The organism is Gemmobacter nanjingensis, assembly GCF_014652195.1.
GTDB lineage: Bacteria > Pseudomonadota > Alphaproteobacteria > Rhodobacterales > Rhodobacteraceae > Gemmobacter > Gemmobacter caeni.
This window is the reverse complement of record NZ_BMYI01000011.1, coordinates 22,613-79,155: the sequence shown is the minus strand read 5'-3', so window position 1 is coordinate 79,155 and position 56,543 is coordinate 22,613. Positions and strand designations below refer to the sequence as shown.

Annotated in this window: 54 protein-coding genes (1 of these 54 cut by a window edge); 31 read left to right on the top strand and 23 right to left on the bottom strand. The window is 61.9% G+C overall.

Features of this window, described 5'->3' with window-relative positions; genetic code table 11:
* The 4 genes in view from flgG to IE126_RS16645 are tightly spaced (at most 8 nt apart) and all read left to right on the top strand, a layout consistent with a single transcriptional unit that may run on beyond the window.
* Positions 1–225, top strand: the final stretch of a protein-coding gene (flgG, locus tag IE126_RS16660) for a flagellar basal-body rod protein FlgG (RefSeq protein ID WP_108130369.1). The gene continues 561 nt to the left of window position 1, outside the view; only the last 225 of its 786 coding nucleotides appear in the window; the start codon falls outside the window, past its left edge; the stop codon is at positions 223–225.
* Positions 225–635, top strand: a complete 411-nt coding sequence (gene flgA, locus IE126_RS16655; RefSeq protein ID WP_189381653.1) for a flagellar basal body P-ring formation chaperone FlgA — start codon at positions 225–227, stop codon at positions 633–635. Before flgG ends, flgA begins: the two co-directional genes overlap by 1 nt.
* A gap of 8 nt (positions 636–643) precedes the next feature.
* A complete protein-coding gene (gene flgH / locus IE126_RS16650) occupies positions 644–1,363 on the top strand; it encodes a flagellar basal body L-ring protein FlgH (RefSeq protein WP_108130367.1) in 720 nt (239 codons plus the stop codon).
* Between the two features lie 5 nt (positions 1,364–1,368).
* Positions 1,369–1,875, top strand: a complete 507-nt coding sequence (locus IE126_RS16645) for a flagellar basal body-associated FliL family protein (RefSeq protein WP_108130366.1) — start codon at positions 1,369–1,371, stop codon at positions 1,873–1,875.
* 39 nt (positions 1,876–1,914) lie between these two features.
* Here IE126_RS16645 and pnp read toward each other — a convergent pair whose 3' ends face one another.
* The 3 genes from pnp to IE126_RS16630 all read right to left on the bottom strand — a co-directional run bounded on the left by pnp (position 1,915) and on the right by IE126_RS16630 (position 5,532).
* Positions 1,915–4,065, bottom strand: a complete 2,151-nt coding sequence (gene pnp / locus IE126_RS16640) for a polyribonucleotide nucleotidyltransferase (RefSeq protein ID WP_054304166.1) — start codon at positions 4,063–4,065, stop codon at positions 1,915–1,917.
* Positions 4,066–4,288: 223 nt separating this feature from the next.
* Positions 4,289–4,843, bottom strand: a complete 555-nt coding sequence (locus IE126_RS16635; protein WP_054304167.1) for an ActR/PrrA/RegA family redox response regulator transcription factor — start codon at positions 4,841–4,843, stop codon at positions 4,289–4,291.
* Between the two features lie 56 nt (positions 4,844–4,899).
* Positions 4,900–5,532: an SCO family protein gene (locus IE126_RS16630; protein ID WP_054304168.1), complete on the bottom strand. Its 633-nt coding sequence runs from the start codon at positions 5,530–5,532 to the stop codon at positions 4,900–4,902.
* Between the two features lie 96 nt (positions 5,533–5,628).
* Here IE126_RS16630 and regB point away from each other — a divergent pair, with 96 nt between their 5' ends.
* The 7 genes from regB (at position 5,629) to addA (ending at position 17,113) form a co-directional block, all read left to right on the top strand.
* Positions 5,629–6,978: a sensor histidine kinase RegB gene (regB, locus tag IE126_RS16625; RefSeq protein ID WP_407646055.1), complete on the top strand. Its 1,350-nt coding sequence runs from the start codon at positions 5,629–5,631 to the stop codon at positions 6,976–6,978.
* Positions 6,979–7,087: 109 nt separating this feature from the next.
* Positions 7,088–8,662, top strand: a complete 1,575-nt coding sequence (locus IE126_RS16620) for a PAS-domain containing protein (protein ID WP_189381652.1) — start codon at positions 7,088–7,090, stop codon at positions 8,660–8,662.
* Between the two features lie 41 nt (positions 8,663–8,703).
* Positions 8,704–9,177: a tRNA (adenosine(37)-N6)-threonylcarbamoyltransferase complex ATPase subunit type 1 TsaE gene (tsaE, locus tag IE126_RS16615; RefSeq protein ID WP_189381651.1), complete on the top strand. Its 474-nt coding sequence runs from the start codon at positions 8,704–8,706 to the stop codon at positions 9,175–9,177.
* Positions 9,174–10,193: an aminoglycoside phosphotransferase family protein gene (locus IE126_RS16610; RefSeq protein WP_189381650.1), complete on the top strand. Its 1,020-nt coding sequence runs from the start codon at positions 9,174–9,176 to the stop codon at positions 10,191–10,193. Before tsaE ends, IE126_RS16610 begins: the two co-directional genes overlap by 4 nt.
* Positions 10,193–10,876: a nucleotidyltransferase family protein gene (locus IE126_RS16605; RefSeq protein ID WP_407646052.1), complete on the top strand. Its 684-nt coding sequence runs from the start codon at positions 10,193–10,195 to the stop codon at positions 10,874–10,876. Before IE126_RS16610 ends, IE126_RS16605 begins: the two co-directional genes overlap by 1 nt.
* Entirely contained in the window at positions 10,869–13,796 is a 2,928-nt protein-coding gene (gene addB / locus IE126_RS16600; RefSeq protein ID WP_189381648.1) for a double-strand break repair protein AddB, read from the top strand. The genes IE126_RS16605 and addB overlap by 8 nt, the downstream gene beginning before the upstream one ends.
* Complete coding sequence (gene addA, locus IE126_RS16595) at positions 13,793–17,113, top strand: double-strand break repair helicase AddA (RefSeq protein ID WP_189381647.1); 3,321 nt, start codon at positions 13,793–13,795, stop codon at positions 17,111–17,113. Before addB ends, addA begins: the two co-directional genes overlap by 4 nt.
* On the opposite strand, the gene IE126_RS16590 is transcribed toward addA, so the two are convergent.
* Together IE126_RS16590 and IE126_RS16585 are read right to left on the bottom strand one after the other, a co-directional pair.
* Positions 17,110–17,979, bottom strand: a complete 870-nt coding sequence (locus tag IE126_RS16590) for a ribokinase (RefSeq protein ID WP_108130358.1) — start codon at positions 17,977–17,979, stop codon at positions 17,110–17,112. The genes addA and IE126_RS16590 overlap by 4 nt on opposite strands.
* 14 nt (positions 17,980–17,993) lie before the next feature.
* Complete coding sequence (locus tag IE126_RS16585; protein ID WP_054304177.1) at positions 17,994–20,249, bottom strand: NADP-dependent malic enzyme; 2,256 nt, start codon at positions 20,247–20,249, stop codon at positions 17,994–17,996.
* A 129-nt stretch (positions 20,250–20,378) separates the two neighbouring features.
* On the opposite strand from IE126_RS16585, the gene mutS reads away from it, so the two are divergent.
* Positions 20,379–23,018 carry a DNA mismatch repair protein MutS gene (gene mutS, locus IE126_RS16580; RefSeq protein ID WP_108130357.1) on the top strand — a complete coding sequence of 880 codons (2,640 nt, stop codon included), beginning with the start codon at positions 20,379–20,381 and terminating at the stop codon, positions 23,016–23,018.
* A gap of 37 nt (positions 23,019–23,055) precedes the next feature.
* On the opposite strand, the gene IE126_RS16575 is transcribed toward mutS, so the two are convergent.
* The gene (locus tag IE126_RS16575; RefSeq protein ID WP_189381646.1) at positions 23,056–23,589 is read right to left on the bottom strand and encodes a nucleotide exchange factor GrpE; all 534 of its coding nucleotides are present in this window, start codon (positions 23,587–23,589) and stop codon (positions 23,056–23,058) included.
* A 20-nt stretch (positions 23,590–23,609) separates the two neighbouring features.
* Entirely contained in the window at positions 23,610–24,683 is a 1,074-nt protein-coding gene (gene hrcA, locus IE126_RS16570) for a heat-inducible transcriptional repressor HrcA (protein ID WP_054304179.1), read from the bottom strand.
* A 118-nt stretch (positions 24,684–24,801) separates the two neighbouring features.
* Between hrcA and rph the strand changes: the two genes are divergently transcribed.
* Genes rph through IE126_RS16550 form a run of 4 tightly spaced genes read left to right on the top strand, consistent with a single transcriptional unit; the run spans position 24,802 to position 27,673 of the window.
* A complete protein-coding gene (gene rph / locus IE126_RS16565; protein WP_108130356.1) occupies positions 24,802–25,515 on the top strand; it encodes a ribonuclease PH in 714 nt (237 codons plus the stop codon).
* Positions 25,515–26,120, top strand: coding sequence for an RdgB/HAM1 family non-canonical purine NTP pyrophosphatase (gene rdgB, locus IE126_RS16560; RefSeq protein ID WP_108130355.1), 606 nt, complete (start codon positions 25,515–25,517; stop codon positions 26,118–26,120). Before rph ends, rdgB begins: the two co-directional genes overlap by 1 nt.
* Positions 26,117–27,319 (top strand): radical SAM family heme chaperone HemW, encoded by a 1,203-nt coding sequence (gene hemW, locus IE126_RS16555; RefSeq protein ID WP_229825602.1) that lies wholly within the window; start codon positions 26,117–26,119, stop codon positions 27,317–27,319. Before rdgB ends, hemW begins: the two co-directional genes overlap by 4 nt.
* Positions 27,320–27,673 (top strand): YbaN family protein, encoded by a 354-nt coding sequence (locus IE126_RS16550; protein ID WP_189381645.1) that lies wholly within the window; start codon positions 27,320–27,322, stop codon positions 27,671–27,673.
* Here IE126_RS16550 and IE126_RS16545 read toward each other — a convergent pair.
* The 7 genes from IE126_RS16545 to IE126_RS16515 form a co-directional block, all read right to left on the bottom strand.
* Positions 27,648–28,547, bottom strand: coding sequence for a ParB/RepB/Spo0J family partition protein (locus tag IE126_RS16545; protein ID WP_189381644.1), 900 nt, complete (start codon positions 28,545–28,547; stop codon positions 27,648–27,650). The two genes, IE126_RS16550 and IE126_RS16545, sit on opposite strands and share 26 nt — an antisense overlap.
* 2 nt (positions 28,548–28,549) lie before the next feature.
* A complete protein-coding gene (locus IE126_RS16540) occupies positions 28,550–29,365 on the bottom strand; it encodes a ParA family protein (protein ID WP_054304184.1) in 816 nt (271 codons plus the stop codon).
* The gene (gene rsmG / locus IE126_RS16535) at positions 29,358–29,978 is read right to left on the bottom strand and encodes a 16S rRNA (guanine(527)-N(7))-methyltransferase RsmG (RefSeq protein WP_229825600.1); all 621 of its coding nucleotides are present in this window, start codon (positions 29,976–29,978) and stop codon (positions 29,358–29,360) included. Before rsmG ends, IE126_RS16540 begins: the two co-directional genes overlap by 8 nt.
* Positions 29,975–31,840, bottom strand: coding sequence for a tRNA uridine-5-carboxymethylaminomethyl(34) synthesis enzyme MnmG (gene mnmG / locus IE126_RS16530; RefSeq protein WP_189381643.1), 1,866 nt, complete (start codon positions 31,838–31,840; stop codon positions 29,975–29,977). The genes rsmG and mnmG overlap by 4 nt, the downstream gene beginning before the upstream one ends.
* An 11-nt stretch (positions 31,841–31,851) precedes the next feature.
* The gene (gene mnmE, locus IE126_RS16525) at positions 31,852–33,144 is read right to left on the bottom strand and encodes a tRNA uridine-5-carboxymethylaminomethyl(34) synthesis GTPase MnmE (RefSeq protein ID WP_189381642.1); all 1,293 of its coding nucleotides are present in this window, start codon (positions 33,142–33,144) and stop codon (positions 31,852–31,854) included.
* Positions 33,145–33,167: 23 nt separating this feature from the next.
* Positions 33,168–34,439 carry a transcription termination factor Rho gene (gene rho / locus IE126_RS16520; RefSeq protein ID WP_054304187.1) on the bottom strand — a complete coding sequence of 424 codons (1,272 nt, stop codon included), beginning with the start codon at positions 34,437–34,439 and terminating at the stop codon, positions 33,168–33,170.
* Positions 34,440–34,565: 126 nt separating this feature from the next.
* Positions 34,566–35,015 (bottom strand): CopD family protein, encoded by a 450-nt coding sequence (locus tag IE126_RS16515; RefSeq protein WP_189381641.1) that lies wholly within the window; start codon positions 35,013–35,015, stop codon positions 34,566–34,568.
* Between the two features lie 403 nt (positions 35,016–35,418).
* On the opposite strand from IE126_RS16515, the gene IE126_RS16510 reads away from it, so the two are divergent.
* Genes IE126_RS16510 through dnaQ form a run of 4 tightly spaced genes read left to right on the top strand, consistent with a single transcriptional unit; the run spans position 35,419 to position 38,135 of the window.
* Positions 35,419–36,018: a Maf family protein gene (locus IE126_RS16510; RefSeq protein WP_108130352.1), complete on the top strand. Its 600-nt coding sequence runs from the start codon at positions 35,419–35,421 to the stop codon at positions 36,016–36,018.
* Positions 36,015–36,854: a shikimate dehydrogenase gene (locus IE126_RS16505; RefSeq protein WP_108130351.1), complete on the top strand. Its 840-nt coding sequence runs from the start codon at positions 36,015–36,017 to the stop codon at positions 36,852–36,854. The genes IE126_RS16510 and IE126_RS16505 overlap by 4 nt, the downstream gene beginning before the upstream one ends.
* Positions 36,851–37,444 carry a dephospho-CoA kinase gene (gene coaE / locus IE126_RS16500; protein ID WP_108130350.1) on the top strand — a complete coding sequence of 198 codons (594 nt, stop codon included), beginning with the start codon at positions 36,851–36,853 and terminating at the stop codon, positions 37,442–37,444. The genes IE126_RS16505 and coaE overlap by 4 nt, the downstream gene beginning before the upstream one ends.
* Positions 37,437–38,135 (top strand): DNA polymerase III subunit epsilon, encoded by a 699-nt coding sequence (dnaQ, locus tag IE126_RS16495; RefSeq protein ID WP_054304192.1) that lies wholly within the window; start codon positions 37,437–37,439, stop codon positions 38,133–38,135. Before coaE ends, dnaQ begins: the two co-directional genes overlap by 8 nt.
* Here dnaQ and secB read toward each other — a convergent pair whose 3' ends face one another.
* Together secB and IE126_RS16485 are read right to left on the bottom strand one after the other, a co-directional pair.
* Complete coding sequence (gene secB / locus IE126_RS16490; RefSeq protein WP_054304193.1) at positions 38,136–38,654, bottom strand: protein-export chaperone SecB; 519 nt, start codon at positions 38,652–38,654, stop codon at positions 38,136–38,138.
* A gap of 73 nt (positions 38,655–38,727) precedes the next feature.
* Positions 38,728–39,198, bottom strand: coding sequence for an FxsA family protein (locus IE126_RS16485; protein ID WP_189381640.1), 471 nt, complete (start codon positions 39,196–39,198; stop codon positions 38,728–38,730).
* Positions 39,199–39,319: 121 nt separating this feature from the next.
* Between IE126_RS16485 and IE126_RS16480 the strand changes: the two genes are divergently transcribed.
* The 3 genes from IE126_RS16480 to IE126_RS16470 are packed head-to-tail and all read left to right on the top strand — an operon-like array spanning position 39,320 to position 41,622.
* The gene (locus tag IE126_RS16480; protein WP_054304195.1) at positions 39,320–39,988 is read left to right on the top strand and encodes a Tim44/TimA family putative adaptor protein; all 669 of its coding nucleotides are present in this window, start codon (positions 39,320–39,322) and stop codon (positions 39,986–39,988) included.
* Complete coding sequence (gene mltA, locus IE126_RS16475) at positions 39,988–41,016, top strand: murein transglycosylase A (RefSeq protein ID WP_189381639.1); 1,029 nt, start codon at positions 39,988–39,990, stop codon at positions 41,014–41,016. The genes IE126_RS16480 and mltA overlap by 1 nt, the downstream gene beginning before the upstream one ends.
* Before the next feature lie 3 nt (positions 41,017–41,019).
* Complete coding sequence (locus IE126_RS16470) at positions 41,020–41,622, top strand: Smr/MutS family protein (protein ID WP_108130346.1); 603 nt, start codon at positions 41,020–41,022, stop codon at positions 41,620–41,622.
* Here the strand turns inward: IE126_RS16470 and IE126_RS16465 are convergent.
* Genes IE126_RS16465 through hslV form a run of 3 tightly spaced genes read right to left on the bottom strand, consistent with a single transcriptional unit; the run spans position 41,619 to position 44,654 of the window.
* Positions 41,619–42,743: an alpha/beta hydrolase gene (locus IE126_RS16465; RefSeq protein ID WP_189381638.1), complete on the bottom strand. Its 1,125-nt coding sequence runs from the start codon at positions 42,741–42,743 to the stop codon at positions 41,619–41,621. The genes IE126_RS16470 and IE126_RS16465 overlap by 4 nt on opposite strands.
* Before the next feature lie 58 nt (positions 42,744–42,801).
* A complete protein-coding gene (gene hslU, locus IE126_RS16460) occupies positions 42,802–44,100 on the bottom strand; it encodes an ATP-dependent protease ATPase subunit HslU (protein ID WP_189381637.1) in 1,299 nt (432 codons plus the stop codon).
* The gene (gene hslV / locus IE126_RS16455) at positions 44,097–44,654 is read right to left on the bottom strand and encodes an ATP-dependent protease subunit HslV (protein WP_054304200.1); all 558 of its coding nucleotides are present in this window, start codon (positions 44,652–44,654) and stop codon (positions 44,097–44,099) included. Before hslV ends, hslU begins: the two co-directional genes overlap by 4 nt.
* A gap of 137 nt (positions 44,655–44,791) precedes the next feature.
* On the opposite strand from hslV, the gene IE126_RS16450 reads away from it, so the two are divergent.
* Positions 44,792–45,763, top strand: coding sequence for a glycosyltransferase (locus IE126_RS16450; RefSeq protein ID WP_229825593.1), 972 nt, complete (start codon positions 44,792–44,794; stop codon positions 45,761–45,763).
* Here the strand turns inward: IE126_RS16450 and nagA are convergent.
* From nagA to IE126_RS16430, 4 genes are read right to left on the bottom strand one after another with little or no spacing between them, the layout of a single operon-like run.
* Positions 45,760–46,887: an N-acetylglucosamine-6-phosphate deacetylase gene (gene nagA / locus IE126_RS16445; protein ID WP_108130342.1), complete on the bottom strand. Its 1,128-nt coding sequence runs from the start codon at positions 46,885–46,887 to the stop codon at positions 45,760–45,762. The two genes, IE126_RS16450 and nagA, sit on opposite strands and share 4 nt — an antisense overlap.
* Positions 46,887–47,912 carry an SIS domain-containing protein gene (locus IE126_RS16440; RefSeq protein WP_189381635.1) on the bottom strand — a complete coding sequence of 342 codons (1,026 nt, stop codon included), beginning with the start codon at positions 47,910–47,912 and terminating at the stop codon, positions 46,887–46,889. The genes nagA and IE126_RS16440 overlap by 1 nt, the downstream gene beginning before the upstream one ends.
* Complete coding sequence (locus IE126_RS16435; RefSeq protein WP_108130340.1) at positions 47,909–48,679, bottom strand: GntR family transcriptional regulator; 771 nt, start codon at positions 48,677–48,679, stop codon at positions 47,909–47,911. The genes IE126_RS16440 and IE126_RS16435 overlap by 4 nt, the downstream gene beginning before the upstream one ends.
* The gene (locus IE126_RS16430) at positions 48,679–49,509 is read right to left on the bottom strand and encodes a BadF/BadG/BcrA/BcrD ATPase family protein (RefSeq protein ID WP_189381634.1); all 831 of its coding nucleotides are present in this window, start codon (positions 49,507–49,509) and stop codon (positions 48,679–48,681) included. Before IE126_RS16430 ends, IE126_RS16435 begins: the two co-directional genes overlap by 1 nt.
* A 154-nt stretch (positions 49,510–49,663) precedes the next feature.
* On the opposite strand from IE126_RS16430, the gene IE126_RS16425 reads away from it, so the two are divergent.
* From IE126_RS16425 to IE126_RS16395, 7 genes are all read left to right on the top strand, one after another.
* On the top strand, positions 49,664–50,548 hold the full coding sequence (locus IE126_RS16425) for an N-acetylmuramic acid 6-phosphate etherase (RefSeq protein ID WP_189381633.1): 885 nt from the start codon (positions 49,664–49,666) through the stop codon (positions 50,546–50,548).
* Positions 50,549–50,590: 42 nt separating this feature from the next.
* The gene (locus tag IE126_RS16420) at positions 50,591–51,847 is read left to right on the top strand and encodes an ABC transporter substrate-binding protein (protein WP_229825591.1); all 1,257 of its coding nucleotides are present in this window, start codon (positions 50,591–50,593) and stop codon (positions 51,845–51,847) included.
* Positions 51,848–51,929: 82 nt separating this feature from the next.
* Positions 51,930–52,850: a carbohydrate ABC transporter permease gene (locus IE126_RS16415; RefSeq protein ID WP_054304208.1), complete on the top strand. Its 921-nt coding sequence runs from the start codon at positions 51,930–51,932 to the stop codon at positions 52,848–52,850.
* A gap of 10 nt (positions 52,851–52,860) precedes the next feature.
* Entirely contained in the window at positions 52,861–53,700 is an 840-nt protein-coding gene (locus IE126_RS16410; RefSeq protein ID WP_054304209.1) for a carbohydrate ABC transporter permease, read from the top strand.
* Positions 53,697–54,719, top strand: a complete 1,023-nt coding sequence (locus IE126_RS16405; protein ID WP_189381631.1) for a Gfo/Idh/MocA family protein — start codon at positions 53,697–53,699, stop codon at positions 54,717–54,719. Before IE126_RS16410 ends, IE126_RS16405 begins: the two co-directional genes overlap by 4 nt.
* An 11-nt stretch (positions 54,720–54,730) precedes the next feature.
* On the top strand, positions 54,731–55,729 hold the full coding sequence (locus IE126_RS16400; protein WP_189381630.1) for an ABC transporter ATP-binding protein: 999 nt from the start codon (positions 54,731–54,733) through the stop codon (positions 55,727–55,729).
* Positions 55,730–55,961: 232 nt separating this feature from the next.
* Positions 55,962–56,543 (top strand): BapA/Bap/LapF family prefix-like domain-containing protein (locus IE126_RS16395; RefSeq protein ID WP_407646048.1); only part of this gene is annotated, 582 nt, incomplete at its 3' end.

Genomic DNA, 56,543 nt, shown 5'->3' with positions numbered 1-56,543 from the left:
GGCGGCAATCTTTACCTTGAAACGGCTGCATCCGGGCCGGCGCAAAGCGGCACACCAGGCAGTGACGGGCTGGGCAGCCTGCGGCAGGGTTACCTTGAGGAAAGCTCGGTCGATGCGGTGCGCGAGGTTACCGAACTCATCAAGGCCCAGCGCGGATACGAGCTGAATGCCAAGGTGATCACCGCTGCCGACCAGATGCTGGCTGCCACGACACAGGTGCGCTGATGCGATGGCTGATGCTTGCCCTGCTGCCGCTGCCCGCGCTGGCCGATACGCTGGTCGCAACCCGGACCATTCGCGCGCTGGACATCCTGACCGACGCCGATGTGATGCAGGTTTCCGGCGGCAAGGGCTTCGATGATCCGCTTCAGGTGGTAGGGATGGAGGCGCGCGTGGCGATCTATGCCAACCGTCCGATCCGGCCCGAAGATATCGGCCCCCCCGCCCTGATCGAACGCAACCAGATCGTGACGCTGCGCTATACCACCGGCCCCCTGCACATCCTGACCGAAGGCCGCGCACTGGCGCGGGCCGGGTTGGGCGAAACGGTGCGGGTCATGAACCTGTCGTCCCGCAGCACCGTTACCGGCCGCGTCAGCTCGGATGGCACCGTCATCACCAGCCCCCAACCCTGAGGAGCGCCATGTATCGCCTGATCCTTCTGACCCTGTGCCTGAGCGCCTGCTCGCGATTGGCAGAGGTTGGAAAAAGCCCGGATTTCTCACCACTGGAAGGCAGTTACCAGCATCATGCAATGTATTCGACACCGCTGCCACATGACATCCCGCCCGCAACGCCTGCGGATGCCTCGTCGCTGTGGTCAGCGAACCGCGAGGCGCTGTTCGGCGAGCGCCGGGCTGCGCGGCGTGGCGACATCCTGACCGTTGTTATCGAAATCGACGACAAGGCCGAGATGTCGAATACATCTGGCCGCAGCCGCGCGGGAAATGACTCGATGGGCATACCATCCCTGTTCGGCATTCCCGAGCGCCTGAACGAGAAATTGCCTGAGGGCGCCAGCATGGCCGACGCGGTCGAAACCCGCTCCAGCTCTGCCTATCAGGGCCAGGGATCGGTGTCGCGCAAGGAAAAGCTCACCCTGAGGGTTGCCGCCACGGTGGTCGAAGAACTTGCGAATGGCGTATTGCGGATCGAAGGCCAGCAGGAGGTCCGGGTAAATTACGAGCTGCGCGAGCTGATCGTGACCGGCTACGTCCGGCCAGCAGATATCTCGCGCCAGAACGAGATCACCTATGACAAGATCGCGGGCGCCCGGATTTCCTATGGCGGGCGCGGCCAGATCACTGATGTGCAGCAGCCGCGCTATGGCCAGCAGATCGCCGATGTTCTCTTGCCATTCTGATCGCCATGAAACGCCTGATCCTCCCCCTGATCCTCGCGCTTGTCGGCCTGTTCGGCGGCCTTGCCGGCGGCTATTTCCTGCGACCGACCGAAGCTCCGCCGCAAGAGGCCGGGCAGGATGTGGCGGCAGATGCGTCACATGATGCGCCCGCCCCGGCAGAGGGGCACGGGTCGGAAGAGGGCAATACCGGGCCTGAATATGTGAAGCTGAGCAACCAGTTCATCGTGCCGATTGTCGAAGATGGCCGCATCAGCTCGGTCGTGGTGCTGTTTCTCAGCCTGGAGACCACGGCGGGTGCACAGGAAACCGTCTTTGCACGCGAGCCGAAGCTGCGCGACAGTTTCCTGCAAATCCTGTTCGATCATGCCAACAGCGGCGGCTTTCGGGGCACTTTCACCGAAGGCACCAGCCTTGCGCCGCTGCGCCGGGCCCTGCTGGAGTCGGCGCGCACCATCCTGCCCGGCATTGTCAGCGATGTGCTGATCACTGATATCACCCGACAGGATGCCTGAAGCAAAAGGCCCCGGACATCGCCGGGGCCTTTCAGAAAGTCAGCCTTCGGAGGCTTCTTCCTTTTCCTTCTTCTCGGGCACGATTTCTGCCCCCGTCTCCTGGTCGACCATCTTCATGCCAAGGCGCACCTTGCCACGGTCGTCGAAGCCCAGAAGCTTGACCTTCACTTCCTGACCTTCCTTCAGAACCTCGTTCGGGTGGTTCAGGCGCTTGTTGGCGATCTGCGACACATGGACCAGGCCGTCACGCTTGCCGAAGAAGTTCACGAAGGCGCCGAAATCGACCAGCTTCACGACCTTGCCGGTGTAGATCTGGCCTTCTTCCGGCTCTGCCACGATCGACCAGATCATGTCATAGGCCTTCTTGATGGCATCGGCCGACGAGGACGCAATCTTGATGACGCCGTCGTCATTGATGTCGACCTTGGCGCCCGAGGTTTCCACGATCTCGCGGATCACCTTGCCACCCGAACCAATCACTTCGCGGATCTTGTCGGTAGGGATTGAGAGGGTCTCGATCTTCGGGGCGTATTCGCTGAAGCCCTGCGGGGCCGACAGCGCCTTGTTCATCTCGCCCAGAATGTGCATCCGGCCGTCCTTGGCCTGCGCCAGGGCCTGCTCCATGATCTCGGGCGTGATGCCCGCGACCTTAATGTCCATTTGCAGCGAGGTGATGCCAGATTCGGTGCCTGCAACCTTGAAGTCCATGTCGCCGAGGTGATCCTCGTCGCCGAGGATGTCGGTCAGCACGGCCCATTTGCCGTCATCTTCCAGAATGAGGCCCATGGCCACACCGGCGACCGGCGCTTTCAGCGGCACGCCCGCATCCATCATCGACAGCGAGCCACCACAAACCGAAGCCATCGAGGAGGAGCCGTTCGATTCGGTGATCTCCGACACCACGCGGATGGTGTAGGGGAAATCGGTCGGCGCCGGCAGCACGGCTTGCAGTGCACGCCATGCCAGCTTGCCGTGACCGATCTCGCGGCGACCAGGCGAGCCGACGCGGCCCACTTCACCAACCGAATAGGGCGGGAAGTTATAGTGCAGCAGGAAGTTGGAACGGTAGTTGCCGTTCAGTGCGTCGATGATCTGTTCATCCTCGCCGGTACCCAGCGTGGTGACGACCAGACCTTGCGTTTCACCGCGGGTGAACAGGGCCGACCCATGGGCGCGCGGCAGGATGCCGGTTTCCGACACGATCGGACGCACGGTCCTGGTGTCGCGGCCGTCGATCCGGGCGCCACCGTTGATGATGTCGCCGCGCAGGATCGCGCTTTCCAGCTTCTTGATCGCCGAGCCGAGGTTGATGTCGGCCTGGTCTTCCTCCGACAGCGACGCGGTGATCGCGGCGACAGCGGCGGAAATGGCGTTGGTACGTTCCTGCTTGTCCTTCAGCGCGAAGGCGGCGCGCATCTGCGCCTCGCCAGCGGCTTTCACTTTGCCGTAGAGTTCTGCAATGTCCGGCGGCGAGAAATCGAAGGGCTCTTTCGCGGCGGTTTCAGCCAGCGAGATGATCAGGTCGATTACCGGCTGCATCGCCTCGTGACCGAACTTCACGGCGCCCAGCATTTCTTCTTCGGACAACTCGTAAGCTTCCGATTCCACCATCATCACGGCGGTCTTGGTGCCCGCGACCACGAGGTCCAGACGCTGCTCCGGCTTGGTGCGGAGCTGAGTCATGTCGTCCATCGCCGGGTTCAGCACATATTTGCCATCGACGAAGCCAACGCGCGCGGCGCCGATCGGACCCATGAAGGGCACGCCAGACAGGGTCAGCGCGGCGGAGGCCGCGATCATCGCCACGATATCGGGGTCATTCACGAGGTCACAGGACAAAACGGTTGCCATGACCAGCACTTCGTTCTTGAAGCCTTCGACGAACAGCGGGCGGCACGGGCGGTCGATCAGACGGGAAACCAGCGTCTCTTTTTCGGACGGCCGGGCCTCACGTTTGAAGAAGCCGCCGGGGATCTTGCCGGCGGCGTAATATTTTTCCTGGTAGTGAACGGTCAGGGGGAAGAAGTCTTGACCGGGCTTCGCCTTCTTGGCGAAGGTCACGTTCGCCATGACGCTGGTTTCGCCCAGCGTCGCGATGACCGAACCATCGGCCTGGCGCGCAACCTTCCCGGTTTCCAGCGTGAGCGTTTCATCGCCCCACTGGATCGACTTTTTCGTTATATTGAACATCTGTCATCCTATCCTGGGAGCTCTCCCGGGCGCATCCCGGGTCTCCCGATGTCTGGCGGCCCCATTGCCGCCGCCCCCAATCCTCATGCATGCGGCCCGGGGCATGGCCTCACGTCTCAGATGGGCGCCCGCATAGCGCAAAACCAGCGGTTTGGGAAGCGTTCGTTCTTGCCACGCGGCAAGAGCCGCACTGCAGCACGGCAAATATACGCTGTCAGGCGATTTACTTCGGGCTGCGCTTGGCCAGAATCCGCTGAAGCGTGCGGCGGTGCATGTTCAGCCGCCGCGCAGTTTCCGAGACATTGCGGTCGCACATCTCATAGACGCGCTGGATATGTTCCCACCGCACGCGGTCGGCGGACATCGGGTTTTCCGGCGGCGAGGGCAACAGATCACCCCGCGCCAGAAGGGCATTGGTGACCTCATTCGCGTCGGCGGGCTTGGCCAGGTAATCAGTGGCACCGATCTTCACCGCAGCGACTGCGGTTGCAATGGCTCCATAACCCGTCAGCACGACGATCCGGCAATCGGGGCGGCGTTCACGCAGCGCTTCGACCACATCAAGCCCGTTGCCATCTTCCAGGCGCAGGTCGACCACAGCAAAAGCGGGCGGACGGCTTTGCGCGATGGCCTTGCCTTCCGCCACCGTTTCGGCGGTTTCGGGGATGAAGCCGCGCTTTTCCATCGCCTTGGCAAGGCGTTTCACGAAGGATTCGTCGTCATCCACCAGAAGAAGCGAACGGTCCGGCCCGATTTCGGCGCTCAGATCCTCTGCCATGGCGATGCTCTCCGTCGTGAAAATCCTGCCGACCCTAGGGCGAATTCACCGGAAGGTCAATTTTGCCCGGCAGCTTTTGCCGCATCGACAAAACAGGCGACACTGTCGGCCATCTGCTCGGGCGTTGCCTCGCGTTTGTAGAACTCGGCAAAGCCGCTGCCCGGCAGCATCAGATAGGTGAAGGTCGAGTGATCGACGAGATAGAATTCGTCCTCGGCCTCCTGTTTTTTGAAATAGGTCTTGTAGGCCAGCGAAGCCGCCTTCACCTGTTCGGCCGAGCCGGTCAGACCGATCATGCGGGGATGCAGGTTGGCCGCGAAATCCTTCACCACTTCGGGCGTATCTCGCTCCGGGTCAATCGAGATGAACACCGGCTGCACGTCATAGCCACGGTCCACCAGCAGGTCGATTGCCTCCGCGTTACGGGCATTGTCGAAGGGGCAGACGTCCGGGCAGAACGTGTAGCCGAAATAGACCAGCGAGGGTTTGGTGAGAACATCCTTGTCGGTTACCGTGCGGCCATCGCCATCGACCAGCGTGAAGGGGCCGCCGATCTCGCCGCCGCCAACTGCTCCGGCACGGCATTGCGCGAACGCATCGGACGCCTTGTTCGACATGATCCACAGCGCACTGCCGCCAACCAGACCGACGACCACCGCCACCGCGAGACCTGCATAGAGCTTTGACATGGCTTTCCCCTTTCTTGCGTGGCGCATTGATCCCGCATCATGAGACTTTTAACAATGCCAAAACACCCTTCTGCGACAGCAAGGACCATGGCCGCATTGCCCCTTTCCCCGGACGAACCGCCCCTGCCCGGCACTCAGGCCCCCGGAGACCTGCTGCGCCTGGGCACGCTGAACCTGTTGCGCTGGATCGCCATTGGCGGCCAGATCATCGCGCTTCTCGCCGCGCAGTTCTGGCTGGAAATCCGGCTGCCGCTGGGGCTTTGCCTGCTGGTGGTGGGCGCGTCCGTTATCGTCAACCTGATCTCGGTCTTCATCTTCCCCGAAAGCACCCGCCTCACAGAACGGCAGGTATTCTTCACGCTGCTGTTCGACCTGACGCAGCTCGCAACCCTGCTGATGCTGACAGGCGGGCTGACCAACCCTTTCGCCCTGTTGTTTCTGGCGCCGGTCACGATTTCCGCAACAGCGCTGGAGGGACGGGCGACGCTGGTTCTGGGCACGGTGGCACTGGTTCTGGTCTCTGTCGTTGCCCTGTTCGCCGTGCCGATGAGCATGGGGGACGGTACAATCTTTGCCCTGCCCCGGCTGTTTTCATTCGGCTTCTGGCTGGCCATCGTCATCGGCATCGTCTTCCTCGGGATCTATGCCCACCGCGTCGCAGCAGAGATTCACGCGATGCAGGATGCGTTGCTCGCAACCCAGATGGCGCTGGCACGGGCGCAGAAGCTGACTGATCTGGGCGGTGTGGTGGCGGCAGCGGCGCATGAACTGGGCACACCGCTGGCCACGATCAAGCTGGTCAGCGCCGAGTTGATGGAGGAGCTGGAAGATCACCCAGACCTGCGCGACGACGCGCAACTGATCCGCGATCAGGCAGACCGTTGCCGCGACATCCTGCGTTCCATGGGGCAGGCGGGCAAGGATGACCGGCTGATGCGGCAGGGGCCGCTGAGCCTCGTATTGCGCGAGGCCGCCGAACCGCATCTGAAGCGGGGTAAGGCGGTGCATTTCACCCTGCCTGACAGCGACCCGGTGGTTCAGCGGCAGCCCGAGATCCTGCACGGCCTGCGCAACCTGATCCAGAATGCCGTGGATTTCGCAGATGCCAATGTCTGGGTCGATGCAGAATGGCGGGGCGATCGGCTTGTCTTGCGGATTGTCGATGACGGGCCGGGCTATCCCCCGCATCTTCTGGGCCGGATGGGCGAACCCTTTCTGCGCAATCGCAAGGCCGATCCCGCGCAACGACCGGGGTATGAGGGCATGGGTCTCGGCATGTTCATCGCGAAAACCCTGCTGGAAAGGACGGGCGCCCGGCTGTCCTTCGCCAATGCACAGCCTGAGGCGATGGCAGACCGGCGCGGCGCCATTGTCGAGGTGATCTGGCCCGCCAACCGCATTCTGGCTGAAACCGGCGCCCTGGGAGAGAACTCGCTGAACAGCTGACAGGTTTTCGCGGCTTTCGCCTCAGGGGCGATGACTGCAATCAATGCCTTAACCAAGCCTTAACTATCACCCGCCAAGGTTGCGGCTGAAACCTTGTGCGAGAATTTCGATGGTGATCGACTGGGCCCTGGCCTTCATGATGCTCCTTGTGTCCATTCTGGCCGCTGTCGCCGGCCTGTTCACCATTGCGGCCCTTGATCCGCAGACCCGGCGCGGACCGCGCTCCATCTTCGCCGATACCGCAGGTGGAACCAGCTTTCTTTTCGACGGCGAAACGCTTCTGGATGCGACACCCGCCGCCCGAGCCCTGATCAGCCAAAGCCCGATCCGGGGCCCTGCCTGGCTGCGGCTCCGCTCCTATCTCGGCGCGCGGTTTGCCGATTTCGAAAGCCGTTTTGCCAATCTCGCCGAGGAAGGGCTGCTGATCCTCACCTCCTGCGACACGAACGGAACGCCCATTCTGTTGCGGGCCGAACTGGCCGGCGGGCTGACCCGGATCAGCCTCGAAGACCCGGAGGCTCAGGCCACCGCTCCAAATCACGACGCACTGACCCGCAAGGCAACGGAGGACGAGCTGAGCCGGCTGCGCAATACGCTGGCGCTGGCCCCGATGCCGGTCTGGCGTGAAAGACCGGATGGCCAGCTTCTGTGGGCCAACGCCGCCTATCTGCACCGCGTTGCAGATGGTTTACCCCCCGGACAGGATCTGACATGGCCACTGCCGCGCCTTTTTGAGCGCACAACCGACCAACCCGGCACCGCCCTGCGTCACCGGCTGGTGCAGCAGGGGCAACCCGACAAATGGTTCGAACTTCACGCCTATCAGGACGACGCCGAACAGTTGGTATTCGCGCTGCCAGCCGATACGCTGGTAATGGCCGAGGCATCGCTACGGGATTTCACGCAAACCCTGGTCAAAACCTTCGCCCATCTGCCGATCGGGCTGGCGATTTTCGACCGCCAGCGCCAACTTGTGCTGTTCAATCCTGCCTTGCTGGATCTCTCAGGCCTTCAGCCCGATTTCCTTTCGATGCGCCCAACGCTGTTTGCCTTTCTGGACGCCATGCGCGACCGCGACATGATCCCGGAACCGAAAGATTATCGCACCTGGCGTCGGCAGATGGTGGCGCTGGAACAGGCGGCCTCCTCCGGCCTGTTCGAGGAAACATGGAGCCTGCCGTCCGGCCTCACCTACAAGGTGGTCGGACGCCCCCATCCCAACGGCGCGCTGGCGCTGCTGATCGAGGATATTTCAACCGAAATCGGCCGCATACGGCGATACCGGGCCGATCTGGAGCTTAGCCAGGCGGTTGTCGATTCCGTGGATCAGGCGCTTGCGGTCTTCTCCCCAGCCTCTGCGCTGGTGATGGCAAATGCGGCCTATTGCCGGTTGTGGGGCCACGATCCGGCGAGCACCGTTTCAGAAGGCAGTTTCGCGACGCTTTGTGCGCACTGGCAGGGCCGCAGCGCGCCAAATCCGTTCTGGGCCGAAGCGGAAAGCTTTGCTGCGGCCCATGATACCGACAGCGCGCCCCTGCACGGAGAAGCCCGCCTGCTGGACGGGCGTCTGGTCGAATGCCGCATTTCGGCCCTGCCCGGCGGCGCCACCCTTGCCCGTTTTGAAATCGCCACCCGGATCGAGGATGCGACGGGCGCGATGGCAACGGAACGTCTGCGCGCCTGAGCCGGGTTGCAGCCGCAAACACGGCGGATAAAACTGCGGGCATGAACAGCCACCCGCCCCTGACCCTTTTCCTGCCCGACGATACTGCGACAGACCGGCTGGCGCGTCGCTTTGCGACCCTTGCGCAGCCGGGCATGACCCTGCTGCTGGAGGGCGGCATCGGTGCCGGAAAAACCCATTTCTCCCGCGCCTTCATCCGCCAGCGGCTTGGCGCAGAGGTCGATGTCCCCTCGCCCACCTATACGCTGGTCCAGACCTATGAAGATCCGCGGGGCGATATCTGTCACGCCGATCTTTATCGGCTTGGCCATCCCGATGAGGTTGCGGAACTGGGTCTGATCTCGGCTTTCGAGACGGCGATCTGTCTGGTCGAATGGCCAGACCGGCTTGGCAACCAAACCCCGCCCGATGCCCTCCGCATCGCGTTCCGCCCCGAAGGTGAGGGCCGCCTTGCGGTGCTGGATTTCGGTAAACGCGACGATTTGCGCGGCGCTTTCATGGCTTTGGACGCATGACGGATCTGCGGAAAACCCAGGCAGAGGCCTTTCTGCAACGGGCAGGTTGGGGTGCGGCGACGCCGCGGCACCTTGCTGGTGACGCATCGGATCGCAGCTATCAGCGCCTGACGCTGAACGGCAGAAGCGCAGTTTTGATGGATGCTCCACCGGGTAGGGGCGATGATCCGCGCGATTTCGCCCGTATCGCCGGGCATCTGCGCGCGCTCGGACTTTCGGCGCCCGAAGTGATGGCCAGCGACTTCGATCACGGTTTCCTGCTGCTGGAAGATCTGGGGGACGGCATCTTTGCGCGACTGGTCTCGCAAGCTCCGGCGCGGGAACCAGCGCTGTATCATGCTGCGGCAGAGGTGTTGCTGCACCTTCAGGCCGCTCCCGCACCCGAGAATCTGCCCGATCCTGGCGCGGCGGACTGGGCCCGGGCTGCCGCTTTCGCGCTGGACTGGTATCGCCATGCAATTCTGGGCGACAGCGGCGACAGGGAGCTGTTCGTGGATTGCCTGACGCGCAGCCTGCGGCGTCTTGCAGATGGCCCGCGCGTTCTTATTCTACGTGACTATCATGCGGAAAACCTGCTGTGGCTGGACGACCGCAGCGGCCTTGCACGGGTCGGGCTGCTGGATTTCCAGCTCGCCCAGATGGGGCAGCCTGCCTATGATCTGGTTTCGTTGTTGCAGGATGCCCGCCGTGACGTGGCGCCCGAAACAGAGACCGCTGTTTGTGCGACCTTTCGCAAGGCGCTGGACATTCCCGCAGACCATTTTTCCGCTACCTATGCTGCGCTGGGGGCGCAACGTGCCCTGCGCATTCTTGGCATTTTCGCACGCCTCTGCCTTGTTGCGGGCAAGCCTGCCTATCTGCGCCTGGTGCCCCGCGTCTGGGGCCAGTTGCAACGCAACCTTGCGCATCCCGAACTGACGGAACTGGCCGAGGTTTGCGCCCGGCTCCTGCCGGAACCGACCCCTGAAGCCCTTGTAAGGATCGAAGGCCAATGCCGTGCATTCCCGATGCCGTGATGCTTTTCGCTGCCGGTTTCGGCACGCGGATGGGCGCACTGACAGCCGACAGACCCAAGCCGATGATCGAAGTGGCGGGACGCCCCCTGATAGATCATGCGCTGGATCAGGCAGCGGCCATCAGGCCCCGTCAGATCGTCATTAACCTGCACTACCGCCCCGAGATGATCCGCACCCATCTTGCGGGCCGAGAGAAAATCGCATTCGCTGATGAAAGCGACGCGATCCTGGAAACCGGCGGCGGATTGCGCGCCGCCCTGCCCCAGCTCGGCCCCGGCCCGGTCTACACCCTGAACAGCGATGCAGTCTGGACCGGCACACCCGCGCTGAGCCAGCTTGCGTCGCGGTGGGATGCCAGCCGGATGGATGCGCTGCTGCTGCTGCTGCCTGCCGAAAAGGCCACAGGCTATCGCGGCACCGGGGATTTCGTCATGGACGAAGATGGCAGGATTGTCCGCGCCAAAGGCACGCCCGGCTATGCCTATCTTGGTGCGCAAATTCTGTCTCCGAAGCGTATTTCGGCCATATCAGAGACTGTTTTCTCGCTGAACCGGCTGTGGGATATCGCGATTGCCGAGGGGCGTGCCTTCGGCGTCGTGCATGATGGCGGATGGTGTGATGTCGGACGGCCAGAGGGAATTGCCGAGGCCGAGGCGCTCCTTGGGAAGGCCAGAAATGTTTGAACCCGGCCAGTCCCGCCTGTTCGCGCTGCCACCGGGTGTGGACTTTCCGGCCGAACTCGTGCGCGGCCTGCGTGACCGTCTGAAGGGCGAGCCGCCCGAGGCCATGGCCCGTGTGCAGCTTTTCGTGAATACCCAGCGCATGCGCCGACGCATCGTCGAGCTGTTTGCAGCTTCAGGCCCCGGCTTTCTGCCGCAAATACGGTTGATTACCGATCTGGGGATCGAAGCGTCGCTGGAGGGGATACCGCCCGCCGTATCGCCCCTGCGGCGTCGGCTGGAGCTGACACGGCTGATCGCCGGTCTGCTGGATTCTGCGCCCGATCTTGCCCCCCGTGCCGCCCTTTACGATCTTGCGGACAGCCTCGCCGCCCTGATGGACGAAATGCAGGGCGAAGGCGTCGCGCCCGAGACGATTGCCGCGCTGGATGTGTCGAACCATTCCGCCCATTGGACGCGGACGCAGCAATTCCTTGGCATCGTGGAACCTTTCTTCGGAACTGCGGAAGCCCCCGACCCCGAAGCCCGACAGCGCCGCACCGTCGAGGCGCTTGCAAAGCGGTGGGCTACCGATCCGCCTTCGGGGCCGGTCATCCTTGCGGGTTCAACCGGCTCGCGCGGGACCACCCTGCGATTCATGCAGGCTGTTGCGGCACTGCCGCAGGGTGCGCTCGTCCTGCCGGGGTATGATTTCGACCTGCCACTCGCCGTTTGGTCAGGAATGTCTGATGCGCTGACGGCCGAGGATCACCCGCAATACCGCTTCCGTCGCCTGATGGACGCGCTGGATGCCAGGCCCGGCGACGCGCGGCGCTGGACGGCAACAGAAGCGCCGAATCCGGCACGGAATGCGCTTGTTTCACTGTCACTGCGTCCAGCGCCGGTCACAGACCAGTGGCTGACCGAGGGGCAGATGCTGGACGATCTTGTCGCCACGACCGCCGATCTGACGTTGATCGAGGCGGAGTCTCCGCGCGACGAGGCGCTTTCCGTGGCGCTGATCTTGCGCAAGGCGGTTGAGGACGGGCGTTCGGCGGCCCTGATCACCCCGGATCGGAACCTGACACGCCGCGTTACGGCGGCACTGGATCGCTGGGGCCTTGTTCCCGATGATTCCGCTGGCAGGCCGCTCGCTCTGTCCGCCCCGGGCCGGTTGCTGCGGCATGTCGCGCGATTGCTGGGCGAAAGGATTTCCGGCGAGACGCTGCTGACCCTGCTGAAACACCCGCTGACTGCGACCGGCGGGGATCGAGGCAGCCATCTGCGGCTGACCCGGGATCTTGAGTTGCACCTGCGCCGATTTGGTCCGCCCTTCCCCGACAAAGCTATGCTGGCGCATTGGGCCGAAGCGCGGAATGATCCGCTCGCGCCCGGCTGGGTCGCCTGGATTTCCGACATCCTTGATGCTGCCGCGTCGCTTGCCGATACCTCTCTGGCCGCACGGCTGGAACATCATCTGGCAATAACAGAGACTGTTTCCCGCGGCCCCTGGGGAGTGGATACGGGCGAATTGTGGCACGCAGCCGCCGGAGAGGCGGCACTTGCGCAGGTCGATGCCCTACGCTCCGAGGCGGATGCCGGGGGCGATTTCGCGCTGCACGATTATCGAGACCTGTTCGATGCCGTCCTGAACCGTGGAGAAGTCCGCGATGAGGTTCTGGGCCATCCCGGCCTGATGATCTGGGGCACACTGGAGGCCCGTGTTCAGGGTGCCGATCTGGTAATCCTTGGCGGGTTGAATGACGGGATCTGGCCCCAGTTGCCACCTCCCGACCCCTGGCTGAACCGGAAAATGCGCAAGGATGCGGCTCTGTTATTGCCAGAACGGCGTATCGGCCTAGCCGCCCATGACTATCAGCAAGCCATAGCGGCTGGTGAAGTGGTTCTGACCCGCGCCCGGCGGGACGCGGATGCGGAAACCGTCCCTTCCCGCTGGCTGAACCGCCTGACAAACCTTCTGGACGGTCTGCCGGAGCGTGGCGGCCGCGAGGGGCTCGAAGCCATGCGGGCACGCGGACAGGATTGGCTGATGCTGGCAAAACGGCTGGAGCAGCCTGCCGCCCAACTGCCTTCCGCGCATCGCCCCGCCCCCCGCCCCCCCGTTGCTGCCCGCCCGAAAGAGCTCGCGCTGACGCGGGTGGCAACGCTTATCCGCGATCCCTACGCGATCTATGCTCGCTACATCTTGCGTCTGAACAAGCTTGAGCCACTGCATCGAGAATCCGATGCGCGGCTGCGTGGTTCTATCCTGCATAAGATTCTGGAGCGGTTTGTTCGGGAGCGGCAGGCCGAAAGCATGGAGGCCGCAAGAGACCGGCTAATCAGCCTTGCCGCCGAAGTGCTGGAAACAGAGGTGCCCTGGCCAGCCGCTCGGGTTCTGTGGCTGGCCCGGATTTCGCGTGCTGCCGATTTCTTCATCAGCCACGACGGCGCGGATGGCGGGGTGCCCGTCAGTCTGGAGCAGCGTGGCCGCATCGGGCTTGATCCGCTGGATTTCGAACTGTTCGGCACACCGGACCGCATCGACCTGCTGCCGGACGGACGCCTGCACATTCTGGATTACAAGACCGGCACGCCCCCGACCCGCAAGCAGCAGGAGCAATTCGACAAACAGCTTCTTCTGGCGGCGGCCATGGCCGAACGTGGCGCTTTCAAGGAGGTCGGCCCGACCGAGGTCGCCCGGATTACCTATGTCGGACTGGGCACCAACCCGAAGCTGGAAACCACTGCCCTGATGCCTGAGGACCTGGACAAGGTCTGGGAAGACCTCCATCGCCTTGTCCGGCGCTATCAGAGCCGCCAAACGGGCTATACCGCCAGACGGGCGGTTTTTGCCAGCCGGTTTCCCGGCGACTATGACCATCTCGCCCGTTTCGGGGAATGGGACATGACTGACAGCGCGACGCCGGAGGATGTGGAATGACTCGCAACGCCGCCAGTGAACGGCAGGTGCAGGCCGCAGATCCCGGATATTCGACCTGGCTTTCCGCCAATGCGGGATCGGGCAAGACCCGCGTCCTGACTGACCGAGTGGCGCGGCTGCTGCTTTCCGGGGTCGAGCCCGGCCGCATCCTGTGCCTGACCTATACCAAGGCCGCCGCGTCAGAGATGCAGAACCGGCTGTTTCAGCGGCTGGGCGAATGGGCGATGAAGCCCGACCTTGACCTGCGGGAGGCGCTGCTGAACCTTGGCGCCATCGCGCCCGTTTCACGTGAAACACTGGCCGAAGCGCGGCGCCTGTTCGCCCGTGCCATTGAGACCCCCGGTGGCTTGCGCATCCAGACCATCCACAGCTTCTGCGCCAGCCTGTTGCGTCGCTTTCCGCTGGAGGCGGGGGTTTCGCCGCAATTCACCGAGATGGACGAGCGTGCCGCCAAACTGCTGCGCGAAGATATTGTCGCGGACCTTGCTTCTGGATCAAAGTCCGATGTGATTGCAGCATTGGCAGCGATCTATACGGGCGAGGACTTTTCGGCGCTTACCGCCGAAATCGCCCGCCACTCCGATGCACTGTCGCCCCCGCTGGACGCGGCAGGGTGCCTGACACTTTTTGGTCTGCCACCCGGTTTTACCGCCATAGACCTGCTGGACGAGGTCTTTCTTGGTGGGGAAGCCGGCCTTCTGTCGGACACCGCCGACATTCTTATGACAGGTTCCACCAAGGATCAGCAGGCAGGGGCCAAACTTGCCGCCCTGCGTGGCGCGCGGCAGGATCTGACCATGCTTGCCGCTCTGGAAGAGGTGTTGCTGTTCAGTGGCAACGTGAAGGAGGAAAGCAAACGCTTCACCGCCAAGGGCGACCAGCTTGCCACCAAGGCCACGCAACCCAAACTTGCAGCCCTGTCACCGGCCCTGCATGCCCTGATGCTCAGAGTAGAGGCTGCGCGACCAAGGCGATTGGCCCTCGCTGCAGCGGATCGGACTGCGCGACTGCACTCTTTCGCCGCGGCGTTTTTGCCCGCCTATGCGCATCGCAAGGCCTTGCGCGGTGCGCTTGATTTCGACGATCTGATTTCACGCGCAAAGGGCCTGCTGACGGACCCAACAGTAGCGCAATGGGTGTTGTTCAGGCTGGATGGGGGCATTGACCACATTCTCGTCGATGAAGCGCAGGACACCTCGCCAGATCAATGGAAGGTGATCGAACTTCTGGCACAGGAGTTTACGGCCGGAACCGGGGCGCGGGAGATCGAGCGCACAATCTTCGTCGTCGGAGACCAGAAGCAATCCATCTATTCCTTCCAGGGGGCCGATGTGACTGCCTTCGCGGAAATGCGTGAGGCTTTCGCAGGGCGCTTGAAAGCGATTGATGCCCCTTTCAACGCGCTGGAGCTGGAATATTCCTTCCGTTCGTCGCAGGCGATCCTGCGACTCGTGGACCAGACCTTTCCGCCAGACCTGCACCCCGACCTCGGTGGCCCCTCGCATCACATCGCCTTCCGCGACGCCATGCCTGGCCGGGTCGAGATCTGGCCCCCCGTTGAGCCGGCTGACACACCTGAGGACGGCGATTGGGCGAACCCCGTCGATCTGGTCACCGGCGAGCACCATAACGCAATCCTCGCGCGGCAGATCGCCGACCGCATTGGGGAAATCCTCGGCAATGGCACGATGATACCCGATGCGACGGGGGCGCGACCTGTGCATGCGGGGGATTTCCTGATCCTCGTGCGCCGCCGTTCGCCGCTGTTTGCAGAGATCATCCGCGCCTGTAAAGCCGCGAAACTGCCCATCGCGGGGGCCGACCGGCTGCATCTTGGTGGTGAAATCGCGGTAAAAGACCTGACCGCGCTTCTGGCCTTTCTGGCGACGCCCGAGGATGATCTGGCGCTGGCTGAACTGCTGCGCTCTCCTCTGTGCGGCTGGAGCGAGCAGCAACTCTACGCTCTGGCACAACCTCGAAAAGGCTACCTGTGGGAAGCCCTTCGGGCACAGACAGAGACATTTCCCGACTTGCTTGCCATGCTGCATGATCTGCGTGATCAGGCCGACTTCCTGCGCCCGTTCGATCTGATTGAACGCGCGCTGACCCGGCACGACGGGCGGCGGCGCTTGCTGGCCCGGCTGGGTGAGGAAGCTGAGGACGGGATTGATGAGCTGCTTTCCCAGGCACTCGCCTATGAACGCAACGATGTACCCAGCCTCACCGGCTTTCTGACCTGGCTTCAGACCGATGATATCGAGGTGAAACGCCAGATGGATTCGGGGGGCCGGAAAATCCGGGTGATGACGGTTCATGGCTCCAAGGGCCTGGAGGCCCCGATCGTGATCTTGCCCGATACCGCAGACATGACCGCGAATGACCGGGATGAGTTGTTTCGGATGCATGACACGGCGGTCTGGCGCACCCCGGCGGATGCCAGCCCCGCCGACATTTCCCGCATCCGCGCCGAGCGTGCCCGGCGCAGCCGGGCTGAGGAGATGCGCCTGCTCTACGTCGCCATGACCCGTGCACAGTCCTGGCTGATCGTGGCGGCCGCTGGCAAACTGGCCTCGCAAAGCGGCAAGGCCGACAGCGACAAGCCACCCGCATGGTACGATCTGATCCGCACCGGGGCGGAGAAAAGCGGTGCGGTTCCGTCGGTGAAGGGTCGACTGGTGCATGAGTTTGGAGTTTGGCCTAAGCCGCAGGACAACCTGACGACGGAGGCCCCCCCGGAAACACCGCAGCCTCTGCCTGCCTGGGCTTTGCAACCTGCGGCGCCTGCCCTGCGCCCGGCACAGATGCTGAACCCCAGCAATCTTGGCGGAGCCAAGGTTCTTGCGGGCGATTACGAGGGCGAAAACCCGGATGCGAAGGCGCGCGGCACTCTGCTGCACGGATTGTTCGAACACCTGCCAGGTCTGACCGCAGAACGTCAGACCCGGCTTGCCGAAATATTGATCCCCGATCCCGTCCTTCGGGCAGAACTGCTTTTCGAAGCACGATCGGTCATTGACAGGCCCGAATTTCAGCAGATTTTCGCGCCATCAACGCTACGCGAAGTCTCTGTCGTTGCAGAATTTCAGGGCCAGCCGCTTGCCGGTGCGATTGATCGGCTGATCGTTCTGCCGAGCCGGGTTATCGCCGTGGATTTCAAATCCAATGCAATCGTACCGGAAGCACCGCAAGAGATACCCGAGGGCCTCATACGCCAGATGCGCGCCTATCGCGCCGCATTAACGCAAATCTACCCCGGTCGACAGATCGAGACGGCGCTGCTCTGGACCCGCAAGGCCCGGATGATGCTTGTCGACTAAGCGCCCTGCGCTGCGAGAAATGCAGTCACCTCGGCGGCAGCGGGGATCGCCTGCGCCGCGCCGGGTCGCGTGACCTGCAGTGCCGAAGCTGCCGCGGCGCGGCGCATGGCCGAAGAACGATCAAGCCCCAGATCAAGCGCCGCGACCAAAGTGCCGATGAACGTATCGCCTGCACCGGTCGTATCAACGGGCTCCACGCGGAAAGATGGCATGAAAAGCGGCTCTGTTTCCGCGGAAATCCATTCTGCGCCATTTGCACCTCGGGTGATGATGCAATCGACCGCAGGCAGTTGTCCTTCGGCCGCGCGCAGTTCTGCCGCTTCGCCTTCGTTCATCACCAGCAGCGAAACATGGCCAAGAACAGAACGCACCGCCGCCAGATCAAATGGGGCGGCCGAATAGACTACCCGCATGCCCCTGGCCCGCGCCAGAGCCGCAGCCTCCTGCTGAGCCGAAGTCTCGTTCTGCAACAGCAGGCTATCGCCCGCCACTGCCCGCGCCAAGGCAACCTCGACCATCGCGCCGGTGATCTGCCGATTGGCGCCAGGATAGATGACGATGCTGTTCTCTGCCTCAGGATCAACGTTGATCACAGCGTGGCCTGTCGGTTCATCGAGCTGTGTTACCGATCCGGTATCCACCCCGTAATCCGACATGAGCGCGAGCAGCCATTCACTGCCCGGCCCTGTGGCGCCAATATGAATACAGCTTGCCCCGGCTCGCGCCGCAGCGACAGACTGGTTTGCCCCCTTCCCGCCCAGACCCTGCGAAAAGGCCAGCGCAGACAGGGTCTCGCCCGGCTTGGGCAGATGCGGCACCTGATATACAAGGTCGATATTGATCGAACCGAGATTGAATATCGCCATGCCGCGCCCCGCCCTTAGCCGATATTGCAGGCGGCAAGGGCCGCCATATTCAGAATGTCATTCACCGTCGAATTGGTCGAGCAGATCTGGATCGGCTTTTTGACCCCGGTCAGAATCGGCCCGATCACGGTAGCCCCGGCCATTTCCTGCATCAGCTTGACCGAGATCGAGGCCGAATGCCGCGCTGGAACAACCAGGATATTGGCAGGTCCAGAGAGGCGGCAGAACGGATACTGCGCCATGGTTTGCGCATTCAGCGCCACATCCACGGTCATTTCGCCATCATATTCGAAATCGACCTTCATGCGGTCCAGAACCTTGGGCGCCTCGTGCATTTTGGTCGCACGCTCCGAGACCGGATAACCGAAGGTCGAGAAGCTGACGAAGGCCACGCGCGGCTCGATCCCAAGGCTGCGCGCCACACCCGCCGACCGAATGGCGATCGTGGCGAGGTCTTCCGGTTCCGGCCATTCATGCACCAGCGTATCGCTGATCAGGATGATCCGCCCCTTGTTCAGCAGGGCTGTCACGCCCACCGCGCCATCCGCGGCCTTTGCATCAAAGACGTGATTGATCAGGTTCAGCACATGCGCCGATTTGCGGGTGGCCCCGGTTACCAGCGCATCGCCATGCCCGTGGGCCAGCATCAGGGCCGAGAAAACATGCCGGTCACGCGTGGCCAGACGGCGGATGTCGTGGCTATCAAACCCTTGACGTTGCAGCCTTTTGTAAAGAAAATCCCGATACTGGTCGAGATGTCGGGAATTGGCGGCATTCACCACCTCCAGTTCGCGCACGGCATCCTGAAGCCCGGCGGCTTCCAGCTTTTCGCGGACATCCGTCTCGCGACCGACCACCAGCGCGCGGCCCAGGCCTGACCGCTGATAGGCAACCGCCGCGCGCAGGACGCGCGGGTCGTCACCCTCCGCAAAGATCATCCGCGCCTGCGCCGCCTTGGCGCGGGCATGCACACCCTGAAGGATCGAGGCCGTCGGGTCCATCCGGGCCTTAAGGCTTGCCTCATACCCTTTCAGATCAATGATCGGCCGACGCGCAACGCCGGTATCCATGCCTGCCTTGGCAACGGCAGGCGGTATGACATGAATCAGGCGGGGGTCGAAGGGCGTGGGGATGATGTAGTCGCGCCCGAAGCTGAGCTTGCGGCCATAGGCCATTGCCACCTCGTCCGGCACGTCCTCGCGCGCGAGGGCAGCCAGCGCCTTGGCGCAGGCAATCTTCATCTCGTCATTGATGGCGCGGGCATGAATATCCAGCGCGCCCCGGAACAGATAGGGGAAGCCCAGAACGTTATTGACCTGATTGGGGTAATCGCTGCGCCCGGTCGCCACGATGGCATCAGCCCGGACCGCATGCGCCTCTTCCGGCGTGATTTCGGGGTCCGGGTTGGCCATGGCGAAGATCACCGGATTATCGGCCATCGAAGCCACCATCTCCGGCGTCACCGCACCCTTGGCCGAAACACCAAGGAAAACATCGGCCCCCATCATCGCCTCTTCCAGAGTGCGGGCATCAGTGCGCGCCGCATGGGCCGACTTCCACTGGTTCATGCCCTCAGTCCGGCCCTGCCAGATCACGCCCTTGGTATCGCACATGATACAGTTGTCATGCCTGGCCCCCATGGCCTTCAGCAGTTCCAGACAGGCAATCCCCGCTGCCCCGGCCCCGTTGAGGACAATCTTCACATCCTCGATCTTCTTGCCGCTGATTTCGAGCGCATTGAGCAGACCCGCAGCGCAAATCACGGCCGTGCCATGCTGGTCGTCATGGAACACCGGAATGTCCATGATCTCTTTCAACCGCTGTTCAATGATGAAGCATTCCGGCGCCTTGATGTCTTCGAGGTTAATCCCCCCGAAGGTCGGCCCCATGAGGCGAACGGCCTGAATGATCTCGTCCGGGTCTTCGGTATCCAGCTCGATATCGATGGCGTTCACATCGGCGAAACGCTTGAACAGGACGGCCTTGCCCTCCATCACCGGCTTAGAGGCCAGCGCGCCCAGATTGCCCAGACCCAGAATGGCGGTGCCGTTCGAGACGACCGCGACCATATTCCCCTTCACCGTATAATCGTATGCCGTCTCCGGCCGCTCCGCGATGGCCTGCACCGGAACGGCCACGCCCGGGCTATAGGCCAGCGACAGGTCGCGCTGGGTGGCCATCGGGGTCGAGGCGACGATGTCGTATTTGCCGGGGCGCGGTTCCAGATGGTATGCGAGCGCCTCTTCGGGGGTAATCTTGGTCTTGGTCATCAGGGGGCCATCCTGTGGGGTTATCCTGCCCTCTTACCGCCCCCGCGACCCTGTGCCAATTGCGGTTTGCCGCTTTTCGCCGGGTTTCGCCTTTTGTAGGGTCACCCTTGCCGATGGAAGGGGACCAGTGTGACCGACGACAGCGTGACGCCGATGATGGCGCAATATCTGGAGATTAAGGCGCAGTATTCCGATGCGATCCTGTTCTACCGGATGGGCGACTTCTACGAGATGTTCTTTGATGATGCTGTTGCGGCGTCCGAGGCGCTGGACATCGCGCTGACGAAGCGTGGCTTTCATCTGGGCGAACCAATCCCGATGTGCGGTGTGCCGGTGGTCGCCGCCGAGGGGCATTTGCTGTCGCTGATCCGCAAGGGCTTTCGCGTGGCAATTGCCGAGCAGATGGAAGATCCCGCCGAAGCGAAAAAGCGCGGCTCAAAATCCGTGGTGCGGCGCGATGTCGTCCGGCTTGTCACGCCGGGAACACTCACCGAGGATTCCCTGCTGGAGGCGCGGCGGCATAACTTTCTTTGCGCCTGGGCAGAGGTGCGTGACGAGGGTGCGCTCGCCTGGACCGACATTTCCACAGGCGAGTTACGGGTGATGCCTTGTGCCCGCGCCCGTCTGGCACCTGAGCTGGCGCGTCTGATGCCGCGTGAAATTCTGGTCAGCGATGCCAGTGATACGCCGGTAACCTCGGTGGCGACGGATCTTGGTGCTGCCGTGACCGAAGTCGCGCGCGCCTCTTACGACTCTGCCGGGGCGGAGCGGCGGCTGTGCGCGCTGTGGCAGGTTGCGACGCTGGATGCCTTCGGCACCTATGGGCGCGCAGAACTGTCTGCCATGGGCGCGCTCGTCGACTATCTGGACCTGACCCAGCGAGGCAAGCTGCCGCTGCTGCGCCCGCCGGTGCGCGAGGCACTGGGCGGCGCAATGCTGATCGACGCTGCGACCCGCCGCAATCTTGAAATCACCTCTGCCCTCGCTGGCGGCCGCGCGGGTTCACTTCTTGAAACCGTCGACCGGACAGCGACCGCAGGCGGGGCGCGGCTGCTGGAACGCAGGCTGTCGGCCCCTTCCCGCGATCTGAACGTTATCAGTGGGCGACTCGACTCCGTCGACTGCCTGCTGGCCCAGTCAGGGTTGCGCAATCAGTTACGCGAGGCGCTGCGCCGTGTACCGGACATGGATCGTGCGCTTTCGAGACTTGCGCTGGATCGGGGCGGCCCGCGCGACCTGGCTGCAATCCGGAACGGGCTGTCGCAGGCGCAATTGATTGCCAGTCTCGTGGCAGGGGTGGACGACGGTCTTCTGACCCAGGCCGCAAAATCACTGACCGGAAATGAGGACATAATTTCCCTTTTAGATCAATCTCTTGTAGAGGATCCGCCACTTCTGGCCCGGGATGGCGGCTTTATTTCAGCCGGTTTTGACCCCGATCTCGACGAGACGCGGAAACTTCGTGATGAAGGCAGGGCCGTGATCGCCGGGATGCAGGCCGATTATGCCGCCGAAACAGGCGTACAGAGCCTGAAAATCAAACATAACAATGTGCTTGGTTACTTCATCGAAGTCACAGCAACGCATGCTGAAAAGATGATGTCGGCACCGCTGAACGAAAAGTTCATTCACCGGCAGACCACAGCGAACCAGGTCCGCTTCACGACGCTTCCGCTGAGTGAACTGGAAACCCGCATCCTGAACGCTGGCAATCATGCGCTTGAGCTGGAGAAGAACCATTTCAACAGGTTGCGTACGGCTATACTGTCTGCTGCCGGCCCGATCGGATTTGCCGCGGCGGGCCTTGCCGAGCTGGATGTTGCAGCCGCGTTCGCAGATCTCGCATCCGGCGAAGGATGGACCCGGCCCAGGGTTGATGCAAGCCATGCCTTCCTGATTGAAGGCGGTCGGCATCCGGTTGTGGAACGAGCACTCCAACGCCAGGGCGCCGCAGCCTTCGTTGCCAATGATTGCGCGCTGACCGCACGCGACGCCCCCGCGATCTGGCTGCTGACGGGCCCCAACATGGCTGGTAAGTCGACCTTCCTGCGCCAGAATGCGCTGATTGCGCTACTGGCCCAGTCGGGCTCCTTCGTTCCCGCCGCGAAGGCTCATATCGGCCTGGTAAGCCAGCTGTTCAGCCGCGTCGGTGCCTCGGACGATCTCGCGCGCGGGCGATCAACCTTCATGGTCGAAATGGTGGAAACGGCGGCGATCCTGAACCAGGCAGATGACCGGGCCTTTGTCATACTGGATGAAATCGGCCGGGGGACGGCGACTTATGATGGCCTTTCGATTGCCTGGGCCACACTTGAACATCTGCACGATGCCAACCGCTGTCGTGCTTTGTTCGCAACCCATTACCACGAGATGACATCACTCGCCCAGAAGCTGCCCGGCGTGGAGAATGCGACGGTAAGCGTCAAGGAATGGAAAGGCGATGTGATTTTCCTGCATGAAGTGCGACGCGGCGCGGCGGACCGTTCCTATGGCGTGCAGGTCGCCAAGCTCGCGGGGCTGCCCGAGCCGGTCATCGAGCGTGCAAAGGTGGTTCTTGAGGCGTTGGAATCGGGGGATCGGGATGGCGGAAACCGGCGCAGAACGCTGGTCGATGATTTGCCGCTCTTCCGCATTGCACCACCCGTGTCGCCCGCCCCGCCGAAGGAATCGGCGCTGGAAGAGCGGCTGAAATCGGTTAACCCGGATGAACTGACACCGATGGCGGCGCTCAATCTGGTTTATGAATTGAAAAAGGCGCTGGCTGAATAGCCACCGCCCCGATGTTTCACGTGAAACAAAGCAGAATTTAGCCTGCGATATTCGAACTGACGCCGACTTGCGCAGGGCGCAGAAGGCGGTCGTGGATCATGAAGCCTTCGGTAAGAACCTGAATGATCTGACCAGCCTTCGTTCCCGGAAGCGGTGCCTCGAACATTGCCTGATGCATCTGCGGGTCAAAGCTTTCACCCACTTCGGGCACGATCAGAGAGATACCATGCTTGTTAAGCACGCCCAGCAGTTCGCGCAAGGTCAGTTCGATGCCTTCAATCAGAGCGGCAGACTGGGCGCGGTTTTCCTCGGGCACGGCATTCAGAGCCCGGCGCAGATTGTCGTAAACCGGAAGCATGTCGCGGGCGAGTTTCGAACCACCATATTGCTCGGCCTCACGACGATCACGCTCCCCGCGCTTGCGGGCGTTCTCCGCATCGGCAAGCGCGCGCATGAATTTGTCGCGAAACGCATCACGCTCAGCGCGGATCGCCTCAAGCTCATCCGCACCGATGAACTCTTCCAGTTCTTCAAGGTTCAGCTCAGGGCTCGATGCACTTTCATCAGCCATCTTCATATCCTTTGTCACTTCTAACCTCGGCCGCGATCCGACACCAACCGACTCACCAGTTGGGCCGTATAGTCGACAACCGGAACGACACGCCCATAGTTCAGACGCGTCGGCCCGATCACACCCACCGCACCGATAATCTTCCGATCAGCGTTCATATAGGGAGAGACCACCAGAGAGGAACCCGAAAGTGAAAAGAGTTTGTTCTCTGAGCCAATAAAAATTCGAACCCCGTCACCCTGCTCTGTAAGATCAAGGAAATCCGCCAGGTCCCGCGTGCGTTCAAGATCATCGAAAAGACGGCGAACACGCTCCAGATCATCCGCCTCGCGAGTCCCCTCCAGCAGATTGGCGCGGCCCCGGACGATCAGACGCTCTCCGGTTTCGCCGGCGTTTTCCCAAAGCGCGATGCCGCTTTCGACCAGCGCCTGGGCCAGTGTGTCGATCTCACGTCGCCGGGAATCCATATCGCGACGCACTGTGCTGCGCAGTGCGCTGAGTGTTTTACCTCCGGCAAGGGCGTTCAGCAGGTTTGCCGCCTCGCGCATCGCCGAAGGCGTCAGCCCCGGCGGCGGGGTAAAAACGCGGTTCTCAACCTGGCCATCCGAAAGCACCAGCACAACCAGTGCCCGCCCCGGCCCGAGATTGACGAACTCAATATGTCGGATTTCGGCCTCGTCGTGCTTCGGCGCAAGGACAATACTGGCCCCCCGCGTAATCCCGGAAAGCGCAGCGCCCACGCGATCCAGCGTCGACGCCACATCAGGGGCTTCATGGCCCAGCGTGGATTCCAGAATTTCCCGATCCGCATGGGCAACCGCACCAACCTCCAGAAGCCCGTCAACAAACATGCGAAGCCCAAGCTGCGTCGGAATTCGGCCGGCCGAAATATGCGGACTGTTCAGAAGGCCAAGATATTCCAGGTCCTGCATGACATTGCGGATCGTGGCGGCGCTGATCTTTTCAGAGAAGCCGCGGGTCAGCGTTCGTGAGCCCACCGGATCGCCTGATTCCAGATAGGTTTCGACTACACGTCGAAACACCTCGCGCGAACGCTGGTTCAGTTCGGTCAGGATATTGCTGTTCGAGCCCATGGCATTGTCCGCATCACTGGAAGTTCAATAAAGGTGGGGAACGCGGCAGCGTCAATAACAGTTGCATCCCATATAGGGCTGGCGATACCTGAAGGCACCCAATTACAGGATGACAAAGATGCGGCCTTCCGGAAGAAAACTCGATCAACTTCGTGCAGTCAGCATCGAGACCAATGTCTCGTTGCATGCTGAAGGGTCCTGCCTCATCCGCATGGGAAATACCCATGTCATCTGCACCGCGACAATCGAAGACAAGACTCCGCCCTTCCTGAAGAACACGGGACTGGGTTGGGTAACGGCTGAATACGGCATGCTTCCCCGCGCCACAACCAGCCGCACTCGTCGGGAGGCTGCCGCTGGCAAGCAAGGCGGGCGGACGCAGGAGATTCAGCGCCTGATTGGCCGCTCGCTACGCGCGGGGATTGATCGCTCGGCGCTTGGCGAACGGCAGATTGTGGTGGACTGCGATGTGATCCAGGCCGATGGCGGCACACGTTGTGCCTCTATCACCGGCGGCTGGGTCGCCTTGCGCCTTGCGGTAAACAAGCTTCTTAAGGCCGGCCTTCTGACAAGCGATCCGATCATGGACAACGTCGCCGCCGTTTCCTGCGGGATCTACGCAGGCCAACCCGTGCTCGACCTGGATTACCCCGAGGACTCCGCCGCAGGCACCGATGGCAACTTCGTTTTGACGGGATCGCAACGATTGATCGAAGTTCAGATGTCAGCGGAAGGCGCGACCTTCTCACGGGAGCAGATGGCACAGTTGCTTGACCTTGCAGAGAGGGGCATTGCCGATCTTGTCGCGATCCAGAACTCGGCCATCGCATAATGCGGAAGTTTTCGGATCAAACACTTCTGGTTGCCACCCACAACAAGGGCAAGCTCGAGGAAATCGCCGACCTGCTGAAACCTTTTGGCATCTCGGTGGTTTCTGCGGCAGATCTGGGGCTGGCAGAGCCTGCGGAAACCGAGACGACCTTCGTCGGAAACGCGCGCATTAAAGCCCACGCCGCCGCTCGGGCAGCCGGTCTGCCTGCACTGGCGGACGATTCCGGTCTTTCCGTTCAGGCTTTGGGCGGCGCGCCCGGGGTCTATACGGCAGATTGGGCTGAAACGCCGGATGGCAGGAATTTCGGGATGGCCATGCAGCGCGTGCAAGACGAGCTTTGCAGCATCGCCGCCGCGCCACCTTATCATGCCAGCTTCTGCTGCACCTTGGTTCTCGCCTGGCCTGATGGCCATGACGAAGTGTTCGAAGGCCAGATGCCGGGGCATCTCAGCTGGCCTCCACGGGGGGATCAGGGGCATGGCTACGACCCGATTTTTATCCCCGAAGGTTACAGCCAGACCTTTGGTGAGATGGATCGCTGGGAAAAAAACCGGATCAGCCATCGCGCCAGAGCATTCCATAAGCTCATGGAGTGTTTCACGTGAAACATCCCCTGCCCCGGGCTCCCGCAGATACCGCGCCAATTGCGAAGGAAGACTGGCGGTCCGGAGGCTTCGGGCTGTATCTTCACTGGCCCTTCTGCCAGTCGAAATGCCCCTATTGCGATTTCAACAGCCATGTCGCCGGGAAGATCGACCAAAGTGCCTGGGCAGCCGCCTATGAACAGGAGATTGATCGCGTCGCCACAATGACAGGGCGGCGCGTACTCAATTCGATCTATTTTGGCGGTGGGACCCCTTCCCTGATGCGACCGGACACCGTGGCAGCGATCCTTGAACGCGCCGCAGATCACTGGGACTTCGCGAACGACATCGAGATTACGCTGGAGGCAAACCCCGGCTCTGTGGATGCGGCCAATTTTCAGGGCTATCGCACGGCTGGCGTGAACCGGGTTTCTCTCGGCATGCAGGCTCTGGACGACACCGACCTGCGAATGCTTGGCCGCAAGCATACCGTCGCAGAGGGGCTCCGCGCACTTGACATCGCGCAGGGTACGTTTGACCGCGTTTCCTTCGACCTTATCTATGCCCGCCAGAACCAAAGCCTTGAAAGCTGGCAGAAGGAGCTTGCCCGGGCTATCGCACTTGGCGCCTCCCATATGTCGCTATACCAGCTGACAATTGAACAAGGCACTGTCTTTGGCGAGCGCTTTGCACGCGGACAGCTGTTGGGCCTTCCCGATGAGAACCAGGGCGCAGATTTCTTCGCCGTGACACAAGACATGATGGAAGCAGCCGGGCTGCCTGCCTATGAGGTTTCCAATCACGCCCGCATTGGCACTGAATCCCGGCACAACATGATTTACTGGTCGGCAGGTGACTATGCGGGCGTCGGGCCCGGGGCGCATGGTCGCCTGACGCTTGGCGATACTCGCTATGCCACGACGATGCAGCCGATGCCCGTCCAATGGTGTGAAACAGCCAAAGATCGAGGCAATCTGGAACTGGAGCCGCTGGGAGAGATGGATTGCGCCCTCGAATACCTCCTGATGGGCCTCCGGCTCGGTAGCGGTATCTCACTTTCTCGTCTGGAGGCTATGGCACACGCATCCATCCGTGCCGGCAAGCTGGCCGAGCTGAGTGAGCTGGGCATGATCGACCTGCAAGCAGACACTTTGCGCGTCACAAGAAAGGGTCGCCCGCTTCTGAATGCGGTGATCGAGCAGCTGGCAGGGGCACTTTAGATGCGCATTCTCTGGCTTCTGCTCGGAGTGCTGGCCCTCGCCCTGGGTGTCATCGGCATTGTCACTCCGATCCTGCCCACGGTGCCATTCCTTATCCTTGCTGCATTCGGATTTTCGAAATCCTCAGAACGCCTCCATAACTGGATCATCTCGCATCCGAGGCTGGGGCCACCTATTATGGCCTGGCGCGAGCGGGGTGCGATTTCTCCTTGGGCGAAGCGGCTGAGCACAGGTTCAATGGTTGCTTCCGTACTGCTGGCTCTGGCAATCGGGCTGGATTATCGCGTCTTAGCCCTGCAGGCGACCGCAATGGCCGCCGCTGCATTGTTCATATGGACACGTCCCGACGCATGACAGAAAGCGTTTGGCACAGCAAATCCAGCTCGTCGAGCGACCGATAGCGAATCGACAATGTGCCCTCACCATCGACCCCATGCGCGATGGTCACGCCCATTCCAAGATTCGCTGACAGATCGAGTTCAAGGGCTCTTGTATCCGCATCTTTCTCCGATGCCCCGGCCTGAGCGGATCGCCGGTTGCGAGCGGGCGCCCCAACCTTCCGAACCAGCTCTTCGGTCTCCCGCACAGACAGGCCCTTCGCGATGACCTCTTGCGCAATGGCAGAGGCATCGGAATGGGTTACCAGTGCCCGTGCATGACCGGCGCTCAGCCGCCCGTCACGGACATGCCGCTGCACATCTTCGGGCAGGTTCAAAAGCCGCAGCAGGTTCGCGATATAGCTGCGGCTCTTGGAAAGCGCCTCTGCCAGCTTTTCCTGGGTATGGCCAAAACGGTCCATCAGCTGCCGGAAAGCCAGAGCCTCTTCGATCGCGTTCAGGTCCTCGCGCTGAATGTTCTCGATAATCGCGATCTCAAGCACTTCCGTGTCATCGAAATCCCGGATCAGAACAGGAAGCTGATGCAGGTTTGCAAGTTGGGCCGCCCGCCAGCGCCGCTCACCCGCCACAATCTCATATCCCGCTTCCACCGGCCTTACGATCAGCGGCTGCAATACACCCTTCTGACGGATCGACGCTGCAAGATCCTCCAGATCACCATCCGTAAAACTGCGACGGGGCTGATCCGGGTTCGGCTTTATGGCCTCGATGGGCAGGACATCCGGCTTTCGGGCGGTTCCCGGAACCTCCTGAGGGTTGCTCACGCTCACATCGGCCATCAACGCGGAAAGGCCACGGCCAAGGCCACGGCGTTCAACTTTCTTTTCCATCGTCAGATCCTTTCCTGCGCTAATCCGTGCCGCACCGCCAGTTCCAGAGCCAAGGCGCGATAAGCTTCGCTTCCCTTGGAGGCAGAATCATAAGTCAGCACCGGCATTGCATAAGAAGGCGCCTCGCTGACGCGGACATTCCGCGGCACGATGGTCTTGAAAACCAGATCACCCAGCGTCGCACGGGCATCAGCCTCAACCTGCTGGGAAAGGTTGTTCCGCGCATCGTGCATGGTCAGAACCACCCCTTCGATCCGCAAGGCAGGATTTGCTGCCTCCCGGACCTGGCGGATGGTCAGCATGAGCTGGGACAAGCCCTCCAACGCGAAAAACTCGCTCTGCAAAGGAATAAGCACCGAATGTGCGGCGCAAAGGGCGTTCACGGTCAGCAAGCTCAGCGAGGGTGGGCAGTCCAGCAGGACATAATCCAGCTTCAGATTGTCGATATCGATGGCGCGCAAGGCATCGTGCAACAGAAAACTGCGCTTCTCGTTCGCTACAAGCTCGATATCGGCCGAGGCAAGATCTGCGTTGGCCGGACAAATCAACAGGTTCTCGATGATTGTGGTCTGAACCGCGTCCGAGATCGGCACATCATCCAGCAGCACGTCGTAAGTGGTAACTGCCCGGTCTTGTGCCTCAATCCCGAGGCCGGTGGACGCATTCCCCTGCGGATCAAGATCAACCACCAGCACCCGGGCACCCAGTTCGACCAGCCCGGCCGCCAGATTGATGGCGGTTGTCGTCTTTCCAACGCCACCCTTCTGATTGGTGACCGCCACGATACGGGGAAGCTTCGGTCGGCTGGGATCAGACATGACGGATCTTCGAAAGTTTCAGGATTTCAGAGTTCGCACTTGTGATACTCGGGAAGCGTACAAGATCAAAGTGCCAATGCTGCATTGCAGCCTCAATCTCCTGCCCGGCGGTCTCGCCCTTCGGAAAAATACATATCCCGTCTGGTGCGAGGAGCGGTGAAGCCAAGGTGCAAAGATCCGTCAAAGGCGCCAGCGCGCGCGCAGAAACGACATCAGCACGAAGTTCCACCGGCAGATTTTCCACGCGGCAAGCATAAACCTTTACAGGAAGCGCAAGCTCCATCGCAACCTGCCGCAGAAACGTTGCCTTTCGCTGGTCAGATTCAACCAGAACAAAATTCAACTCCCGCTCCAGATCGCGACTCAGAATCGCCAGAACAAGCCCCGGAAGACCCCCACCAGAGCCGAGATCCACCCAACTTGAAGCCTGGGCAGGCAGCATTCTGAAAAGCTGGGCGGAATCGGCAATATGCCTTGTCCAGATATCGGCAACCGTTCCTTTTGAAACGAGGTTGATCGCCTTGTTCCACTTTTCCAGCAGCTTGACATACCGCGTCAGCGCATCAGATGTTTCACGTGAAACATCTACTCCGATACCATCAGGAAGCGTCACGAGGCAATCCGTTCAGGTTTCTCTTTTGAAATCCGCGCCATTATCAGAACCAAAGCCGCAGGCGTCATCCCTTCGATCCGGCTTGCCTGACCAATATTGGCCGGCTGTATCCGGCTGAGCTTGTCTGCCAGCTCATTCGAAAGCCCTGAAATGGCGCGGTAATCCAGCGAGGGTGGGATCATATTTCCCTCATCCTGCCGAATTGCCATCACATCCGTCTTCTGCCGATCCGAAAATGCATCATAGAGCGCATCAATGCGCAGCTGCATCTTGATATCATCCGGCAGACTATCAAAATCTTCGGCCAGGCCACGCAGATCATTCGGCCCAACATCAGGGAAGGTCAAAAGCTGCAACGCCGAGCGCCGCCCCCCTTCCAGGCTCACATTGATCCCCATGGCAACGGCCTCTTTCGGTGCCACCTGACACGCAGACAGCGCAGCACGGCCCTGGGCAAGCTGCCTCGACTTCGTTTCAAACAATGCCCAGCGTTCATCGCTGATACAACCGGCCTCGCGGCCCTTCGTTGTCAACCTCTGATCCGCATTATCTGCACGAAGCAACAACCGAAACTCTGCTCGGGAAGTGAACATGCGATATGGCTCGGTGACGCCGAAGGTCAGGAGATCATCGATCATTACGCCGATATAGCTATCGGTGCGCGAGAAGATGATGGCATCGCGCCCCAGCGCCGTCGCCGCAGCGTTCAGGCCTGCAACCAGCCCCTGCGCCGCAGCTTCTTCATATCCCGTCGTGCCATTGATCTGCCCGGCAAAGTAAAGCCCCTGAAGCGCACGCGTTTCCAGCGTCTGCTTCAGGCTGCGAGGATCGAAGAAATCGTATTCGATAGCATAAGCCGGCTGAAGAATACGGGTGTTCTCCAGCCCGCGGATGGACCGCACATAAGCTTCTTGCACTTCAATCGGCAAGGAGCTGGAAATCCCATTCGGATAGACCGTATCGTCATCCAGGCCCTCAGGTTCAAGAAACACCTGATGGCTGGTCTTGTCAGCAAAACGAACAACCTTATCCTCGATCGAGGGGCAGTATCGCGGCCCTACTCCTTCGATATGCCCCCCATACATCGCTGACCGATCCAGATTTTTCCGAATGATGTCATGCGTCTGCTCGTTAGTATGAGTAATTCCGCAAGAGATCTGCCGGACAAAAGGTTTCCGGTGGGGAAAGGAAAACAGAACCGGATCGGCATCGCCCTCCTGCCTGTCCAGAATCGACCAGTCGATGCTCCGTCCATCCAGTCGCGGTGGAGTTCCGGTTTTCAGCCGACCGCGCGGCAGATCAAACTCTGCAAGGCGATCCGCCAGCAGGATCGAAGGCCTGTCCCCCATCCGGCCAGCACTGCGCTTCACATCACCAATGTGAATCACGCCATTGAGGAAGGTTCCCGCCGTCAGGATCACCTGTCGCGCAAGTATCTCGCTTTGATCTGCGAGCATGACACCATGAACCTTGCCATCCCTGGCAAGGATATCGGCCACTTCTCCCTCAACAATCTCAAGATTTTCATAATTGGAAAGCGCTGCAAACATTTCGGCCCGATAGATCTTGCGATCCGCCTGCGCCCGAGGCCCCTGCACTGCCGGGCCTTTCCGCCTGTTCAGCAGACGAAACTGAATTCCTGCACGGTCGGCAACACGGCCCATCACACCATCCAGCGCGTCGATTTCGCGCACGATATGCCCCTTCCCAAGCCCACCAATGGCCGGGTTACAGGACATGGTGCCGATATCTGCCATTCGCAACGTTACCAATGCCGTGCGCGCACCCATCCGCGCAGCTGCTGCCGCAGCCTCACAGCCCGCATGACCTGCGCCAATGACAATGACATCGAAATGTTTCACGTGGAACACTCCTACTTTCCGATGCAGAAACTCGAGAAAATCTCACCGAGGATATCTTCAACCCCGATCCTGCCAATCAGCATATCCAGCGACCGGCTCGCCGCACGAAGGGATTCGGCAACCAGTTCTACCCGGCTATCATAGCTGGACAGCCAGGCAAGTGCGACCTTCAATGACGCGGCCGCATCCATCAAGGCCAGCCTCTGACGTTCACGGATCAGCAGCGGCTCACCATCATAGCGACCGCTCAATTGCTGGCCAATCCGTTCAACCAACCTGTCGAGGCCCTGCCCCGTCTTGCCAGAAACAGAAAGAATATCGGCATCTTCCCACAGATCAGCCTTACCGAGGAGGATGATATCCCCCTCCTTCGGTGTCATCGGCAACACATCGGCTCTGTTTTCCAGCAGGAATATCCGCAGATCGGCCTGACCCGCGCGCTCTATGGCACGGGCAATACCGATGCCCTCCACATGATCGTCGGTTTCGCGCAGCCCCGCAGTATCCAGCAAGGTGACCGGAAATCCGGCGATGTCCATTCGGACTTCGATCACATCGCGCGTCGTGCCTGCGACCTCGGAGGTAATCGCAGCCTCCCGCCCCGCCAACGCATTTAGCAGCGTCGACTTGCCTGCATTCGGTGCACCAACGATCGCCACCTCGAAGCCTTGACGGACCCTTTCTGCGACCGCAGATGCCGAAATCTCTTTCTGCATCTCATCGAGGAGAGTGGTGGTAATATCACGAACCTCAGGGGTAACGTCGACCGGGACATCCTCATCAACAAAATCAATCGTCGCTTCAATCAGCGCAGCCGCGCGCAGCAGGCGCCCGCGCCACGCCTCCACCCGCTGACCGATATGCCCGGAAAGAACGCGCACAGCCTGACGACGCTGAGCCTCGGTTTCCGCGTCGATCAGATCGGCCAGTGCTTCGACCTGAGCAAGATCCAGTCGCCCGTTCTCTAGGGCCCGGCGCGTAAACTCCCCGGGACCCGCAGGCCGCAAGCCTGGAATCGTTGACATCGCGCGCAGGACGGCACCCGTTACGGCAATCGAACCATGGAGGTGGAACTCTGCAACGGCCTCCCCCGTAAAGCTCCGCTCCGCGCCGAACAGCAGCAGCAGGCCTTCGTCCAAAATCTCGCCATCCAGCTCGATCTTGCGAAGGACGGCCTGACGTTCAGGTGGCAAAGCGCCACGCGTCAGCTTTCGCGCAGCCTCAAAGGCTGCGGGTCCGGACACCCGAATGATCGCCACGCCCGCACGTCCGCGAGCCGAGGCCAAGGCATAAATCGTATCCATCCCGCACCCGTATCACGCCGTGATCAGGTATTCATCGAATCGAAGAATTCGGAATTGCTCTTGGTCTGCTTCAGCTTCCCGATCAGGAACTCGATGGCATCCGTGGTACCCATCGGGTTCAGGATACGGCGCAGCACATAGGTCTTTTGCAGATCCGCCTTCTCGACCAGAAGATCCTCCTTCCGGGTACCGGATTTGAGAATATCCATCGCCGGGAATACCCGCTTGTCCGCGACTTTACGGTCCAGCACGATCTCGCTGTTACCTGTGCCCTTGAATTCTTCAAAGATCACTTCGTCCATCCGGCTGCCCGTGTCGATCAGCGCCGTTGCGATGATGGTCAACGAGCCGCCTTCCTCGATGTTTCGCGCCGCCCCAAAGAACCGCTTCGGCCTCTGCAGAGCATTGGCATCAACACCGCCGGTCAACACCTTGCCGCTCGACGGTACCACGGTGTTGAAAGCCCGGCCCAGACGCGTAATCGAGTCCAGCAGGATAACGACATCACGCTTGTGCTCGACCAGGCGTTTCGCCTTCTCGATCACCATTTCCGCCACCGCAACGTGCCGGGTGGCAGGTTCGTCGAAGGTCGAGGAAACGACCTCGCCCCTGACGCTGCGCTGCATGTCCGTCACTTCTTCAGGACGTTCGTCGATCAGCAGAACGATCAGATAGCATTCCGGGTGGTTAACCTCGATGGAATGCGCAATATTCTGCAAAAGCACGGTTTTACCCGTGCGCGGCGGTGCCACGATCAGCGCCCGCTGGCCCTTCCCGATAGGGGCCACCAGGTCAATGATACGGGCCGAACGGTCCTTGATGGTCGGGTCTTCAATTTCCATCTTCAGCCGCTCATCGGGGTAAAGCGGCGTCAGGTTGTCGAAATGGACCTTGTGCTTGGCCTTCTCGGGATCGTCAAAGTTGATTCGCTCCGCTTTCACGAGGCTGAAATAGCGCTCATTGTCCCGCGGCCCCTGAATGACACCCTCGATGGTGTCCCCGGTGCGCAGGCTGAACTGGCGGATCATCTCGGGGCTGACATAGATGTCATCGGGACCAGGCAGATAGTTGGCTTCGGGGCTGCGCAAAAAGCCAAAGCCATCCTGCAACACTTCCAGAACGCCGTCGCCGCCAATCTCCCAGCCTTCTTCGGCATGCTCTTTCAGGATCGAGAACATCATCTCGCCCTTCCGCATGGAAGGCGCGTTCTCGATCTCCCATTCCTCGGCCATCGCCAGCAGTTCTGCCGGGGTCTTGGCTTTCAGATCGGAAAGGTTCAGCCGTTCAAGGGTCATGGGAAATGGTCCATCCACGAAAGCCCCAATGGGGGCCCGGATCGTTCTGTCATCGGGAAACGCATCAGGCCGGACGGCCCTGCTCAGCGGCCCACATAAGCCTGCGACAGCCCTGAGTCAACAAAATCAGAACTTCACGATGACCGAGGCCACGATCACGATCATCAGAAGCGTCGGAACTTCGTTCATCATCCGGTAGGTCCGCCCGGTCTTTGCATTCATCCCAGCGACGAAATCCTTGCGGCGGGCGGCAAGCCACATGTGAAACCATGTCATGCCAAGCACGCTCGCGGCCTTTGTCCAGGGCCAGATCATCGACCAGTCCACAATGCCGGGCGTGAGTACAAGGGCGAGTCCGAAAAGCCAGGTCGCGATCATCGCAGGATTCATGATCGCCCGCAGCAGACGCCGCTCCATAAGCTGAAAAAGAGCATCGGTTTCCGAACCTTTTGACACTTTTTCAACGTGATAGACGTAGAGCCGAGGCAGGTAGAACAGACCTGCCATCCAGCTGATCACCGAGATCACATGCAGGAACTTCAGCCAAGGATAGGCTCCCACCAGAAAATCGCCCATGTCTGCCTCCTGCTGTGCTTACCTCTTATTAATAAAAGAAAGAGAAAAAGGAATGATGTGATTGGGGCAGTGGATAACAGGATTTGCGGCGCAACCCCCAGGCTTTTCCACATACGCCCGATGGTGGATAACTTCGCATAACCTATGGAAGAAACCAGAAAATTTGGAACTTTCTCCATTATTTTCAGATAGATGAGCTTTTCTCGCAAACAGCGGTCAGCCATACCGGCATTGTGTGTTACTCCGCTGTCCCAAGCCGCCGGGATGTCCTTCCCACAGGTGGAAAAGATTCCGGCTTTGCTTGACAAACCGGGATTGCCGTCGCCAATCCTTGCCAGACGCCTGAATGACCCCAAGACCGACCTTGGGAACAAACCCAGATTTTCCACAGATACGCCCCCAGATGCCGCGCCAGATCCTGCTTGCCTCCGCTTCCCCAACGCGCCTCGCGCTTCTGCATAACGCAGGGGTCGCGGCGAGTGCGCTGCCCGCCCGCATTGATGAGGAAACCATCCGCGCCGCGCTGGAGGCTGAGGGCGCACATCCGCAGGATATCGCCGATGCTCTCGCCGAGATGAAGGCGCGCAAGATCGCTGAACGGCATCCCGATGCGCTGGTTCTTGGCTGTGATCAGGTGCTGGAGTTTGATCGTCGTGCCTGGGGCAAGCCCGCCTCGCCCGATGAAGCGCGGGTTCAACTGCTTGCGATGCGTGGCAAGACCCATCGGCTGCTGTCAGCCCTGGTTCTTTACGATCAGGCAAAGCCGGTCTGGCGCCATATCGGCCGGGTGGATCTGACCATGCGGGAGTTTTCCGACGCCTGGCTGGATGGCTACATTTCCCGCAACTGGGACAGCCTGCGCCACTCTGCCGGGGGATATAAGCTGGAAGAAGAGGGCGTGCGGCTTTTCACCGACATCCGGGGTGATTACTTTGCAGTTCTGGGGCTGCCGCTTCTGCCGCTGCTGGCCTATCTGGAACTTCGGGGGTTCATCGAGACATGACAGACCATCCGCGCCTTCCGCTGGCCGGCGTGATCGGCTCTCCGATCGCGCACAGCCGTTCGCCCGCGCTGCATGGCTACTGGCTGCGCCGCTATGGCATCAAGGGCCATTATATCCCGATGGACATTGCGCAGGCCGATCTGCCAGAGGCGCTGCGCCTGCTGCCCCGCATGGGCTTTGTCGGGCTGAACGTCACTATTCCGCATAAAGAGACCATTCTCGGCCTTGCCGATATCGTGACAGATCGCGCGGCGTTGATCGGTGCGGCCAATACGCTGATCTTCCGCAAAGATGGTCGGATTCACGCCGACAATACCGATGGCGCGGGGTTCATAGCGAATTTGCGGCAGAACGCTCCGCAGTGGAACCCCGCCGCAGGGCCGGCTGTGGTCTTTGGGGCGGGGGGTGCTGCACGGGCTGTTGTCGCTGCCTTGATCGAAGTTGGCGCGCCCGAAATCCGTATCGCAAACCGTACCCGGCCACGCGCCGAAGTCTTTCGCAGCGATTTCGGGGCGAAGGTGATGGTGCATGACTGGATTCAGGCTGGAAACATGCTCGAAGGTGCGGCGACTGTGGTTAATACCACCTCGCTGGGCATGACAGGCAAGCCGGAGTTTCGGGTGCCGCTTGATGCGATGGAACCGGGCGCCCTTGCGACGGATCTGGTCTATACACCGCTGAAAACCCAGTTCCTGATTGAGGCAGAGGCGGCGGGAGCCACGGTGGTCGACGGTCTTGGCATGTTGCTCCATCAGGCTGCGCCGGGATTCGAACGCTGGTTTGGCCATCGCCCCGAGGTTGATGAAGCGACCAGGCAGGCGGTTCTGTCAGCATGACAGCGTTTCGGCTTGGCCTCACCGGCTCGATTGGGATGGGAAAATCCACGACGGCGGAGTTTTTCCGCAAATCTGGTTTGCCGGTATGGGATGCGGATGCGGCCGTGCATCGCCTTTACGCGCCGGGCGGCGCGGCTGTTGCGCCGATTGCCAGGCTGATCCCGACCGCAGCGTCGGAGCTCGGGGTTTCACGCGACGTGCTGAAACAGGAACTGGCGAAAGACCCTGCCTTTCTTGCCGATATCGAGGCTATTGTTCATCCGCTCGTCGCAGCAGACCGGGACAGGTTCGCGGCAGAAACAGTCACTGATATTGCTGTTTTTGATATTCCTCTTCTTTTTGAGAAGGGGACAGAGGCGGAAATGGATGCCACGCTTCTGGTGACCGCCCCCCCTGCCCTGCAACGCGCGCGCGTACTAGCAAGACCCGGAATGACTGAGGCGCAGTTTGGCCTTATCCTCTCGCGGCAGATGCCCGACCCGCAGAAACGCGCCCGCGCGACACATATCATCGAAACGCTGAGCCTCGCCTCCGTCGAGGCGGCGGTCACGGCGCTGATCGCCTATATTCGGGAGAGCTGCGATGCGTGAGATCGTCCTTGATACCGAAACCACGGGATTCGAACCTTCCGAAGGGCATCGTATTGTCGAGATTGGCGCGGTCGAACTGTTCAATCATCTGCCGACCGGCAGGACGTTTCACGTTTACCTGAACCCCGAACGCCCTATGCCGAAAGAGGCGTTCGAGGTGCACGGGCTGGGGGATGATTTTCTGCGCGACAAGCCCCTGTTCCGGCAGGAAGCGCAGAATTTCCTCGATTTTGTGGGCGAAGCCAAGCTGGTCATCCACAATGCCAGCTTCGACATGAAATTCCTGAACTGGGAGTTGCGGACCCACGGCTTTCCGCAACTGCCGAACAATCAGGCTATCGACACGCTGATGATCGCGCGGTCAAGATTTCCGGGCTCGCCCGCCTCGCTGGATGCGCTGTGCCGTCGGTTCGGTATCGACAATTCGATGCGTGAAAAGCACGGAGCACTTCTCGACAGCGAAATTCTGGCAGAAGTCTATCTTGAACTGATCGGCGGGCGGCAGCCTGACCTTGTTCTGGCCCCGGCCAGCGTCACCCCGCGCAAGGATGCGGTTCAGGAAGATTCGACATGGCGTCCGCGTCCACGTCCGACCCCGCTTGCTCCGCGGATCACTGCGACGGAAGCCGCCGCCCATGAGGCCTTTGTGGCAAAGATGGGCGACGGGGCAATCTGGCTCAAGCGTGGCTGATTACTGAACCGGAACCGCTTCGGCGGATTGTGCCTGGGCGCGGCGCGCCAGTTCCTGACGATACAGCGCCAGATAATCCACGGTGTCGATATTCAGCGGCGGGAAGCCACCATCGCGCGTAATGTCCGAGATGATGCGGCGCACGAAGGGGAACAGAAGGCGCGGGCATTCGATCAGCAGGAACGGATGCAACTGCTCGTCCGGCACGCCCTCGACGTGGAAAATCCCGCCGTAATCCAGCTCCAGCAGGAACAGCGTGTCGCCGTTGGCTTTGTTCTTCGAGGTCACACGGAACTTGTGCATCACCTCGTACTGGTGATCCGCAGGGCGCTTGCGGGCGTCAAGGCTGACCGCCACCTGCACATCGGGCTGCACATCACCGCCCTGAAGGCCCTTCTGCGCGACAACATTTTCAAAGGACATGTCACGGATGAACTGGGCGAGAACGCTCATCCGCACCTGGGAGCCGCCGTTCTGCGCTTCGCCCTGGCCCTGAGTTTCGCCATTGGCTTCGGTCATTGCAAATCTCCTGTTGGTTTGGCCATTCCGGCCACCTTGATCCTGTTCTTCCTAGCATCCGCCGCGCGGCGCCTCAATCCTGCGTCCAGCCCGAACGTCGCGCTGGTGGCGGTCCCGAAGGCGGCTCGTCCAGTTCGACGAAATCCGCGTCAATCACCACGCCGTGCCGGTGCGGATCATTCATGGGCGGGCGGTGCATCTGCACCCGGCGGCCGACCATGGCAATGATCATATGCCGGACCGGAGGCAGCAGCAGCAGCAGCCCCAGCGTATCGCCCAGAAAACCCGGAAGGATCAGAAGGATCGCAGCCATCATGATCAGGCCACGCTGCGCCATGGGTGATAACGGATCCCCGATCCCGTTCATGGCCTGACGCAGATCAAGTGCCATGCGTTGCCCTTGCAGCCGCAGCAGACCGGAACCCAGAACCGCCGTGCCCAGGATCACCAGCAGCGACAGGCCAAGGCCCAGCCAGCCACCGACCGTGATGAACAGTGCTATTTCAATCAGCGTCAGCACCAGGATCGGGCCAAACAGCCGCATCTTGCAATCTCCCGCCATGAACTTCGTGGTGTGAAGGTAGACTTGTCCACACCCCTTCCCTACATAGGGGCGAAGGGGGCCAGTTACCAACCCCAACCACCAACCGACGTGCCGAGGCCAAATGAACAACGCGCTGATCCAACTTCTTGTCCTTGCCGGGATCGCGGTCTTCCTGATCCTCAAGCTGCGCAGCGTTCTGGGCACGCGCGAAGGCTTTGAAAAGCCGCCCTTGCCGCCCGAGGAAGCTGCCCGGCCAGACCCGGTTCAGCAGCGTAAATTCGATGTGATCGAGGGCGGACCGGATCGCGACATCACTGATCATGTGCCCGAGGGCAGCCCCGCTGCCGTCGCGCTTGCCGCGATGAAACAGGCGGAGCCGTCGTTTTCGGTCAACACTTTTCTTCAGGGTGCCCGCGGCGCCTATGAAATGATCCTGATGGCGTTCGAGCGGGGCGATCTGTCGCAGGTTAAGGCGTTCCTGTCGCCGGACGTCTACGACAGCTTCGCTTCGGCTGTGCGCGCGCGTGAAGAACAGGGTCTGACGGTCGAGGCAAGCTTTGTCGGCCTGCGGGAAATGGGGCTGAACGATGCCACTTTCGATCAGACCACGCGCGAGGGTGAAGTGACGGTGCGCTTTGTCGGAGAGCTTACCTCGGTCGTTCGCAACAAGGCTGGCGAAGTGATCGAAGGCAGTCCGACCGAGGTGAAGCGCCAGCGTGATGTCTGGACCTTCGCGCGCCGTATGGGTGCCGCCGATCCCAACTGGCAGCTTGTCGCGACCGGGGAGTGATGGGTGCCGCTCGCGCCTTTCTGCTCGCGGCAATTCTTGCCGTCGGTGCGGCGATGAGCGCGCAGGCACAGATCCTGTCCTTTCACGATCTCGACGGCTGGGAAGAAGATGATCAGCGCGCGGCGCTGAAGGTCTTTCAGGACAGCTGCGATTTGCTGAAGGAACCCGAATGGGGGCCGATCTGCAAATTCGCGACCCAGGCGGGGGCAAGCCCCGCCTCGGCTCGGAAGTTTTTCGAGCTTTTCTTCCGTCCGCTGGTTATAGGCACACCGCCTGCCCTCTTCACCGGATATTATGAGCCGGAGCTGCACGGATCGCTCACGCGGTCACCAAGATATGCCTGGCCGATCTATGGTCGTCCGCCGGAACTCCGTGACGGCATGCAGTTTCACAGCCGCGCGGCCATCGAAGGCGGTGCACTGCGCGGACGCGGGCTGGAGCTTGCCTGGCTGGAAGATCCGGTTGAGGTGTTTTTCTTGCAGATTCAAGGATCTGGCCGCATCCGTCTGCCTGATGGCCGTGTAATGCGGGTGGGATATGCGGGCAAGAACGGCCACCCCTACCGCTCGGTCGGGCAAGAGATGATCCGTCGTGGCACGCATACGCCTGATCAGGTTTCGGCGCAGGCGATCCGGTCCTGGGTGCGATCTAATCCTGGCACGGGAATGGATCTGCTGGATACCAACCCCTCTTATGTGTTTTTCCGCCGACTGCCCGATCTTGCACCAGAGAAGGGTCCGATCGGCGCGATGGGCCGGTCCATCACGGGGATGCGGTCACTGGCGGTCGACCCGGCGCATAATCCGCTGGGTGCACCGATCTGGATCGAGAAGACGGGCCGCGCACCGCTGCACCGCCTGATGGTGGCGCAGGATACTGGCGGTGCGATCAAGGGCGCGCAACGTGCCGATATCTTCTACGGGACGGGCGATGCTGCGGGTGATGCGGCGGGGGCGGTCAAGGACGGCGGGCGTATGGTCGTACTTCTGCCCATCGACCTTGCCTATGCGCTTTACCCCGAGGGCTGAGCCATGGCCCGCCGTCGCAGCCTTCGCCCGGACGAGCGCGAGCTCTGGCAGGCCGTGGCCCGCACCGCGCGGCCGATGCATGGTGGCAACCACCTGCCTCCGGCCGATGAAACGCCGGAGGCGCCGCTGCATCGGCCCGAGGTGCAACCCACCCCGCCGGAACCAGGCCTGAATCGCTTTCGCATCGGCGAGCGCAGCAAGACCGAGGCGCGGCACGATCTGCAACCTTCCTTGCCGGATCGTCTTACTGCCCAGCCTGTCCAGATGGATCACAAGCAGCATGGCCGCATGATCCGTGGCAAGCTGGTGCCCGAGGCGCGGATCGACCTACACGGCATGACCGTCGCTGAAGCCCATCCCGAACTCATCCGTTTTGTGATGAACAGCTGGTCTCAGGGGCTGCGGCTGGTTCTGGTGATCACCGGAAAGGGCAAACCCGGGCCGGATTTCGGCCCCATCCCGCAGCGTTATGGCGTGCTGAAACATCAGGTGCCGCACTGGCTGCGCCTGCCGCCACTCGGTCCCTGCGTGCTGCAAGTGACCGAGGCGCATCTGAAGCATGGCGGAACAGGGGCTTACTACGTCTATCTGCGGCGCGGGCGCTAGTTCGCCAGTTCCTCCGCCACCGCGCCCACGGGCCGGAGCACGATCTGCGTGGCGCTTTGCACCGTCAGCACGACTCCGGGCAGCAGACCCACCTTGCCGCGCTGATCAGATCCGAAAGCCGCGTCCACATCCCCGATCCGGTTCATCAGCTGGATCAGCGCCGGGCTGTCACCGAGGTTGAAGTGTCCTGCACCTTCGGAAAATGCCACGGTATCAAGGAAGGTGACCTTCAGATCTGCGACGCGCGAAATATCGCGCAGGTTCCCCAGCCGCTCCGGGGCGCCCGTGAGCTTGGCTGAAATATTCAGCAATGTATCGCGGTCGGACCCGAAGATGAGGAAGGGCTGCGGCAATGTCCCGTAGGCACGGGCCTGCGTGCGGAACAGATCCACGTCGATATCGGGCGAGATCAGAATCACGCCAGAAATGCGCCGCATCAGATCCTTGTTGTTGCGGATGGCGACCTGACGCAGCGCCTCCATCGTGAGGGCAGAGCCCATCGAATGTGCGACAAGCACGATCCGCTCCGCGCCAGCATCGGCGGCGCGGTCCATCAGCTCCTCCAGCCCGTCGCGGGCAAACATCGAGGAATCGCGATCCGCCACATAACCCAGCGGATTTCCGGCGGAAGGCCAGGAATAGTGCAGCGTCACGCCCGGCATGTTCAGGTCATGGCTCAACTGGGCGATTCGATACAGGCCCTCGGCAAAAGTGTTATTGAAACCATGGACATAGATAACCGCATCCCGCTTGCCGCGGGGCAGGCTGCTCAGAGCGGTGGACAAATCCTTCTGGAAGGTCGCCGCATTCGGATGGATGAGCTGTTCCGTCGTCAGGAAGTCCTTGGCCGGATCAGGCTTTCCGCCGCGCCGGGGGAAGGTGATCGACCCGAGCTTGCGTTCCGGTGGTACGGAAATCTCGAACCGGGCGAAATGCTCGGTCTCTGACCGCTGCCTGCCGAAGGTGCCGGTTTCAGGGTCGATCTGTCGTGTTGTCGCGACGAAAATCTCTTCGACGGCGCCAACCTCCGCCGCCGCCGGGTCCAGTGTGATCGCGCCCCGCGGTGAACAGGCGACCAGAAGTGTCAGGGCGATGCCAAGGGCAATACGATGGGCGGTCACGAGAAAACTCCTGCTACGCCCAAGGCATTGCCGATTTGACGCCGCGCGCCAAGAGGGATCAGAGGACGTAACGGCTCAGATCGGCGGATTTCGCCAGCGCCCCCACATTCTGTTCAACAAAGGCACCGTCAACCACAACCGTTTCACCAGCGCGGTCCGGGGCGGTGAAGGACAGTTCTTCAAAAACGCGTTCCAGAATCGTGTAAAGCCGCCGCGCGCCGATATTCTCGACGCTGCGGTTCACGTCGGCCGCAATCCGGGCCAGCGCGGCGATCCCGTCTTCGGTAAAGCTGACCGTCACCTCTTCGGTGGCCATCAGTGCGGCATACTGACGGGTCAGCGCATTGTCCGTCTCGGTCAGGATGCGGACAAAATCGCCCTCGGTCAGCGCCTGCAATTCTACCCGGATCGGCAGACGACCCTGCAATTCCGGCAGCAGATCCGAGGGTTTGGCCACATGGAAGGCACCTGAAGCGATGAACAGGATGTGGTCGGTTTTTACGGGGCCGTATTTGGTGGAAACCGTCGTGCCCTCGATCAGCGGCAGCAGGTCGCGCTGCACACCTTCCCGGCTGACATCGGCGCCACGGGCATCGGCGCGGGCGCAGATCTTGTCGATCTCATCCAGAAAGACGATGCCGTTTTCCTGCACCGCTTCCAACGCAGCGGCCTTGACCGCCTCGTCATCCAGCAGTTTGTCAGCCTCCTGCCCCAGCAGAATGTCATAGCTGTCCGCCACGGTCATTTTCTTGCGGGTAGTGCGGCCACCGAAGGCTTTGAACAGGTCTTGAAGGCCCTGCATCTGCATTTCCATGCCGTTGCCACCGCCCATCATCATCGGGAAAGGGGCGCTGTCGGCCACATCCAGCTCGATCATGTTCTGATCCAGCTCGCCGGACTTGAGCTTCTTGCGGAACATCTCGCGTGTCTGTTCACGGGCGTCCTTGCCGGCGATGGCCTCGATCACCCGATCCTCGGCGGCCTTGAGCGCGCGGGCCTTCACATCCTCGCGCATCCGCTCGCGCGTTTCGATCATCGCTGCATCCACCAGATCGCGGATGATGCTGTCCACATCGCGGCCCACATAGCCCACTTCGGTAAACTTCGTCGCCTCAACCTTGAGGAAGGGCGCGCGGGCCAGCCGGGCCAGACGGCGGCTGATCTCGGTCTTGCCGACGCCGGTAGGGCCGATCATCAGGATGTTCTTGGGGTAAACCTCGTCGCGCAGGTCATCGCCCAACTGTTTGCGCCGCCAGCGGTTGCGCAGCGCAACGGCAACCGCACGCTTGGCATCGGCCTGCCCGATGATGAAACGATCCAGTTCCAAGACGATCTCGCGCGGGGTGAGGTTGGTCATTTCGCGATCCGCTCCACCGTCAGATTTCCATTCGTGTAAACGCAGATGTCCGCTGCGATGGCCATGGCCTTGCGGGCGATGGTTTCGGCGTCGAAATCGGTCTGCATCAGCCCGCGCGCGGCGGCGAGCGCGAAGTTGCCGCCCGATCCGATGGCGGCGATGTCATGCTCCGGCTCCAGCACGTCACCTGCGCCGGTGATGACAAACAGGTCCGCACCGTCCGTCACGATCAGCATGGCCTCCAGATTGCGGAGGTATTTGTCCATCCGCCAGTCTTTCGCCAGATCGACGCAGGCACGCGCCAGCTGACCCGGTGCGGTTTCCAGCTTCTTCTCCAGCCGCTCCAGCAGGGTGAAGGCATCGGCGGTCGATCCGGCGAAGCCGCAGACCACATCGCGCCCGCCAGGCGACAGCCTGCGCACCTTGCGGGCCGTGCCCTTGATAACGGTCTGGCCCAGGCTCACCTGTCCGTCGCCCGCCACCACCACCTCGCCGCCGCGCCGGACGGCCAGAATGGTGGTTCCGTGCCAGCCGGGAAACTTGTCGTCTGCCATTGCGCATCCTCCTGCCGGCAATATGGCGCCGGGGCGGGGCGGCCACAACCCCGGTGCCGGTTCTGCAATCTTTACATCCGGGTGATCTGTGCTAGTGGCAGGCAAACGCCCTGCGCGCGGAGATGTATCAGTTGGACGTGGAATACAGGACGCCCGGCAATGGTTTGTGTGCCGTTGTGGTGACCTTCAACCGTTTTGCTCAGATCACCCGGACGGTGGAACGGCTTCTGGCCGGGCCACTGGACCGTTTGATCGTGGTCGACAACGGTTCGACCGATGGCTCGCGCGAATGGCTGGCGGCGCAGCCGGATGCGCGGCTGGATGTTCTGGAAATGGCGGAAAATCTTGGCGGGGCAGGCGGGTTCGAGGCCGGGCTGCGCCATGCGGTTACCACCTGCGATCCTGACTGGATCGTGGTGATGGACGACGATGCACGGCCAGAGCCAGGTGCACTTACGGCGTTTCTGGAAACGGACAAAAGCGGCTGGGATGCAGTGGCTGCGGCGGTCTATTATCCCGACGGGCGGGTTTGCGGCATGAACCGGCCGGTGCTCAACCCGTTCTGGCACCCTTCGATCTTCCTGCGCACCATGGCGGGCGGGGGACGGGCGGCCTTTCACCTGACGGATGCGGATTATGTGAAAGACGCGCCCACGCCGGTGGATGGCGGGTCTTTCGTCGGTCTCTTTCTGTCGCGCCGGGCCATCGGCCTTGCCGGCTTCCCCGATGGGCGGCTGTTCGTCTATGCCGAGGACGGGCTTTATTCCATGGCGATCAGCCGGGCAGGCGGGCGGATCGGCTTCTTCCCCGGCATCCGGTTCGAGCATGATTGCTCGACCATCGGTGCGAAAGGCCAGTTCACCCCGGTCTGGAAGACCTATTTCTATCACCGCAACCTGCTTTTGCTTTACAAACAGGCGGCGGGCCTGTGGTTCTGGCCCGCGCTGGCGGTGGTGCTGCCGAAGTGGCTGTTGCGGGGCATGGCACAGGGTGAAAACCGCCGCACGTTCCTGCGGCTTCTGGGCTGGGCGGTGCGCGACGGGTTGACCGGCCGCGTCGGCTGGCGCCTTGATGACCTGCTGGCCGAGATGCGGCGGCGGGGCGTCTAAAGCCAGACGCCGCCGTGACAGGTGGCTGTCAGGCTGCCATCCGGCCCAAGCACCACGAGATCCGCCGCTCGCCCCGGAGCGATTGCGCCGTAGCGGTCTTGCAGGCCCAGCAGGCGCGCGGGTTCCGCGCTGGCCATGCGCAAGGCGCGTTCGGGTGGGATCCCAACATCGCGGATGAGAATACGGATCGCCTCGGCCAGTGTGAGGTCGGCCCCGGCGAGCGTGCCATCCTCCAGCGTCAGCCGCCCGTCCCGGCGCAGCACGCGGCGTCCGTTCAGCAGCATTTCAGTGGCGTCTGTGCCCGCGAAGGCCATGCAATCGGTCACGAGGAAAATCCCCTCGCGTCGCGCCGCCAACGCCATGCGCATCACCGCCGGATGGACATGGATCCCATCGGCAATCAGCCCTGCGAAAGCATCACCATCAAGGATCGCCCCGGCCAGACCCGGTGCGCGGTTTCCGATCTGGCTCATGGCGTTGAACAGATGCGTGGCGCAGCCCGCTCCGGCAGCAAAGCCTGCCCGTGCGGTGTCATAGCTGCAATCGCTGTGGCCAAGGCTGACGATCACGCCCGCTTCGGCCAGCGCCGCAATCTGGTCCAGCGTCACGCTTTCGGGGGCCAGCGTCACCATCAGAACGGGCAAGCGCCGCGCGGCCTCGCAGAGGCGCGCGAGGTCTTGCGCCTCCATCGGCCGGATCAGCGCGGGGTCATGCGCGCCCTTGCGGCGCGGGTCCAGGTGCGGGCCTTCCAGGTGCAGGCCCAGAAAGCCGGGCATCCGGGCCTCCGCTGCGGCAATGCCTGCCCCAATCACGCGGGCGGTGGTTTCGGCGGTATCGGTGATCAGCGTGGGCAATACCCCTGCGGCCCCCAACCGCAGATGCGCCGCGCAAACCTGACGCAGCCCCTCGACCGTGGTTTCCGAGCCCACCAGATGCCCGCCGCCACCGTTGACCTGAAGGTCCAGAAACGCGGGTGCGATGGTTCCCTCGACCGGGCGGGCATCAGCGGGCGCCGTGTCTGCCGGGATCAGCGCGGCGATCCGGTCGCCTTCGATCACCAGCGCTGCATTTTCCCGAAAGCTTTGTCCGTCAAAAATCCGGGCCCCCGTCAGAACCTGTCGCATCAGACTGTCTCCGTCACCTTGCGGAGATGCGGCGGGGTGTCGGGGTCAAAGCCGCGACGGCGGGCCAGCCCCTCGACGAAGGCATAGAACCCCGCGATCAGTACCAGAGGTGCCACCAGCGGATGCAGCCCGTCGACCGATGGCAGCGTGGTCGCGCCCTCGACCTCGGCGCCGGTCACGAAAACATCGGCGCCCTGCGCTGTCAGCCGTGCGGCGGTCGCCGTCAGTTGCGGCAGAGCGGCATCCTCGACCCCCAGCGCCACAACCGGAAACTGGGCCTGCACGATGGCGGCGGGGCCATGCAACACCTCTGCCGCGCTATAGGCTTCGGCATGGATGCCCGAGGTTTCCTTGAACTTCAGCGCTGCCTCGCTGGCCACGGCGAACCCCGGCCCCCGGCCCAGCACGAAGGCCGAGTTCGCCCGTGCCAACCGCGCCGACAGCGGTGACCAGTCCAGCGTCACGGCGCGGGACAGCGCCTCTGGCAGCCCGGCGACCGCTGCGCGCAGCGCCTCATCCTCGCGCCATTCCGCCAGCAGGGCGAGCCCGGCCAGCACGCTGGTGACGAAAGTCTTGGTGGCGGCCACACTTTTCTCTTCGCCCGCCTGCAAGGGCAGGCAATGGGCCGAGGCCTGCGCCATCGGACTGTCGGCATAATTGGTGATGGCGATGGACAGTGCTCCGCCTTCGCCCGCCGCGCGCATCATTTCCACGATGTCCGGGCTGCGGCCAGACTGTGAAATCCCGATACAGGCCGCCTGCCGCAGCTTCAGCGGGCGCTTGTAGATCGAGGCGACCGACGGCCCGACCGAGGCGACGGGAATGCCCGCCTCCAGCTCGATCGCATATTTCAGGTAGGTTGCCGCATGATCGGACGAGCCCCGTGCGACGGTGGCGATCAGGCCGGGGTCAGTGCGGCGCAGTGCCGCCGCCGCCGCGACCACGGCAATGCGCGACCGTTCCAGAAACCGGGCCGCCGCTTCGGGGATTTCGACCACTTCGCGGGCCATGTGGCTGTCGGTCATTCGGCTTTCCTTTCGCCCTCGGGGGCAAGTTTCAGTTCCACGGCGAAGTCATAGGCATCGCCGCGATAAAGAGAGCGGGTGAATTCCACCACCTTGCCACCGGGCAGGTAGGAAATCCGCTCGATCCGCAGCCCGGCGACCCCGGCGGGCACGTCCAGAAGTTCGGCGTCACGGGGTGTCACGTTGACAGCGGAAATGCGTTGCACGGCACGCACCGGGCGCAGGCCGCGTGCCTGCAATTCGGCATAAAGTGAGGTCGTCACCCGCTCCGGTTCGGGCAGGATCGCCTGCGGCAGCGAGGCGCGCTCGATGGCCAGCGGCAGGCCGTCACTGGTGCGCACCCGTTCCAGCCGGGCCACACGCTCATCAGCGGCAAGGCCCAGTGCCATCACTTCCTCGGGCGAGGGGCTGTGGAGGGCACGGGACAGCCAGCGGGATTCCGAGTTCAGCCCGCGCCGCCGCATATCCTCGGTGAACGAGGTCAGCAGTGACAGCGCCTGTTCCAGTTTCTCGACCTTTGGCGCGACGAAAGTGCCGGAGCCGCGCCGCTGCACCAGCTGGCCAGAGGCGACCAGCGCCTCCACCCCTTTACGGACAGTGACCCGCGAGAGGCCGGTCATCGCCGCCATCTCGCGTTCGGCTGGCAGGCTGTCACCGGGTTTCAGGCGGCCCGAGGCGATGGCCTCTGCAATCCGGCGGTGCAATTGCACATATAGCGGCCCGGCGCCGGTATCGTCAAACCCCTCGGGAGAAAACAGGTGATCCATCACGCCTCCTCCAGTGCCAGTCGCACCGCCCCGTCCAGACCCGAGCCGAGTGGTGCGCGGATTTCCCACAGTTCGCTGAGGTGTCGGGCATAAGACGGTCCGAGGCCACCCAGAAATACAAGCGGCAGCCTGTCCCCCGCCTGAAGCGTTTCAACGATGCCGCGCACTTCTTTCACCGCGTCTTCGAAAATGCGCCGGGCTGCCGGATCGTCGCTTTGCACGATGCGGGGGGCGAGGGCGGCAAATTCTGCGGGTCTGGCGCGAAAGCCGAAAGTTATGATTCCCTCGATCCCGCCAAATTCGCCGAGGACTTCGGCCAGAAGTGGTGTCATCGGGGCAAAGCCGTCATCGGCGCGCAGGGCTTCGGCCAGCAGGGTGCGACCCAGAACGGCGCCGCTGCCCTGATCGCCCAGAACAAAACCCCGTCCGCCAAACTGCCGCATAACGCCCGCACGCTGGACGGCAAAAACCGATCCGGTGCCCATGGCCGCGACGATCCCATCCGCCCCACCCAAAGCGCCGCGGGCTGCGGTCACGGCATCTGTGACGATGCGGATGCGGGCGAAGGGCAGCATCTGGTGCAGGTGATCCACTGCCGCGCTGATATTCGCGCCCGCCAGCCCCAGCACGGCCACAAGATCGGTTTCCGCAATGGTGTGGCCGGACAGGGCCTGTCTGGTGGCCGTCATGATATTGGCAAAGGTCCCGGTGACGTCGGTGTTCACATTCGCAGGCCCGGCCGCGCCCAGCCCCAGAATGGTGCCCGCGCTATCGGCTACAGCCGCGCGACATCCGGTGCCGCCACCATCGATTCCCAGAAAGACGACCATGCTGCTCCTCACGCTGCATATAAAATACCAAAACAATACCAAATGAAAAGGGGAAAGTTCACATCTCTGAAAAACAAGGGATTTCTGTAAGATTGAAGATTGTTCTTTACAATTGGTATTGGTTTGGCATTATCCAGAGGCAAGGGGGAATCACATGGCAATACGCAGCACCGAAGCACGTCATCCACAATCCGAAGGGCTGCACGCGCGCCCGGCGGATGAGGTGCTTGCCCTGCTTCTGGATGCGCAGGTCGCGGCACTTGCGGCGGTGCGTCCGGCGCTTGCCGCGCTGGAACGTGTGGCTGACGCCGGGGCTGAATCGCTGCGTCGGGGCGGGCGCCTGGGCTATGGCGGGGCGGGCAGCTCCGGGTTGATGGCGCTTGCGGATTGCCTGGAGCTTGCGGGAACATTCGGCCTGTCGCCGGATCGCACGCCGATGATGTTTGCCGGGGGGGCCGCTGCGCTGCTGCATATGACGGGCGCGGTCGAGGATGATCCGGCACTTGCATTGGCGGATCTTGAGGCCTCGCGCCTTGGCGCGGGCGATGTGCTGCTGGTCCTGTCGGCGTCGGGCACGACGCCCTACGCGCTGACGCTGGCCGAGGCCGCGCAGGCGCGCGGGGTGACGGTGGCGGGCTTTGCCAATGTCGCAGGTTCTGCGCTGCTGGCGCGGGCGGATCTGCCGGTCCTGCTGGAAACCGGGGCCGAGGTTGTTTCCGGTTCCACCCGGATGGGGGCAGGAACGGCGCAGAAAGCGGCGCTGAACATGGTGTCGGTGCTGATCGGGCTGCGCCTTGGCCATGTGCACGACGGCTATATGGTCAATGTGATCGCCGACAATGCCAAGCTGCTCGACCGTGCGGCGCGCATCGTCGCGGCGGTCGCACGGGTCAGCCGGGCAGAGGCTGACGCCGCATTGTCACAGACTGAAGGCGCGGTGAAGCCCGCGATCCTGGTTGCGCAGGGCCTGTCGCCCGCAGAGGCGCGGGTCGCGCTGGATCGCAGCGGCGGGCATCTGGCCGAACTACTTGAACGATAACAGCCACAGGGCCGGAACAAGGCCCGCATCAGGGAGATGACGATGAAAAGAACCATGCGTTTCGCGCTGCTGGCGAGCACCATGCTCGCAGGGGCGGCACAGGCCGAGGATGTCACGCTGACCATCGAAAGCTGGCGCAACGATGACCTGTCGATCTGGCAGGATACCATCATTCCGGCTTTCGAGGCGGCCAATCCGGGTATCAAGGTGGTCTTTGCCCCTTCCGCCCCAGCGGAATACAATGCTGTCCTGAACTCGAAGCTGGATGCCGGTTCGGCGGGCGACCTGATCACCTGCCGCCCATTCGACGCCTCGCTGGAGCTTTACAACAAGGGTCAGCTTGCCGACCTTTCGGGTCTCGCCTCGATGGCGAATTTCTCGGATGTGGCGAAATCGGCCTGGCAGACGGATGACGGCGCGGCCACGTTCTGTGTGCCGATGGCATCGGTGATCCACGGCTTCATCTACAATGCCGATGCTTTCGCCGAACTGGGTATCGAAGTGCCCAAGACCGAGGCCGAGTTCTTTGCCGCGCTCGACAAGATCAAGGCGGATGGCACCTATATCCCGATGGCGATGGGCACCAATGACCAGTGGGAAGCTGCGACCATGGGCTATCAGAACATCGGTCCGAACTACTGGAAGGGCGAGGAAGGCCGCAAGGCGCTGATCGCAGGCACCCAGAAGCTGACGGATGAGGACTGGGTCGCACCCTATCGCCAGCTGGCGAAATGGAAGGACTATCTGGGTGACGGGTTCGAGGCGCAGACCTACCCGGACAGCCAGAACCTGTTCACGCTGGGCCGCGCGGCGATTTACCCGGCCGGGTCGTGGGAAATCTCGGGCTTCAACGCGCAGGCCGGGTTCAAGATGGGCGCCTTTGCCCCGCCGGTGCCGGCTGCCGGGGATGATTGCTACATCTCGGATCACACCGACATCGGGCTGGGTATGAATGCGAAGACGGCCCATCCTGACGCCGCGAAAGTGTTCCTTGACTGGGTAGGCTCGCCCGAATTTGCGAAACTCTACGCAAATGCCCTGCCTGGCTTCTTCTCGCTGAATTCCACCCCGGTGGAGATGGAAGATCCGCTGGCCAAGGAGTTCGTGGGCTGGCGCGAGACCTGCAAGCCGACGATCCGGTCCACCTACCAAATCCTGTCGCGCGGCACGCCGAACCTTGAGAACGAGACCTGGAACGCCAGCGCCAATGTGATCAAGGGCACCGAGACCCCGGAAGATGCCGCCAAGCGGCTTCAGGATGGGCTTGCCAGCTGGTACGAGCCGCAAAAGGCCAAGTAAGGCTGTTCTTGCGGAGAGGCCGGGGGGCTGTCTGCCCCCCGGACCCCCCGAGAGTATTTTTCAAGAAGCAAAGGGGACGGTCATGGCGCAGCGGAAGCCTGTTCGCTGGCATATCGTGGTATTTCTGGCACCTGCGGTGTTGGTTTATACAGCGCTGATGATCGTGCCGCTGTTCGGCACGCTGAACCTGTCGCTGTTCAATCTGGACGAAACCAAGACGCGGCTTTTCGTGGGGCTGGCGAATTTCGCGACATTGTTCGGTGATCCGCGTTGGTCAGGGGCGTTCTGGAACGCGCTGGCGAACAACGCCTGGTTCTTCCTGGTGCATATGCTGGTGCAGAACCCGGTGGGGATCTTGCTGGCGGCGCTGTTGTCTTCGCCCCGGTTGCGGTTCTCGGCCTTCTATCGCACGGCGATCTTCATTCCGACGATCCTGAGCTTTGTCATCGTGGGCTTCGTGTGGAAACTGATCCTTTCGCCGATCTGGGGGATTGCGCCGGGGATGCTGGATGCGGTGGGGCTGAAGAGCCTGTTCGCGCCCTGGCTGGGGAAAGAGGAATATGCGCTGACGACGCTGGCCCTGATTTCGGTCTGGCAGTTCGTGGGCATTCCGATGATGCTCATCTATGCTGCGCTGCTGTCAATCCCGGATGAGGTGATCGAGGCGGCAGAGATGGACGGGGTGACCGGCTGGTCGCAGTTCTGGAAGATCAAGCTGCCACTGATCCTGCCGTCGATCGGGATCATCTCGATCCTGACCTTTGTCGGCAACTTCAATGCATTTGACCTGATCTATGTGGCGCAGGGCGCGCTGGCCGGGCCGAATTTTGCGACCGACATCCTGGGGACGTTCCTCTATCGCACTTTCTTTGGCTTCCAGTTGCAACTGGGCGACCCGCATATGGGGGCGACGATTGCGACGGCGATGTTCGGGATCATCCTTGTCGGCGTCTGTTTCTACCTGTTCGCCATCCAGACGCGGCTGCGCCGCTATCAGTTCTGAGGGGGCCACCATGAGCCAGGCACGCCATTCCACCGCCCGCACCTTCGGGGCGCATGCCATCCTGATCACCTATACGGTCATCGCGTTGTTCCCGGTGTTCGTGACGGTCATCAACAGCTTCAAGTCACGCAAGGCGATCTTTGCCGATCCGCTGGCCCTGCCCGGACCCGCGACCTTCGATCTGGTCGGCTATCAGACTGTGCTGAAGCAGGGCGACTTCTTTCAATATTTCCTGAACTCCATGTCGGTGACGGTGGCGAGCCTGTTCTTCGTGCTGATGTTCGGCGCGATGGCGGCCTTTGCCCTGTCGGAATACAGGTTCCGCGGCAATCTGCTGATGGGGCTGTATCTGGCGCTGGGCATCATGATCCCGATCCGGCTGGGCACCGTGGCGATCCTGCAAATGATGGTGGCAAGCGGGTTGGTGAATACGCTGACGGCGCTGATCCTTGTCTATACTGCGCAGGGCCTGCCGCTGGCGGTGTTCATCCTGTCGGAGTTCATGCGCAATGTCTCCGCCGATCTGAAGAATGCCGGGCGCATTGATGGCCTCAGCGAATACACGATCTTCTTCCGGCTGGTGTTGCCGCTGGTCCGGCCCGCCATGGCAACGGTGGCGGTGTTTACCCTCATCCCGATCTGGAATGACCTGTGGTTCCCGCTGATCCTGGCGCCGTCCGAGGCGACGAAGACCATCACGCTGGGCAGCCAGGTGTTCATCGGGCAGTTCGTCACCAACTGGAACGCGGTGCTGGCGGCGCTGAGCCTCGCCATCGTGCCGGTGCTTGTTCTGTATCTGATCTTCTCGCGGCAGCTGATCCGCGGCATCACAGCGGGGGCAGTGAAATGATCCGGATTCTTGTTGCCGGCCTTGGAAACATGGGGCAAAGCCATGCGCTTGCCTATCATAATGACCCTGCCTTTCAGATTGTCGGGCTGGTGAACCGCTCGGTGCCGGATCTGCCCGAGGCGTTGCGCAGCTACCCGCTGAGCCATGATTATGCCGAGGCGCTGGAGCGGCTGAAGCCTGATCTGGTTTGTGTAGCCACCTATTCCGACAGCCATGCCGATTACGCCGTGGCGGCGATGGAGGCGGGCGCGCATGTCTTCGTCGAAAAGCCGCTGGCGACGACGGTGGCCGATGCCGAACGAGTGGTGGCGACCGCCACGCGACTGAACCGCAAGCTGGTGGTGGGCTATATCCTGCGCCACCATCCAAGCTGGCAGCGGCTGATCGCGGAAGCGCGCGATCTGGGCGGGCCCTATGTGTTCCGCCTGAACCTGAACCAGCAATCCTCCGGCCCGACCTGGGAGGTTCACAAGGCGCTGATGCAGACCACGCCGCCCATCGTGGATTGCGGGGTGCATTACGTCGACGTGATGTGCCAGATCACCGATGCCGCGCCGGTGGAGGTGCGGGGGATGGGGCTGCGGCTGTCGGACGAGATTGCGCCGGAGATGTATAACTACGGCCATTTTCAGGTGCTGTTCTCCGATGGCTCCTGCGGCTGGTACGAGGCCGGCTGGGGCCCGATGATGAGCGACACCGCCTTCTTCGTGAAGGATGTCGTCAGCCCGCGCGGTGCCGTTTCGATCCGTATGCCCGAAAGCGCGCGGTCAGATGATATCGACACACATACCAAGACCTCCACTCTGCGCATTCATCGCGTGGGGCAGGGGGATGAAGACCTGAACATGACCGATGAACCCGGCCATCAGGCGCTTTGCGACCGCGAACAGGCTTTCGTCGCGCGGGCGATCCGCGAAGACCTCGACCTTGGCCGCCATATGACCGATGCCGTCCGGTCGCTCGCCATCTGCCTTGCGGCGGATGAAAGCGTGCGCACCGGCCATCCCGTGAAACTGTAAGGAACCGCCCTGTGGGAACGCTCAATCTGACCAAAGTGACGAAATCCTTCGGCGCGACCGATGTCATCAAGGGTGTCGATCTGACGGTGAACGATGGCGAGTTTTGCGTCTTCGTCGGCCCGTCCGGTTGCGGTAAATCCACCCTGCTGCGGATGATCGCAGGGCTGGAGGATGTAAGCTCCGGCGATGTGATGATTGACGGGCGGCGGGTCAACGATGTGGCGCCCGCGAAGCGCGAGATTGCCATGGTGTTCCAGAGCTATGCGCTTTACCCGCATCTGACCGTGCGCGACAACATGGGTCTGGCGCTGAAGCAGGCCGGGGTACCGAAGGCCGAAATTGCGCAGGCAACCGACAAGGCCGCTGCCATGCTGTCGCTGGATGCCCTGATGGAGCGGCGCCCGGCGGAGCTTTCGGGCGGGCAGCGCCAGCGGGTTGCCATCGGCCGGGCCATCGTGCGGCGGCCCAAGCTGTTCCTGTTCGACGAGCCCTTGTCGAACCTTGATGCCGCGCTGCGGGTGCAGACCCGGATCGAGATTGCCCGGCTGCACCGCGATCTTGGCGCGACCATGATCTATGTGACGCATGATCAGGTCGAGGCGATGACTCTGGCCGACCGGATCGTTGTTCTGCGGGCAGGCCAGGTCGAGCAGGTCGGTGCCCCGATGGAGCTTTACAACAATCCGGCGAATACCTTCGTCGCGGGTTTCATCGGTTCGCCCCAGATGAACTTCCTGAACGGCGAGGCGCTGGGCCTGCGGGCGGCAACTGTCGGTGTCCGGCCTGAGCATCTGACGCTGGATCGCGGTGCCGGGAAGCTGGTGGCGAAAGTCAGCCACCTCGAAAAACTGGGCGGCGAAACTCTGGTTTATGTGGTCAATCCGACACATGGTCTGATCACCATCCGGCTGTTTGGGGAACATGAGTTCGCGGTGGATGAGGAAATCTCGCTCAACTATGACGAGAATAAACTGTTCTTCTTCGATGAAGATGGCCAGAGATTGTATTAGTCCTTCCAGTTCCCTCTATATATAGGCTCTGGATTTTCTGAAGGCTTATCTGGTCTCCGAAGCAACAAATGTGGCCAGAATATGGGGAAATTGGAAGAAAATGCGGCACAACCATTTCTGCCCCCTAGAAATTGTGCCGGTCCGCGCGTATTGATGGTGGCAATCGGACCCCGATAACGGGGCCATAACCCATCATCCGGGCATTATCCCGGATTTGAGGCGGAGCAGTAAAATGGTGCAAGCGATTAAGTTCGCTGTCCGCAATTCTGCGGGCGGTGTCGTGCAGGGCACGGCAGGTGGAAGTGGAAGCAATTTCATTCAGGTAGGGTCCGGCGAGCAGGTCTCGTTGCACCTCGCGCATTCCAGCGTCGTAGGATACGAGCGCAAGGGCGCCGATCTGATCGTGAAACTGGTGGATGGCCAGACGGTCGACCTCGCCGGGTTCTTCGATGCAGACCCGGGCCGGGTGAACCGGCTTTACCTTTCGGCTGATGGTGAAGTCAGCGAAGTGCTGCTGCAAGACAGCGGCGCAAATGGCGTGATCTATGCCAGCTATGGCCCGGTCGACGCCTGGAACAAGTTTTCCACTCTCGACGACATCCGTTTTGCGGAAGCCGACAACTATGCCGCTGCTGAAATGGTCAGCGACGAGCCGGCTGGTATGGGCTTCCTGGCCCCCGGCCTGCTTGGTGGTGGCCTTGGCGCAGGCGCGCTTGCGGCCGGTCTGATCGGTGGCGCTGCCCTTCTGGGCGGCGGTGGCGGTAATGGCACTGACGGCACCGGCGACGGCGACGGCGACGGAGATGGTGACGGC

Excerpts from the sequence above, each read along its gene's own strand:
- hrcA (WP_054304179.1), bottom strand. The coding sequence starts at position 24,683 with ATGGGCTCGAACAGCAATATCCTGACCGAACTGAACCAGCGTTCGCGC.
- IE126_RS16480 (WP_054304195.1), top strand. The coding sequence starts at position 39,320 with ATGAACAACGCGCTGATCCAACTTCTTGTCCTTGCCGGGATCGCGGTC.
- IE126_RS16435 (WP_108130340.1), bottom strand. The coding sequence starts at position 48,679 with ATGGATCACCTGTTTTCTCCCGAGGGGTTTGACGATACCGGCGCCGGG.
- nagA (WP_108130342.1), bottom strand. The coding sequence starts at position 46,887 with ATGCGACAGGTTCTGACGGGGGCCCGGATTTTTGACGGACAAAGCTTT.
- IE126_RS16515 (WP_189381641.1), bottom strand. The coding sequence starts at position 35,015 with ATGGGCGATTTTCTGGTGGGAGCCTATCCTTGGCTGAAGTTCCTGCAT.
- IE126_RS16420 (WP_229825591.1), top strand. The coding sequence starts at position 50,591 with ATGAAAAGAACCATGCGTTTCGCGCTGCTGGCGAGCACCATGCTCGCA.
- IE126_RS16550 (WP_189381645.1), top strand. The coding sequence starts at position 27,320 with ATGCGCATTCTCTGGCTTCTGCTCGGAGTGCTGGCCCTCGCCCTGGGT.
- IE126_RS16590 (WP_108130358.1), bottom strand. The coding sequence starts at position 17,979 with ATGGCGATATTCAATCTCGGTTCGATCAATATCGACCTTGTATATCAG.
- secB (WP_054304193.1), bottom strand. The coding sequence starts at position 38,654 with ATGACCGAAGCCAATGGCGAAACTCAGGGCCAGGGCGAAGCGCAGAAC.
- pnp (WP_054304166.1), bottom strand. The coding sequence starts at position 4,065 with ATGTTCAATATAACGAAAAAGTCGATCCAGTGGGGCGATGAAACGCTC.
- rdgB (WP_108130355.1), top strand. The coding sequence starts at position 25,515 with ATGCGGAAGTTTTCGGATCAAACACTTCTGGTTGCCACCCACAACAAG.
- IE126_RS16425 (WP_189381633.1), top strand. The coding sequence starts at position 49,664 with ATGGCAATACGCAGCACCGAAGCACGTCATCCACAATCCGAAGGGCTG.
- IE126_RS16545 (WP_189381644.1), bottom strand. The coding sequence starts at position 28,547 with ATGGAAAAGAAAGTTGAACGCCGTGGCCTTGGCCGTGGCCTTTCCGCG.
- IE126_RS16610 (WP_189381650.1), top strand. The coding sequence starts at position 9,174 with ATGACGGATCTGCGGAAAACCCAGGCAGAGGCCTTTCTGCAACGGGCA.
- IE126_RS16415 (WP_054304208.1), top strand. The coding sequence starts at position 51,930 with ATGGCGCAGCGGAAGCCTGTTCGCTGGCATATCGTGGTATTTCTGGCA.
- IE126_RS16630 (WP_054304168.1), bottom strand. The coding sequence starts at position 5,532 with ATGTCAAAGCTCTATGCAGGTCTCGCGGTGGCGGTGGTCGTCGGTCTG.
- addB (WP_189381648.1), top strand. The coding sequence starts at position 10,869 with ATGTTTGAACCCGGCCAGTCCCGCCTGTTCGCGCTGCCACCGGGTGTG.
- rph (WP_108130356.1), top strand. The coding sequence starts at position 24,802 with ATGCGGCCTTCCGGAAGAAAACTCGATCAACTTCGTGCAGTCAGCATC.
- IE126_RS16505 (WP_108130351.1), top strand. The coding sequence starts at position 36,015 with ATGACAGACCATCCGCGCCTTCCGCTGGCCGGCGTGATCGGCTCTCCG.
- IE126_RS16440 (WP_189381635.1), bottom strand. The coding sequence starts at position 47,912 with ATGACCGACAGCCACATGGCCCGCGAAGTGGTCGAAATCCCCGAAGCG.
- IE126_RS16470 (WP_108130346.1), top strand. The coding sequence starts at position 41,020 with ATGGCCCGCCGTCGCAGCCTTCGCCCGGACGAGCGCGAGCTCTGGCAG.
- IE126_RS16430 (WP_189381634.1), bottom strand. The coding sequence starts at position 49,509 with ATGGTCGTCTTTCTGGGAATCGATGGTGGCGGCACCGGATGTCGCGCG.
- IE126_RS16510 (WP_108130352.1), top strand. The coding sequence starts at position 35,419 with ATGCCGCGCCAGATCCTGCTTGCCTCCGCTTCCCCAACGCGCCTCGCG.
- flgH (WP_108130367.1), top strand. The coding sequence starts at position 644 with ATGTATCGCCTGATCCTTCTGACCCTGTGCCTGAGCGCCTGCTCGCGA.
- flgA (WP_189381653.1), top strand. The coding sequence starts at position 225 with ATGCGATGGCTGATGCTTGCCCTGCTGCCGCTGCCCGCGCTGGCCGAT.
- IE126_RS16585 (WP_054304177.1), bottom strand. The coding sequence starts at position 20,249 with ATGACCAAGACCAAGATTACCCCCGAAGAGGCGCTCGCATACCATCTG.
- IE126_RS16405 (WP_189381631.1), top strand. The coding sequence starts at position 53,697 with ATGATCCGGATTCTTGTTGCCGGCCTTGGAAACATGGGGCAAAGCCAT.
- IE126_RS16645 (WP_108130366.1), top strand. The coding sequence starts at position 1,369 with ATGAAACGCCTGATCCTCCCCCTGATCCTCGCGCTTGTCGGCCTGTTC.
- IE126_RS16620 (WP_189381652.1), top strand. The coding sequence starts at position 7,088 with ATGGTGATCGACTGGGCCCTGGCCTTCATGATGCTCCTTGTGTCCATT.
- IE126_RS16575 (WP_189381646.1), bottom strand. The coding sequence starts at position 23,589 with ATGGCTGATGAAAGTGCATCGAGCCCTGAGCTGAACCTTGAAGAACTG.
- tsaE (WP_189381651.1), top strand. The coding sequence starts at position 8,704 with ATGAACAGCCACCCGCCCCTGACCCTTTTCCTGCCCGACGATACTGCG.
- addA (WP_189381647.1), top strand. The coding sequence starts at position 13,793 with ATGACTCGCAACGCCGCCAGTGAACGGCAGGTGCAGGCCGCAGATCCC.
- hslV (WP_054304200.1), bottom strand. The coding sequence starts at position 44,654 with ATGGCAGACGACAAGTTTCCCGGCTGGCACGGAACCACCATTCTGGCC.
- IE126_RS16605 (WP_407646052.1), top strand. The coding sequence starts at position 10,193 with ATGCTTTTCGCTGCCGGTTTCGGCACGCGGATGGGCGCACTGACAGCC.
- IE126_RS16410 (WP_054304209.1), top strand. The coding sequence starts at position 52,861 with ATGAGCCAGGCACGCCATTCCACCGCCCGCACCTTCGGGGCGCATGCC.
- IE126_RS16635 (WP_054304167.1), bottom strand. The coding sequence starts at position 4,843 with ATGGCAGAGGATCTGAGCGCCGAAATCGGGCCGGACCGTTCGCTTCTT.
- IE126_RS16485 (WP_189381640.1), bottom strand. The coding sequence starts at position 39,198 with ATGCGGCTGTTTGGCCCGATCCTGGTGCTGACGCTGATTGAAATAGCA.
- hslU (WP_189381637.1), bottom strand. The coding sequence starts at position 44,100 with ATGACCAACCTCACCCCGCGCGAGATCGTCTTGGAACTGGATCGTTTC.
- coaE (WP_108130350.1), top strand. The coding sequence starts at position 36,851 with ATGACAGCGTTTCGGCTTGGCCTCACCGGCTCGATTGGGATGGGAAAA.
- IE126_RS16540 (WP_054304184.1), bottom strand. The coding sequence starts at position 29,365 with ATGTCTGATCCCAGCCGACCGAAGCTTCCCCGTATCGTGGCGGTCACC.
- dnaQ (WP_054304192.1), top strand. The coding sequence starts at position 37,437 with ATGCGTGAGATCGTCCTTGATACCGAAACCACGGGATTCGAACCTTCC.
- rho (WP_054304187.1), bottom strand. The coding sequence starts at position 34,439 with ATGACCCTTGAACGGCTGAACCTTTCCGATCTGAAAGCCAAGACCCCG.
- mnmE (WP_189381642.1), bottom strand. The coding sequence starts at position 33,144 with ATGGATACGATTTATGCCTTGGCCTCGGCTCGCGGACGTGCGGGCGTG.
- mltA (WP_189381639.1), top strand. The coding sequence starts at position 39,988 with ATGGGTGCCGCTCGCGCCTTTCTGCTCGCGGCAATTCTTGCCGTCGGT.